Raw genomic sequence first — 56,264 nt, forward strand, 5'->3', positions numbered from 1 at the left:
GGTTAGTCACTCCAGAATCCCAGAATACCTGAGTTGCGTTATCTTGTCTTTGACTAACATTTGGATTCGCGTTAACTTCGCTTGAAGGATATAGAAGTGTTCTTGGGAACGGTCCTGGGTTAGGATCTATATTTCTAGCAAGTGTTCTAGGGTATCCTGTTCTTCTGATGAAGTTGAATGCGTCAGCACCACCGCCATACATTGCGATGAAGAATTGCTCACCTAGGATGTCTAATTTTGACTTTTCAACAGGCCATCCGAAAGCATCTAATGCCGTGTCATCATCCGCGTCAGCAAAATCATCTGTGATGTCTGCGATAAAGTCGTCGATTTCTTCCTCTGTTGGAGCTAAACTTATGTCTGCAGTAGGGTCTGTAAATGTAGTTACATAACTGATAGATTCAGTTACACCGGCTTCAAATGCAGCTTCAGCATTGCTGTCTTGACCTAACATGGTATATGCTTCAGCTCTCCAGAATTCAACAAATGAAGATAAAATAATAGGCTCGATACCAGCACCACCGGCTCCAAGGCCAAGTCCTACTGCTGCATCATAAAATGTGATGTCGCTTTGATCTGCTGAAAGAATTACCCAGTCTAAATTGTCGTCAAATCTACCTCCTGCAGGATATACACCAGACGCTGTTCTCAAGAATGAATCTGGTGGAATACCTTCGTTATTACCGTGAATTCTACCCCAGTATCCTAAGCGCATAGAACACCAGTAATCTTCTTCCTCGGTGAATTCTAGGTGGGCAGGAACATCTTGTGCGGAACACGCTAATGCAGCTGCATCAACATCTCCATTGTATAGGTAATAACTTTCGTCTGCTTCCCAAAACATTAGCGTGAAGCTACCTGGAGTTACAGCATTCTGGCGATAGAAATAATATCTTCTGCGAGGATCAGTATTGCTCGACAAGTCTCCATAAGTTCCTGCCATTAAATTCATCAACCAGTTAGATCTGTAAAGACCGGCACCGCTATCTGTATAATCACTGGCGTAATCAGGATGACGGGTGTCTGGTTGCTGTAGATTTGTACCATAAGCAAAAGCAAAATTATCATCTGCACTTTCGATAACATTGGTAGCATTAATTACACCATTGTAATCTCCTGTTGTAAGGGCGGCACGCATTTTAAGCGTATTAATGAATTTTATCCATTTGCTGGCATCACCTTCGTAATAAAGATCTGTTGAAGTACCTGCACTTGAACCCTGTAAAAGAGCAGAAGCTTCATCTAATAAGCTTATTGCAGCTTCATAGACAGCAGCATCATCATCTAATTGTGGGTTAGGAAATTCTAAAGGCATGTTTGCTTCAGTCCAAACGATATCACCAATATAGTCAACCAGTAACATCATTAAGTGTGCTTGCATCGCTTTTGAAGCACCTAAGATATAGTCGTAAGACCCATCTGTGTTAGATTCCTCGATTACGGCAATGTCAGGATTCATGGAGCTGAATAGATTCCCCCAAGGGCCGTTCATAGTACCACTGCCGTAAGCATTAAAGTAAATACGGTCGCTCATATAGTCTATTCTTCCAAGCTGCGCGCCGATGTTGTTGAAAGAGGCAACACCATTTCTATAACTCAATTGTACACTATTAAATAATAGTGACGGGTTGGCCTGATCGGGGCTCAACGAGTTGGGGTTTTCTAGCATTTCTAGCTCAACGGTCTCACAACTTTGAAAGACTGTAAAGGCTGAAAGAAAAGCTATAAATAATACATTATATATTTTTTTCATATTAAAAATTTTTAGTAGATGCTATTATAATTGTAGACTTCTACGATTAGCTTAGAATGTCGCTTTAACGCTTAATCCATATCTTCTTGAACTAGGACCGTTGAGGTAGTCAAACCCACGTCCGTTACCAACACCAATACCAGCAACGTTAGGGTCAAAATTAGCGCGGTCTGGTGTGTTGTAAGCATCATACCATAGGTTGTAACCTGCAGCAGTAATAGATAAATTGCCAAATGGAGTTTTATCCAACCATTTTTTAGGCATACTGTAGCTTAATGATAATTCTTTAAGTCGTATTACTGAAGCATCATAGATTCTTAATTCGCTAGGACCAAAAAGGACGTTATCAAAATAGAATGATGAGTTGTCTAATTGTTGTCTGTTAGGAGACCCATCGGCCAATACACCTGGTAGGATAAATGGCTCTCTACGATCAGGGTTGATTAAACCACGACCTAATAAAGTTCCTATTGTTTGTGAGTAGATGTCACCACCACTTACGTGACTAAGTTGAAAACCAAGTGTGAAGTTTTGGTAAGAGATCGTGTTGATCAAGTTCATTACATAGTCAGGGTTTGGATTACCGATTATAGGAGCGATAGAACGTGCTCCGTCAGTTCCTGCCTCTACCTCGTTACCTGCAGCATCAATGTAAACTTCTGTTTCAGACACATAGAAACCGTCGTTACCAACCACATAATCTCCGTTATCGTCGCGAAGAATACGGCTTCCTACGATCACCCCAAGTTGCTCACCTTGAATAGCAGCGTTACCTAGGTTTGAGAATCCTGCATAAACAATTTGGTCACTTCCTAGTTCAGTAACGATTTGCTCGTTTGTAGTGAAGTTAACTCGTGTATTCCAATTGAAACCTGTTGGTTCAGAACTCTTAAAGATGTCTACTCCAAGATCAACTTCCCAACCGGTACCTTCTACTTTACCAATGTTTCCTGTAGTACTTGTGTATCCAGAAGATGTGGATAATGGAATACCTACAATCTGATCTGTAGTGGTACGATCATAGTAAGATAAACTTACATCTAGTCGGTTTTTAAGCAATCTAGCATCAAAACCAACTTCCCATTCGCTAATTAATTCTGGTCTTAGGTTAGGGTTTGCAAGACCATCGCTTACTGCATTGGTTACAATTCCGCCTGGTCCTCCAACGGCACCACCTGAAACTTGGGTAGATTGACCGATGGTGTTTACCGTAGGGTAGCCGCCAGGGAATCCTGCAGATGATCCAAGACCTGCTCTTAATTTAAGATAGTTTAGGCCTAAACTGTTTCCGCCGCCAAAACCTTCAAAAGCTGATGTTGGGATGAAAGAAGCACTTACACTAGGGTAGAATTGACTGTTGTTTTCTGAAATAAGGTTAGAGATCCAGTCATTTCTTCCAGATAATGATAGATAAAGATAGTTGTCGTATTCAAACGATAAATCTCCAAATAAACCTATTGTATTTCTTTCGGAAGTGCTTTGAATTGGTAATTGGTTTTCAAAGTTGAAGTGTCTTTGTACGTTATATACAATTTGACTTGTACTAGCAACACCTTGTCTGTCGTAATATTCTCCTAAAGAGCTTCCACCTACAAGAAAGCTAACGTTTAGCTTTTGGTCTGCCGTTAAGTCATAGTTTCCTGAAAATGCTGCATAGTGATTAAAGTTAGTTCTATTGTTATCCCAAGTGTCATAATAACCAAAGCGGTCAGCATCACTGTTTACACCTCCTCGGTTTGAGTAGGAGTGGTTTCTTTCATTATAGATGTCGATACCTCCACGATATAGGAAACTAACATTGTCGTTAAACTCATAAGATAGCTGCGCGTTACCAAAAACACGATTAGTAAGCTGTCCGTTTTGAGCGTTTGCCACAATCCAACGTGGGTTTACAATGTCGTTACCATTACGATAGTAAATACTACCTCCCGTTTCAGGGATTTCATAAGGTAAGCCCATAAGGTCAACACTAATAGGTGTAAAGAATACTTGACCGAAAACAGATAAACCGTAATTCGCGTTACCATCACTCGCCGCTACTGGTGGCGTTACAAAATTTGTTCTTGAGTAGTTAAGAATTCCTGTCACAGTAAACTTATTAGTCAATTTAGCACGACCACCTACAGAGAGTGTGTTCCTGGTAAGACTGTTTCCAGGAGTAAACCCTTCATCGTCTGTGTGACCAAAGTTTACGTTGAAAGACATATTGCCGTCATCAGAGGCTCCTCTAATGTTTAAAGAAGTGCTGCTTACGCTACCTGTTCTGAAAAAGTTTTCAACACTGGCATAAGGTCTGTAGGCATAGTCAACACCTTGATAAGACTGATAAAGTTCATTATCTCCACCTAAGAAGTTTCTTAGGAATGCGTTTGTTGAGTAAGGATGCGGAACGTTTCCATTTGCATCAACAATCCCTGCAGGGTCATTTAAATAACCGTCAACACCATTAGGGTTGAAGTTTGGACCATAGTTACTAAAGAACCATCCAAAAGATTGGTTAAAACCTCCACCATACTCTTGTTGATAATCTGGAAGAGATGCGATTTCATTGAAAAAGAAAGACTGGTTCAATGTGATTTCAGTTTTCTTCTTAGCTCCTTGGCCACTATTTGCTTTAGTAGTGATTAATATAACCCCGTTTCTACCATCGGTACCGTATAGTGTAGCAGCTGCCAGACCTTTAAGTACAGTAACGCTCGCGATGTTGTTAGGGTCAATATCTAAGAAGCGGCTCGAACCTGTGTTACCGTTAACAAAACTTCCTGATGAGTTGGTGTCACTTGCAAAAGGCACACCGTCAACAACGAATAAAGCCTGGTTACTACCATTGATGGAGGTGTAACCACGTATTACCACGTTTGTTGCAGAACCGGAAGTACCGTTTTGTGCAGTGATCTCAACACCTGAAGCCTTACCTGATAGAACACGAGCAACGTCAGATTCTGGACGTTGTTCTAATTCGTCTGAAGCTACTTCACTTACAGCGTAACCTAGTGCTTTTTTCTCCCTTTTAATTCCTTGGGCGGTTACAACTACTTCTTCGAGTGCTTCACCTGCTGTTAATTGAACATCAATAGTAGAAGAAGTGCCTACTGTTACATCTTGCGGAGAAAATCCTACATAACTAAATGTAAGCACGTCTCCGGTTGATGCTTCAATAGAATACAATCCATCAAAATCTGTTTGAGTTCCGGTTGATGTTCCGGAGATAAGAACGTTAACCCCGGGAAGTGGGACACCACTATCGTCGGTTACCGTTCCAGAAATTGTTCTGGTTTGTGCAAAAGAAACTTGCACAACTAATGCTACAAAGAGCATTAGAAATCCTTGTAATCGTTTTTTCATGTTTAATATTTATTTGAATTAGCCGAGGATAAAAATGATTAAAAAAATAGACTCAAACAACAAATTTGGTGTTATTTTTAAATTTTTGTTAATTTAATTATGCTAATGTGTTAATTAAGGATATTTCTAATTTTTATCCTTTTTAACTGATAATACTTTAAAATTAACAGTATTTAACAATGTTTGATTTATCTTGGTGTTAAATAGTCAATTTTACTATTAGGTTTGTTTTGTTGTGGGTTGCCGCTCTTTTAGAAAACGGTTAAAAAAGTTAAATGAAGAATTGTGTTGGAAAAATCAAAACCTTCTTTTGGTTTTAAGCCGTTGGCGAGATTCAATTTTAATGTGCCTGATTGAGTTAAGAAAGAAGTTCCAAACCCGAATGAGTATAGTGTGTTTTTTTGGTTGGTGATGTCGTTTTTGATGTAGGCCAAGTCAAATATGCTGTTTATGTAGAGTTTTGAAGAGGGGGTGTATCTAAATTCAGACTGAATGCTGCTAAACGTGTTGGCGTTTAGGCTGTTTTCTTTGAAGCCTCTTAAGGTGTTCATTCCGCCAAAGCGCTCTAGTTCATTGGTGAGATAACTGCTCGATTGTAAATAGTGGGTTTTGTTCTTTAGGTGTATCTGTGTGTTGTTTGAAGTGTTAAATGATTTTATAGCTTCAATGCCTAATGCGAATTGTGTGACTGTGTTTTCTGTTTGGCGTTGTGCAAATCCTGTGTAAATTTTAATTGTTTCTGTATTGCTAAAAAATGAAAGCGTGGTTCTTCTGTTGTATTGAAAGCCTAGACCGATTCTGTTTTTAGTGAATTCTTCTGTAGATGCAAGTGGGGTTGGTGTTGTGGAGCTTTCAAAATTATAAGCTAAGCTGATCTCTGATTGTGGAGAGGGGTTGTAGGAGATCTCTAAGCCTTGTGTGGTGTTAGTAAACGTGCTGTCTTGTCTAAAGATATTGAGCTGAGCGTTAAGGCTTAGAGGTGTTTTTAAAATAAAAGGCAAGTGAGCGTGGAGATTGAATGTTTGTTGCTCATCGCCATTGCTTTTGTAGAGTAGATTTATTGATTCGCCATAATTAAAGTTGTTGGTTAGCGCTAAATCTAAGTTGCCGTCAACTCGTAGCTTGCTGATATCTTCTCTTGAGGCGAATCCTAAAAAGCCTTCAAGTCTGTTGATGTTTTTCTTCTTTATATATAGGTAGAGGTTTGTGCTGTCTTTTGAAAAGAATAGTTCTGGTTCCTGTGTTTGTTGAATGAAAGGGATGTTTTCTAAATTCTTTGTTATTGATATAATTTCGTCGCGCTTGAACAATGTGGTCTTGCTGATCTTTAGAAAGTGCTTGAGGAATGATTTTGGGAATTTATCATATCCTTTGATGGTGACGGTGTTAAGTAGGCGTTGTTGTTCTCTTGTTAAAATGAGTGTAGCTTGGGTGTGGTTATTAGATTGACGAATATTTACCAGGCTTACAGAGGAGAGTGGGAAACCTGAGTTGTTTTCGGCGGCTAGCAATTTCTGAAATGTAGGTTGTAATTCGTCTATTGCAATGCGGAATTTGTTTTCAGAAAATGGGATGCTGCTTTTTCTTATCGTTTCGATGAGTATAGGATTGGTTGTTTTTAGGGTGATCGAATCAGTTCTCTTTCCTAAATGAAGTTTTAGTGAGGTTGAATTCGAGCTGTCTGACTTTATGTCTGAAAAGTAATGTTGAAAATAGCCTCTTATATATAAGGAGTCGTTTAAGGATTGAATGGTTGCTTTTAATTCTTGTTTTGAATTGAAGTTGTTGGGTTTTGTGATGGAATTGATAATGCTATCCGCTGAAGCTGAATTGGTGAAAATGTTTAAATGGATTTTTTGTGCGGATATCGATTGACCTAAAAGGAAGAGTGTGCCGAGGATGAAGAATTTAAGCTTCAAAATTTAAATGGAGTTAGGTTAGGTAATCGTTAAGAATTTAATAATAGAAAAATCTCTTTGAAAATTAATGATTTAAGTGTTGAAATACTAGATTTATTTTGTAGCTTTGCACACCCTTAGAAAAGGGCTATTATAATAACTATAATTTAGGTAAAAGGAAATTATGCCAACAATTTCACAATTAGTACGAAAAGGAAGAGCCAAGATAACCAAGAAGAGTAAATCGGCTGCTTTGGATTCGTGCCCACAACGCCGCGGGGTTTGTACCCGTGTGTACACCACTACGCCTAAGAAACCTAACTCAGCGATGCGTAAAGTAGCGCGTGTTAGATTGACTAATGGTAAAGAGGTGAATGCATACATTGGTGGTGAAGGACACAATTTGCAAGAGCACTCGATAGTATTGGTTAGAGGTGGAAGGGTAAAAGATTTGCCAGGTGTTAGATATCACATTGTACGTGGAGCTTTGGATACCGCAGGTGTTCAGGGAAGACTACAGCGTCGTTCTAAGTATGGAGCAAAACGCCCTAAGAAGTAATTAAAACTTTTAAAGAGAAGAAATGAGAAAAAGACAGGCCAAAAAAAGACCACTTTTACCAGATCCTCGTTTTAACGATCAGCTGGTTACGCGTTTCGTTAACATGATGATGTGGGACGGTAAGAAGTCGGTAGCCTTTAAAATCTTTTACGATGCAATGGATATCGTAGAGGAGAAGAAAAACAACGACGAAAAAACAGCTTTAGAAGTTTGGAAAGACGCCCTTTCTAATGTTATGCCTCATGTTGAAGTGCGTAGCCGTAGAGTAGGTGGTGCTACTTTTCAAATTCCTATGCAAATTAGACCAGATCGTAAGATTTCAACTGCTATGAAGTGGTTGATTAGCTTTGCTAGAAAGCGTAATGAAAAATCGATGGCTTCTAAGTTAGCGGCAGAGGTTCTTGCTGCAGCTAAAGAAGAAGGTGCTGCTGTTAAAAAACGTACAGATACTCATAAGATGGCAGAAGCAAATAAAGCATTCTCTCACTTTAGATTCTAAAAAAAATGGCACAAAGAGATTTAAAATTTACAAGAAACATAGGTATTGCGGCTCATATTGATGCGGGTAAAACTACAACTACTGAGCGTATACTTTATTATACTGGTGTAAGCCATAAAATAGGTGAGGTGCACGATGGTGCGGCTACTATGGACTGGATGGAGCAAGAGCAAGAGCGTGGTATTACTATTACTTCTGCTGCAACAACTTGTACTTGGAAATTCCCAATGGAGAATGCACAGCCACTTCCAGATACAAAAGATTATAACTTCAATATTATCGATACTCCGGGACACGTTGACTTTACTGTAGAGGTAAACCGTTCTTTACGTGTACTTGATGGTCTTGTTTTCTTATTTAGTGCAGTTGATGGTGTTGAGCCGCAATCTGAAACTAACTGGAGACTTGCTGATAACTACAAAGTGCCACGTATGGGCTTTGTGAATAAAATGGACCGTCAAGGGTCAAATTTCCTTGAGGTTTGTAAGCAGGTTAAGGAAATGCTAGGTTCTAACGCAGTGCCTATCGTACTTCCAATCGGTGAAGAGGCAGACTTTAGAGGAATTATCGACCTTGTTAAGAACCGTGCGGTTGTATGGCATGATGAAACTCAAGGATCGACTTTTGATGTTATTGATATCCCTGAAGAGTTAAAAGAAGAGGCAAAAATGTATCGTGGTATGTTGATCGAAGAGGTTGCTGCTTACGATGAGAATTTGCTTGAGAAATTTATGGAGGATGAAGATTCTATTACGGAAGATGAGGTGCACGCTGCGCTTCGTGCTGCTGTGATGGATATGTCTATCATTCCTATGATTTGTGGTTCTGCCTTTAAAAATAAAGGGGTGCAGTTCTTGTTAGATGCTGTATGTCGTTATTTGCCATCTCCTGTAGATAAAGAAGGTATTACTGGGATCAATCCAGATACTGAAGAAGAAGAAATTCGTAAGCCAGATGTTACTGCTCCATTTGCAGCATTAGCATTTAAAATTGCTACTGATCCATTTGTTGGTCGTTTAGCATTCTTCCGTACCTATTCAGGTCGTTTAGAGGCTGGTTCTTATGTGTTGAACAACCGTTCAGGTAACAAAGAGCGTATTTCTCGTATCTATCAGATGCACTCTAATAAGCAAAATGCTATCGACTTTATCGAGGCAGGAGATATTGGAGCAGCTGTAGGATTTAAAGATATTAAGACTGGTGATACGTTATCAGATGAGAAACACCCAATCGTACTTGAGAGTATGGAGTTTCCTGATCCGGTAATTGGTATCGCAGTTGAGCCTAAAACTAAGGCAGATGTTGATAAATTAGGTATGGCTTTGGCTAAGTTGGCAGAAGAAGATCCAACATTCCAAGTGCGTACTGATGAAGCTTCTGGTCAGACTATTATTTCTGGTATGGGTGAGCTTCACTTAGATATTATTGTAGATCGTCTTAAGCGTGAGTTCAAAGTAGAGGTTAGTCAAGGTCAGCCGCAGGTTGAGTACAAAGAGGCTATTACTCGTGTTGCAGATCACAGAGAGGTTTATAAGAAGCAGTCAGGTGGACGTGGTAAATTCGCAGATATCGTATTTACATTAGAGCCTGCTGAAGAAGGTAAAGTTGGTTTAGAGTTTGTTAACGAAGTGAAAGGTGGTAACGTTCCTAAAGAATATATTCCTGCTGTAGAAAAAGGATTCAAAACAGCGATGATCAATGGTCCTTTGGCTGGGTTTGAGGTTGATGCTATGAAAGTTACGCTTAAGGATGGTTCTTTCCATCCTGTAGATTCTGATGCATTGTCTTTTGAGCTTGCTGCTAAATTAGGATTTAAAGCTGCTGCAAAAGCTGCTGGAGCTGTTGTTCTTGAGCCAATGATGAAAGTGGAGGTAATTACTCCAGAAGAAAACATGGGTGATATTGTGGGTGACCTTAACCGTCGTCGTGGTCAGATGAGTAGTATGGGTGACCGTGCTGGAGCAAAAGTTGTAAAAGCTATTGTGCCGCTTTCTGAGATGTTTGGTTATGTAACTACATTACGTACACTTTCTTCTGGTCGTGCAACTTCTACAATGGAATTTTCACACTATGCAGAAACTCCTTCTAACGTATCTGAAGAAGTTATTGCTGCAGCAAAAGGAACTGCTAACGCTTAATTTACTAGGAAATGAGTCAGAAAATCAGAATAAAACTTAAATCTTACGATCATAACTTAGTAGATAAGTCTGCTGAGAAAATCGTAAAAACGGTAAAAAGTACCGGTGCTGTAGTTACGGGACCAATCCCACTTCCTACGCACAAAAAAATCTTTACTGTATTGCGTTCTCCACACGTAAACAAGAAATCACGTGAGCAGTTTGAGCTTAGCTCTTACAAACGTTTACTTGATATATACAGTTCATCTTCAAAAACGATCGATGCGTTGATGAAGCTTGAATTGCCAAGTGGTGTAGAGGTAGAGATCAAGGTATAAGTAACCTTCCGCATCGCGGAATAACATGTCCTGAGCTGCGGGCGAGGGAAAAACGGATAAAAATACATTCAGGGTCGAAGGTATTTTGACCCTGTTTTATTTTCGACAAGAGTCGATAAAAAAGAATTAAATAAGTAATAATCAATAATAATTAATATGTCTGGGTTAATTGGAAAAAAAGTAGGTATGACCAGCATCTTTGATGAGAATGGGAAGAATATTCCTTGTACCGTTATCGAAGCAGGTCCCTGCGTTGTTACCCAAGTCAGAACCGAAGAGGTTGACGGGTATAGTGCTCTTCAATTAGGTTTCGATGACGCAAAGACTGCAAATAAAGCTGCTCAAGGCCATGCCAAGAAAGCAGGTACAGTTGCAAAGCGTAAAGTTGTCGAGTTCCAAGATTTTGAAGGTGAGTACAAATTAGGTGATGCAGTAACTGTTGAGGTCTTTAAAGAAGGTCAGTTTGTAGATGTAGCTGGTACTTCAAAAGGTAAAGGTTTTCAAGGTGTTGTTAAGCGTCATGGTTTTGGTGGTGTAGGACAGTCTACCCACGGTCAGCATAACCGATTAAGAGCTCCAGGTTCTATCGGTGCGGCATCTTATCCTTCTCGTGTGTTCAAAGGAATGCGCATGGCAGGACAAATGGGAAATGAGCGAGTAAAAGTTCAAAATTTAAGAGTGTTAAAAGTAGTTGCTGAAAAGAATCTACTTGTGGTTAAGGGTTGTGTTCCTGGTCACAAAAACTCTTATGTAATTATTGAAAGATAATGAAAGTAGCAGTAGTTGATATTAAAGGAAAAGAAACAGGTAGAGAGGCAAACCTTTCTGATTCTGTTTTCGCTATAGAGCCTAATGATCACGCTATTTACTTAGATGTGAAGCAGCACCTTGCTAATAAAAGACAAGGTACTCACAAATCTAAAGAGCGTGCAGAAATTGCCGGAAGTACACGTAAGATCAAAAAACAAAAAGGTACTGGTACAGCGCGCGCTGGTAGTATCAAGTCTGGTGTATTTAAAGGTGGAGGTAGAATGTTTGGACCAAGACCACGTAATTATTCATTTAAATTGAATAAAGGTCTTAAGCGTTTAGCAAGACGTTCTGCGCTTACTCTTAAAGCAAATGACAAAGCAATAACAGTAGTTGAGGATTTTAATTTCGAAACTCCAAAAACTAAGAATTTTGTTGATGTTGTAACTGCTTTAGGCTTAGATAATAAAAAGTCTTTGTTTGTGTTGGGCGCGTCAAATAATAATGTATATTTGTCGTCACGCAATTTAAAGACCTCTGAGGTTATAACGAGTTCAGAATTAAGCACTTACAAAATTATGAATGCAAATAATGTAGTGTTTTTAGAAGGATCTCTAGAAGAAATTGAGCAAACTTTAAGTAAGTAACAGCATGAGTATTTTAATAAAACCCGTGATTACCGAAAAAGCTACAATGGATAGTGAGCTTAATAGCCGCTATACATTTGAAGTAAATCCCGGTTCGAATAAGATCGAAATTAAAAACGCTGTAGAGGCGACTTATGGTGTTTCGGTAATTAAAGTTAGAACAATGAACGTTCGCCCAGATCGTAGTACCAAGTTTACAAAATCTGGTATGATCACTGGTAAAACAAAAGGCTTTAAGAAAGCTATTGTACAGGTGGCGGAAGGTGATGTGATTGATTTTTATAGTAACATTTAAGACTAAAAAATGTCAGTAAGAAAATTAAAACCGATCACTCCAGGACAGCGATTTAGAGTAGTTAATGGGTTTGACGCCATTACTACTGATAAGCCGGAAAAAAGCCTTTTGGCTCCGATTAAAAAGTCTGGAGGGAGAAACAGTCAAGGTAAGATGACCATGCGCTACAAAGGTGGTGGTCATAAGAAACGCTATCGCGTTATTGATTTTAAAAGAAATAAAGAGGGTGTTCCTGCAACTGTAGCGAGCATCGAGTATGATCCAAATCGTACTGCATTTATCGCTCTTTTGAATTATCAAGATGGTGAGAAGCGTTACATTATTGCACCTAATGGGTTGCAGGTAGGTCAGAACGTTGTGTCTGGCTCTGGTTCTGCTCCTGAAATTGGGAATGCATTGATGTTATCAGATATTCCGTTAGGAACTATTATTTCTTGTATTGAATTACGTCCTGGCCAAGGTGCTATTATGGCGCGTAGTGCAGGTGCGTTTGCGCAATTAATGGCTCGTGATGGGAAGTTTGCAACAGTGAAGTTGCCTTCAGGTGAAACAAGATTAATTCTTGCTAACTGTATGGCTACTATTGGTGCAGTATCTAACAGTGATCATCAGCTTATCGTTTCTGGTAAGGCTGGTAGAAAACGCTGGTTAGGTAGACGTCCACGTACAAGACCAGTAGTTATGAACCCTGTTGATCACCCAATGGGTGGTGGTGAAGGTCGTGCTTCTGGAGGTCACCCACGTAATAGAAACGGTGTTCCTGCTAAAGGTTATAGAACCCGTACTAAGACGAAAGCGAGTAATAAGTATATTGTAGAACGTAGAAAGAAATAATAAGATATGGCACGTTCATTAAAAAAAGGACCTTACGTTCACTATAAGTTAGAGCAAAAAGTTGCTGCTAATGTAGAGTCTAACAAAAAGACGGTAATCAAAACTTGGTCAAGAGCCTCTATGATTACTCCTGATTTTGTTGGTCAAACAATAGCTGTTCATAACGGTCGCCAATTTGTTCCGGTTTATGTAACTGAGAACATGGTAGGTCATAAATTAGGAGAATTTTCACCTACACGATCATTTAGAGGTCATGTTGGGTCAAAAAATAAAGGTAAAAAATAATTGAAGCTATGGGAGTTCGTAAAAAGGAAAGAGCAGAGCAGATAAAAGAGGCTAAGAAAAGTTTAGCCTTTGCAAAACTGAACAACTGCCCTACTTCGCCTCGTAAGATGCGCTTAGTTGCAGATCTTGTACGCGGTCAAAAAGTAGAGAAGGCGCTTCAAATATTGAAATTTAGTAATAAAGAAGCTTCTCGTCGTGTAGAAAAATTAGTTCTTTCTGCTATTTCAAACTGGCAAGAGAAAAACGAAGATGCGAGTATCGAGGATGCAGACTTGTTTATTAAAGAAATTCGTGTTGATGGAGGAAGTATGTTAAAAAGACTTCGCCCTGCACCACAAGGTCGCGCACATAGAATAAGAAAACGCAGCAATCACGTTACAGTTGTGCTTGGTGCTAAAGATAACACACAAAGCAAGTAATAAATGGGACAGAAGACAAATCCAATCGGGAATCGCCTAGGTATTATCAGAGGATGGGAATCTAACTGGTACGGTGGTAACGACTACGGTGATAAACTTGCCGAAGACGATAAGATTAGAAAGTACATTCACGCTCGTTTATCAAAAGCTAGTGTGTCTAGAGTAATTATTGAGCGTACGCTTAAGCTTGTAACCGTTACTATCACTACTGCTCGTCCTGGTATCATTATCGGGAAAGGTGGTCAAGAGGTAGACAAGTTGAAAGAGGAACTTAAACAAATTACTAACAAGGAAGTTCAGATCAATATTTTTGAGATCAAACGTCCAGAACTTGACGCATATTTAGTTGCTTCCTCAGTAGCTCGTCAAATTGAAAATCGTATCTCTTACCGTCGTGCCACAAAAATGGCAATCGCGGCTGCAATGCGTATGAACGCAGAGGGTATCAAGATACAGATTTCAGGTCGTTTGAACGGTGCTGAAATGGCACGTTCAGAATCTTATAAAGAAGGTCGTATTCCTTTATCAACATTCAGAGCTGATATTGATTATGCTTTGGTAGAAGCGCATACTACTTACGGTAGATTGGGTATCAAAGTATGGATCATGAAAGGTGAGGTTTACGGTAAAAGAGAATTATCTCCTTTAGTAGGTCTTGCTAAGAAGCAAGGAAAGGGCGGTCGTGGATCTGGTTCGCCAAAATCACGTCGTAGAAAGTAATTTTTTAAAGTAAAACAAGATGTTACAGCCTAAAAAGACAAAATTCCGTAAGCAACAGAAGGGTCGTATGAAGGGTAATGCCGGTAGAGGGCATCAACTATCAAACGGAACTTTTGGTATCAAATCTCTTGATGCAAATTTCCTTACGGCTAGACAAATAGAAGCTGCACGTATTGCTGCCACACGTTTTATGAAACGTGAGGGTTCATTATGGATTAGAATTTTTCCAGATAAGCCTATTACAAAGAAACCTCTTGAGGTACGTATGGGTAAAGGTAAAGGTGCTGTTGAATACTGGGCAGCTGTCGTTAAACCTGGCAGAATGCTCTTTGAAATTGGAGGTGTATCTGAACCAGTAGCGCGTGAAGCGTTACGTTTGGCGGCTCAGAAGCTTCCTGTGAGAACAAAATATGTAGTAGCTAGGGATTATCAAGCTGACTAAATTCTAGAAAAATGAAACAATCAGAAGTAAAAGAACTATCTGTAGCAGAATTACAGGAAGAGTTAGTAAAAGCAAAAAGAGCTTATTCTGACTTAAAAATGGCTCACGCTATTTCTCCTTTGGAAAATCCCATTCAGCTTAGAGGTCTAAGAAGATCTGTAGCGCGTATTGCTACTGAGCTTACAAAAAGAGAATTACAATAATGCTGCTTAAGATGGAAAAAAGAAATTTAAGAAAAGAACGTATAGGTGTCGTTACGAGTAATAAAATGCAGAAGTCTATTGTGGTTTCTGAGGTTAAGAAAGTAAAACACCCTATGTATGGTAAATTCGTTTTAAAAACGAAAAAATACGTAGCGCACGACGAGCAAAATGACTGCAATATTGGGGATACTGTAAAGATCATGGAAACACGACCTTTAAGTAAATCAAAAAGTTGGAGACTTGTAGAAATCATTGAAAGAGCTAAGTAATTATGTTACAACAAGAATCAAGATTAAGAGTAGCTGACAACACTGGAGCAAAAGAAGTTTTGACTATTCGTGTGTTGGGCGGTACAAAAAGAAGATATGCTTCTGTAGGTGATAAAATTGTTGTTTCTGTAAAAGATGCAACTCCTAACGGTCAAGTAAAAAAAGGAGCCGTTTCAACTGCAGTTGTAGTGCGTACACGTAAAGAAGTACGTCGTCCTGATGGATCTTATATCCGTTTTGATGATAATGCTTGTGTACTTTTAAATGCTCAAGGAGAAATGCGCGGTACACGTGTATTTGGCCCTGTAGCGAGAGAGCTTCGTGAAAAGCAATTCATGAAGATTGTATCATTAGCGCCAGAGGTGCTTTAATACAGTAAAAAGATGACAAAGCTTAAAATAAAAGTTGGAGATAACGTTAAGGTAATTGCCGGTGATCATAAAGGTCAAGAAGGTAAAGTGCAACGCGTTATTAAAGATAAGAACAAAGCAATCGTTGAGGGGATTAACCTAGTGTCTAAACACGAGAAGCCTAGTGCTTCAAATCCTCAAGGAGGTATTGCAAAGAAAGAGGCGCCTATTCACATTTCAAATCTTTCATTAGTAGATGCTAACGGAGATACTACTCGCGTTGGATACAGAGTGGAAGGAGATAAGAAAGTGCGTTTTTCTAAAAAATCAAATGAAGTAATTTAGTTATGGCTTACATTTCAAGACTAAAGACAGAATATAAAGAGCGTGTAATATCTGCTCTTACTGAAGAATTTGGGTATAAGAATGTTATGCAAGTACCTAAATTAAGAAAGATCGTTATCTCAAGAGGTATCGGTGCAGCTGTTGCAGATAAGAAACTAATTGATTATTCTGTAGAAGAATTGACAACAATTTCTGGTCAGCGAGCTGTAGCTACTGTTTCTAAAAAGGACGTTGCGGCGTTTAAACTTAGAAAAGGTATGCCTATTGGAGCAAAAGTTACTTTACGTGGAGAGCGTATGTATGAATTTTTAGATCGTTTGATCACTTCTGCATTACCTCGAGTAAGAGACTTTAACGGTATTAATGCTACTGGATTTGATGGTCGTGGTAACTACAACCTAGGGATTACCGAGCAAATCATTTTTCCTGAAATTGATATTGATAAAGTGCGTAAAATTGAAGGTATGAATATTACCTTTGAAACTTCTGCAGAAACAGATAAAGAAGCAAAAGCATTATTAACTCAATTGGGGCTACCCTTTAAAAAGAAGTAATTATGGCAAAAGAATCAATGAAAGCTCGTGAGAGAAAACGCGAGAAACTTGCAGCCAAATATGCTGAAAAAAGAAAAGCCTTAAAAGAGGCTGGAGATTATGAGGCATTACAAAAGCTGCCTAAAAATGCATCTCCTGTACGTCAACATAACCGTTGTAAATTAACGGGACGTCCTAAAGGATATATGAGAACCTTTGGTATTTCACGTGTAACTTTCCGTGAGATGGCAAACCAAGGTCTTATACCAGGTGTTAAAAAAGCTAGCTGGTAAATTAAGAATAAACTGGTTTTAGGTTCGTTATTAGATAGTCTAATAAGGAAAACCAAGACCGCAATTTAATACAAATGTATACAGATACTATTGCAGACTTTCTAACTAGGATTAGAAACGCAGCGGCAGCAAACCACAGAGTTGTGGAAATTCCTGCTTCAAACTTAAAAAAGGAGATAACCAAGATCTTATTTGATCAAGGTTATATTTTAAGTTACAAATTTGAGAACAAAACTGCTCAAGGTAGCATTAAGATTGCTTTGAAGTACGATAAAGACACTAAGGAGTCTATTATCAAAGACATCCAGAGAATAAGTAAACCAGGTTTACGTAAGTATGCATCTTCTAAAGATGTGCCACGTATTCTTAACGGTTTAGGTATCTCTATTGTTTCTACTTCAAAAGGAGTAATGACAGGGAAGCAGGCTCAAAGTGAGAATGTTGGAGGCGAAGTACTTTGCTACGTATATTAATCAGTTAAAAGGAACAGAGCAATGTCAAGAATAGGAAAAAATCCAATTACAATACCTTCTGGAGTTACTGTTGATCTAGCAGATGGTATTATTACGGTAAAAGGAAAGTTAGGAGAGCTAAAGCAAGAGTATTCTAACATAGATATTAAAGTTGAAGAAGAAGAAGGTGTTGTTACACTAGAGCGCCCTTCTGAAAAAGCAGAGTTTAAAGCTAAGCACGGTCTTTATCGTGCACTTATTGCCAATATGATCGGTGGTGTTTCTGAAGGATATACTAAATCTTTAGAATTAGTAGGTGTTGGTTATAGAGCAAGCAATCAAGGTCAGAAGTTAGATATGGCACTTGGTTTTTCACATAACATTGTTATGGATATAGCTCCTGAAGTTAAGGTTGAGACAGTTACTGAAAAAGGTAAAAACCCAATCGTAAAATTAACTTCACATGACAAACAATTAGTTGGTCAAGTTGCTGCTAAAATTAGAAGTTTCCGTAAGCCTGAGCCGTACAAAGGAAAAGGTATCAAGTTTGTGGGTGAACAAATTAGAAGAAAAGCAGGTAAATCTGCATAATATATAGAGTTATGGCATTTTCAAAGTATACCAGAAGAAATAAAATACGTCGTAGAATTCGCAAGTCACTTGAGGGTACTACAGAGCGTCCAAGACTATCTGTATATAGAAGTAATAAAGAGATTTACGCGCAGATAATAGATGATACTACCGGTAAAACATTAGGAGCTGCATCTTCAAGAGATAAAGGTTTCTCTGCAGAAGGCAGCAAAGCTGAAGTAGCTAAGAAGGTAGGTTTAGCAATCGCTGAAAAGGCTAAAGAGGCCGGTATTGAAGCGGTAGCTTTTGATAGAGGTGGGTATTTATACCACGGAAGAGTAAAACAATTAGCAGAAGGAGCCCGAGAAGGCGGATTAAAATTCTAAGAAGTTATGTATCAAAATTATAAAAACGTCGAGTTAGTAAAACCAAGCGGACTTGATCTTAAAGATCGCTTAGTTGGTGTTCAACGTGTTACTAAGGTAACAAAGGGTGGTAGAGCTTTTGGTTTTTCTGCTATTGTTGTTGTAGGAGATGAGAATGGTGTTGTAGGTCAAGGTCTTGGTAAGTCAAAAGATGTTGCTAGTGCAATTGCAAAAGCAGTAGAAGACGCCAAGAAAAACTTAGTACGCATTCCGTTAACTAAGAGTACAATTCCTCACGAGCAAAAAGGTAAATATGGTGGTGCACGTGTGCTGCTTATGCCGGCTGCTCCTGGTACCGGTGTTATTGCCGGTGGTGCAATACGTTCAGTATTAGAGTCTGTAGGTATTCACGATGTACTTTCAAAAAATCAAGGATCTTCTAACCCTCATAACGTTGTAAAAGCTACCTTTGACGCGCTTTTACAATTAAGAAGTGCAGAAACCGTGGCAAAACAGCGCGGAATTTCTCTTGAGAAACTTTTTAAAGGATAATTTTTAAGACAATGGCAAAGATTAAAGTAACTAAGGTAAAGAGCGCGATCAATCGTACTCAAAACCAGAAGAGAACATTAGAGGCGTTAGGTCTTAAGAAAATGGGCCAAGTTGTAGAGCATGAAAATACTCCTAACATCTTGGGGATGATTAATAAAGTAAGTCATTTAGTTTCTGTAGAAGAAGCTTAAACATAATTAACAATGGGTTTAAACAATCTAAAACCGGCAGCTGGCTCGGTAAAAAAGAACGATAGCAGGCGAGGTCGTGGGGAAGCCACAGGAAATGGTGGAACTGCAGGCCGTGGGCACAAAGGTGCGAAGTCAAGATCAGGATACTCTAAAAAAGTAGGATTTGAAGGTGGACAAATGCCACTTCAAAGACGTGTTCCTAAATTCGGTTTTACAAATATTAACCGTAAGGAATTCACTGGAGTTAATCTTGATACCCTACAAGAATATGTTGACGCTGGTAGAATCAAAGATGAAGTTACCATCGATGTTTTAGTAGAAAACAGATTGGCCGGTAAAAATGATCTAGTGAAGATTTTAGGTCGCGGTGAATTAAAAGCTAAATTGAAGATTACAGTTCATAAATTTACAGCCTCAGCACAGAAAGCTATTGAAGCAGCAGGCGGAGAAGCAGTAACTTTATAACACAAATCAGCATGAAGGCTATAGAAACGATAAAAAATATCTGGAAGATCGAAGAGTTAAAGAATCGCATTCTTTTAACCCTAGGTCTGCTTTTAGTATACCGATTTGGTGCTCAAATCGTACTTCCGGGTATTGATGCATCTCAATTAGCTAACCTTGCTGCACAGACAGATGGTGGGCTACTTGGTTTGTTGAACGCATTTACAGGAGGGGCATTTTCTAATGCCTCTGTATTTGCTCTTGGTATCATGCCCTATATTTCTGCATCTATTGTAGTGCAGCTTATGGGTATTGCGGTGCCTTATTTACAAAAACTGCAAAAGGAAGGTGAAAGTGGACGTCGTAAAATTAACCAGATCACAAGATGGTTAACTATTGCGATTACCTTAATTCAAGGACCTGGTTATATTACAAACCTTTTCAACTTGCTTCCGCCGGAAGCTTTTGTAATGGGAAGTAATGTAACGTTTATCATTTCTTCTGTTATTATCTTAACTACAGGTTGTATTTTTGCAATGTGGTTGGGTGAGAAGATTACCGATAAAGGTATAGGTAATGGTATTTCACTTTTAATTATGGTGGGTATCATCGCGAGATTACCACAATCCTTTTTACAGGAATGGGTTTCAAGAGTATCTGAATCAAATGGTGGACTAATTATGATTCTTATTGAATTAGTAATTTGGTTTGTTATCATTTTATTATCAGTACTTCTTGTGATGGCAGTACGTCAAATACCTGTGCAATATGCAAGAAGAACTGCTAGCGGTAGTTATGAGCGTAACGTAATGGGTAGTAGACAGTATATACCGCTTAAGCTTAATGCTTCTGGGGTAATGCCTATCATTTTTGCTCAGGCAATTATGTTTATTCCTGGAGCAGTAATTGGTTTGTCTGATTCGCCTTTAGCAGAGTCTATCGCGTCTCAGTTTACAAATATTTTTGGTTTTTGGTATAATTTGGTATTTGGTCTGTTGATTATAATTTTTACATATTTCTATACAGCCATAACCGTTCCTACCAATAAGATGGCCGATGATCTTAAGAGAAGCGGAGGCTTTATTGCCGGTATTAGACCAGGCAGTGAGACTTCAGAATATTTAGATCGTATCATGTCGCAAATCACGCTTCCGGGTTCTATATTTTTAGCGCTTATAGCAATATTTCCTGCTGTCGCAGTAAGTGTACTTGGAATGCAACAAGGATGGGCTTTGTTCTATGGTGGAACATCATTGCTTATTCTAGTGGGTGTAGCTATCGATACTATGCAACAGGTTAATTCATACTTGTTGAATAGACATTATGATGGCTTGATGAAAACAGGTAAGAATAGAAAAGCAGTAGCATAATGGCAAAACAACAAGCAATAGAGCAAGACGGTTCAATTATTGAAGCATTGTCTAACGCAATGTTTCGCGTTGAGCTAGAAAACGGTCACATCGTAACAGCGCATATCTCAGGTAAGATGCGCATGCATTATATAAAATTACTACCTGGGGACAAAGTAAAACTTGAAATGAGCCCTTACGATTTAACAAAGGCTCGTATAACTTATAGATACTAGTAAGATGAAAGTAAGAGCATCAGTAAAGAAAAGAAGTGCAGACTGCAAGATTGTACGTCGCAAAGGAAGATTATACGTAATTAACAAAAAGAACCCTAAGTTCAAACAAAGACAAGGTTAAGGATTATGGCTAGAATTGCAGGGGTAGATATCCCAAAACAAAAGAGAGGTGTAATCGCTTTGACTTACATCTTTGGAATCGGAAAGAGCAGAGCTCAGAAAATATTAGCTCAAGCTGACGTAGATGAGAATTTAAAAGTAAACGAATGGGATGATGATCAAATTGGTCGTATTCGTGAGGCTGTAGGTTCTTACAAGATAGAAGGTGAACTTAGAAGTGAAGTTTCTATGAGTATCAAGCGTCTTATGGATATTGGTTGCTACAGAGGAATCAGACACCGTTCTGGTTTGCCACTTAGAGGTCAACGTACAAAGAACAACTCTAGAACTAGAAAAGGTAAGCGTAAAACGGTTGCTAACAAGAAAAAAGCAACTAAATAATAATTAACAATGGCAAAGCAAAACACTAAAGGTGGAGGAAAAAGCGGTAAGGCTGCAAAAACCACTAAAAAGCGTAAAGTAATTGTTGAGTCTGTAGGAGAAGCGCATATTGCAGCGTCTTTCAACAACATTTTAATTTCTTTGACAAATAAGAAAGGTGATGTTGTTTCTTGGTCTTCTGCCGGTAAAATGGGCTTTAGAGGTTCTAAGAAAAATACTCCTTACGCTGCTCAATTAGCTGCAGAAGATGCAAGCAAAGTTGCACACGAAGCAGGATTGCGTAAAGTAAAGGTGTATGTGAAGGGACCAGGTAATGGTCGTGAATCTGCAATCAGATCTATCCACAATAGCGGTATCGAAGTAACTGAAATTATCGATGTTACTCCATTACCTCACAATGGATGTCGTCCTCCTAAAAGAAGAAGAGTTTAATCAATTTTTTATATCAATCGGGGAGTAACGATTTTGCGAAGGACTAGACCTTAATTCCTTAATCACCCCACTAATTATTTTTTAAAATGGCAAGATATACCGGTCCTAAGACTAAAATCGCTCGTAAGTTTGGAGAAGCGATTTTTGGAGATGACAAATCTTTCGAAAAGAGAAATTATCCTCCAGGTCAGCATGGTAACAACAGACGTCGTGGTAAGAAGTCTGAGTATGCGATCCAGCTTCAAGAGAAGCAAAAAGCAAAATATACTTACGGGATATTAGAAAATCAATTCCGTAATATGTTTGAAAAAGCAACAAGCGCAACGGGAATTACCGGGGTTGTGTTATTACAACTTTGTGAGTCACGTTTGGATAATGTTGTATTCAGAATGGGTATTGCTCCTTCAAGAAGAGCTGCTCGTCAATTAGTTTCACACAGACATATCACTGTTAATGGTGAGCTTGTAAACATTCCTTCTTATCAATTAAAGGCTGGAGATGTTGTTGCTGTACGTGAAAAATCAAAATCATTAAGTGCAATTCAGGATTCTTTAGCAAATGCTAGCCACGTATATGAGTGGATTTCTTGGAATAATGATTCAAAACAAGGTACTTTCGTTTCTGTTCCTGAACGTATTCAGATTCCAGAAAACATCAACGAACAGTTCATTGTCGAATTGTACTCTAAATAATAAATAACAACTCTTAGAAAACATAATATGGCATTACTAAATTTCCAGAAGCCCGATAAGGTCATAATGATTGACTCTACTGACTTTGAAGGTAAGTTTGAATTCAGACCTTTAGAGCCAGGTTACGGTTTAACTGTGGGTAACGCGTTACGTAGAGTATTGCTTTCGTCTTTAGAAGGTTTTGCTATTACTTCTGTACGTGTTGAAGGAGTAGATCATGAGTTTTCAACTATAGCAGGAGTTGTAGAAGACTTTACAGAAATCATTCTTAATCTTAAACAAGTACGTTTTAAAAGACAGATTGATGAGATTGATAATGAAACTGTAACTATTTCGGTTTCTGATAAAGAGCAGTTAACTGCCGGAGATTTCCAGAAATTTATTTCTGGTTTTCAAATTCTTAATCCAGATTTGGTAATCGCCAATATGGAGAAAAGTGTTAATATCAATATGGAAATCACGGTAGAAAAAGGTCGTGGTTATGTTCCTGCTGAAGAGAATAAGAAACAAAACGCACCTGTAGGTACGATCTTTACAGATTCAATCTATACTCCAATCAAAAATGTGAAGTATAGCATTGAGAACTATCGTGTAGAGCAGAAGACTGACTATGAAAAGTTGGTTTTTGAGATCATTACAGATGGTTCTATTCATCCTAAAGATGCTTTAACTGAAGCTGCAAAAACTTTGATTCATCACTTTATGTTGTTTTCTGATGAGCGTATCACCCTTGAGGCTGATGAGATTGCTCAGACTGAAACTTACGATGAAGAGTCATTGCATATGCGTCAATTGCTTAAGACAAAATTGGTAGATATGGATCTTTCTGTACGTGCCTTGAACTGTCTTAAAGCTGCTGAAGTTGAAACTTTAGGAGACTTAGTTTCTTATAACAAGAACGATTTGATGAAATTCCGTAATTTTGGTAAAAAATCACTTACAGAGCTTGAAGAGCTTGTAAATGTAAAAGGACTGAATTTTGGAATGGATCTTTCAAAATACAAATTAGATAAAGATTAGTAACGCTCCATATTTTGCTCCTCAAAAAGGGTAGAGCAAGATGGTAGCTTAAATTAAATGTCATGAGACACGGAAAAAAGAATAATCATTTAGGACGTCAGACCGCTCATAGAAAGTCTATGTTAGCAAACATGGCTTGTTCATTAATTGAGCACAAACGTATCAATACAACTGTTGCAAAAGCAAAAGCTTTAAAGCAGTTTGTTGAGCCGCTAGTAACAAAGTCTAAAGAAGATACTACTCACAATCGTCGTATTGTGATGAGTAAATTGCGCCAAAAAGATGCGGTTGCAGAACTTTTTAGAGATGTGGCTGTAAAAGTTGGTGATCGTCCAGGTGGTTATACAAGAATCATCAAATTAGGAAATCGTCTTGGAGATAATGCAGATATGGCGATGATCGAATTAGTTGATTACAACGAACTATATAACCTTGGTAAAACCAAGAAAAAATCTACTCGTAGAGCAGGTAAGAAAGCATCCACTGCAAAAACTGAAGCTCCTGTTAAAGAAACAAAAGCTAATGACGAGGAAGAGTAAAAACATACCAATGTTTTAATTTTTTAAAAAAGGATAAGCCTTATGGCTTATCCTTTTTTTTGTATTTATAAACCTTTAATACTTTTTACTATGCTTAAACCATTCATCAGTCTAGCAGTTTGTATACTTACAATTGCTACAACTTATTCTCAAGATCAAGAACGCCTGGTTAATAATCCAGATCAACTATTATCAGTTTCTAATGGAGTGCGTAATTCTTATGGTTCTATACAAAGTATTCCGCCGGTAGCTCGTGTTGAAGGTACTCCGTATCTATTTGATGACTGGATTCATAGTGCACGTGTGTATGCAACTAATGGGCAACTGTATATGTTAGATAATATCAATCTAAACTTAAATACACAGGCTTTTGTAACCAAAATCGGTCAAGATTCCTTATTTACTTTTCAATTTAATCAGATCGATTATTTTGAAGTTTTAGGTAGAAAATATGAAAGTAAGTTCACTAAGACTGGGAGACAGATTTATGAAGTTATTGCAGATTATGGCGATGACAGACTACTTAGAGCTTATACCGTAAAATTGGTTCCTAGTTCACCGGATCCTATGAAAAACAGACCTGTAGATAAATACATCAGAAGAGAGAATTTTTACTATGAGCATGATGATAAAATTACCTTAATGCCATTGCGTAAAGGGCGTGTGCTTAAATCTTTTGATTTAGAAAAGCCTAAGGAGAAAGAGTTGGTAAAATATGTAAAGCAAAACGACCTTTCTTATGGTGACGAGAAAGACATTATAAAAATGATGGACTATGTAAATAGTCTTTAAAAATTAAATGCAGAAGTTCTGTTTAGTATTATAAACCTTTAAATTAATTTTGAAAAAAAACTAAATGAAATATCAAACCAATAGAAAAGCACTTTTGTTGCTTGCAGACGGTACAATTTTTTATGGCAAATCTGTAGGGAATAAAGAAGGGACTGCTTTTGGAGAAGTTTGTTTTAATACCGGTATGACAGGGTATCAAGAAATTTTTACAGATCCTTCATATTACGGTCAATTAATGGTTACTACTAATGCACACATTGGTAATTATGGTGGTAATAATGAAGAAACAGAGTCTGATACCGTAAAGATTTCAGGGCTTATTTGTAAGAATTTTAGTTATAACTATTCACGTATTCGTGTAGATGAATCACTTGAGTCATTTTTAGATCGCAATAATCTTTTTGTGATTTCTGATGTTGATACGAGAGCTTTGGTTTCCTATATTCGAGACAATGGCGCTATGAACGCTGTAATCTCTACAGAGGTGGATGATGTGGAAGGCCTTAAGAAAAAACTGGCTGATGTTCCTAATATGCACGGCTTAGAGTTAGCTTCTAAAGTAAGTACCAAAGAGCCTTACTATTTTGGAGACGAAAATGCATCTTATAAAGTTGCAGCGGTAGATTTAGGTATCAAGAAAAATATATTGCGCAATATGGCTAAGCGTAATATGTATATCAAGGTTTTTCCATATAATACACCTTACGAGGAGATGAAGGCTTGGAATCCTGATGGTTTTTTCCTCTCCAATGGTCCAGGGGATCCAGAGCCTTTAAAAGAGGTTATTGAAACTGCAAAAAACATACTTGCAGATGATATGCCACTATTTGGAATTTGCTTAGGACACCAGATTATTGCTTTGGCAAACGGTATTAGCACATTTAAAATGCACCACGGTCATCGCGGTATTAATCATCCGGTATTGAATCACGGTACGGGTAAAGGAGAGATCACTTCTCAAAATCATGGTTTTGCTGTGAATTACGATGAGGCTTCAAGCAATCCAGATGTAGAGGTGACGCATAAGCACCTTAATGATCAAACGGTGATGGGACTACGTATGAAGAACAAAAATTGTTTTTCGGTTCAATACCATCCTGAAGCTGGTCCTGGTCCTAACGATGCAACTTATCTCTTTGATGAGTTTTTAGAACGAATGAATAAAGTTTCAGTATAAATTAAATCCCGGCATTGCCGGGATTTTTTGTTTAAAAGAAGGAGCTTTTAGACTATTGATTAACATATTTCTACAGAATGAAATCAATGCGTACAAAGTTTTAAATAATCTTTAAAATTCGTCAAAAGCTCGCTGTTTCTCCGCTCAATAATGCAGTATTGCGTATATTGCGCTAACTATATTAACTAATCAATATTTAAAGAACAATGAGTATAATAATCAATATCCACGCACGTCAAATTCTTGATTCTCGTGGGAATCCCACAGTAGAGGTAGATGTTTTAACCGAAAACGGTGTGCTTGGTAGAGCTGCAGTTCCTTCAGGAGCTTCAACTGGTGAGCACGAGGCGGTTGAACTGCGTGATGGTGGTTCAGATTATATGGGCAAAGGAGTTTTGAAAGCTGTTGAGAATGTTAATGCAGTAATTGCTCAGGAGCTTTTAGGTGTTTCTGTTTTTGAACAAAACCTGATCGATCAAACGATGATTGATTTAGACGGAACCCCTAATAAATCAAAGCTTGGTGCAAACGCAATTTTAGGTGTTTCTCTTGCAGTTGCAAAAGCAGCAGCAAACGAACTTAACATGCCGTTGTATCGTTACGTAGGTGGAGTAAGCGCAAATACACTTCCTGTACCTATGATGAATATTATTAATGGAGGATCGCATAGTGATGCGCCTATTGCTTTTCAAGAGTTTATGATCATGCCTGTAAAGGCTGAAGATTTTACTCATGCTATGAAAATGGGAACTGAAATCTTCCATAATCTTAAAAAAGTATTGCACGATCGTGGATTGAGCACTGCGGTAGGTGATGAAGGAGGTTTTGCACCAACGCTGGAGGGAACTGAAGATGCAATCGAAAGTATTCAGAAAGCTGTTGAGAATGCAGGGTATAAATTTGGTGACGAAGTAATGATCGCCTTAGACTGTGCTTCTGCTGAATTCTATGTAGACGGTAAATATGATTACACCAAGTTTGAAGGTGATAAAGGAGTAGTAAGAACAAGCGAAGAGCAAGCACAATATCTTGCAGAACTTGCTTCTAAATATCCTATTATTTCTATCGAAGATGGAATGGATGAAAACGACTGGGACGGTTGGAAGTCTTTAACTGAAAAAATTGGAGACAAGGTTCAGCTAGTAGGAGACGATTTATTTGTGACCAATGTAGAGCGTCTTTCAAGAGGTATTGAAAACGGTATTGCAAATTCAATTTTGATTAAAGTAAATCAAATAGGAACATTAACCGAAACAATTGCAGCAGTTAATATGGCGCATAATGCAGGTTATACTTCGGTAATGTCTCACAGATCTGGAGAAACTGAAGATAATACAATTGCAGACCTTGCAGTTGCGTTAAATACAGGACAGATCAAAACAGGTTCTGCTTCACGAAGTGATCGTATGGCAAAATACAACCAGTTATTACGCATTGAAGAAGAGTTAGGGACTGTAGCGTATTTCCCAAAAGAAAAAGCGTTTAAAGTAAGCTAATCTTTAAATGCTTAACTTATTAAAAGAGGCGCTTTGATAAAGCGCCTCTTTTTTTATACTCAGGGTCTATTTTGATCGCATTATTTTTTCAGTAAAAAATGCTAACTGATTCAAAATGATCATTGTATGAAAATGTAGCAATCCGAATATCTCGCTTTATACAAGTACTTGATGACTTAAATGGTTTGTTTTAACGATTAAGTACTTATTTTTTCGATACAATTCAATTTTAGTAAGAAAAAAACTATTAATTTTCCACCGCAAATAAATTGGACTTAATGTTCAAAATTTAGATTATTTCACCTAACATATCTAGGTAACTAGATCAGAAAATTTGAAGTTGGGTGAAAGAGCGATTCTGAAATAAGTATGTTTCGCTCTTTTTTACCAAACTTAAGATATCTAAGTTTTGAAGTTGGGTGAGGGGTAGTATACTTTTAAAGTATTTACCCCTTTTTTATTTTCATTTTTTTAACCTTCCTATAAGTGCAAATACTTTAGAAATCCCTTTGCATTTCGTAATTTAGCAGCTCTTGAAAAAATTGATAATCAGCTAAAACATATTAAAAAAATGGCAGATAATGCTAAACTAGTAATAGGTGATAAGTCCTATGAGTTTCCTATAGTAACTGGTAGTGAAAATGAAAGTGCAATCGATATCGCCAGCTTGCGCGCAGTAACAGGTGGTTTAACAACTATAGATCCCGGTTTTAAAAATACAGGAAGTTGCGAGAGTGCAATAACCTTTTTAAATGGTGAGGAAGGAATCTTAAGATATCGCGGTTACGCCATTGAAGATTTAGCTGAAAAAGCTTCTTTCTTAGAAGTGATTTATTTACTGATTTTTGGTGAATTACCTACTGAAGAGCAGTTGACCAAATTTCACAATGACATCAAAGAAGAAAACCACGTAGATGAAGACGTAAAGAAAATTCTTAACGGTTTTCCTAAGTCAGCGCATCCTATGGGTGTTTTGGCATCGCTTACTTCAGCCTTGACCGCATTCAATCCAGATGCTGTTAATGTAGATTCTGAAGAAGATATGTATAACGCAATCGTTAAGCTTCTGGGTAAATTTCCAGTGTTAGTAGCTTGGACGATGCGTACCAAAAAGAGCAAGCCACTTGATTATGGTGACGACAGCTTAAATTATGTAGAGAACTTACACAAAATGATGTTCTCTAAACCTAACAGCGAGTACAAAGTAGATTCAACAATCATTGAAGCTTTAGATAAGCTGCTTATCCTTCACGCAGACCACGAGCAAAACTGTTCAACTTCAACTGTACGTATCGTAGGATCATCTCACGCAGGTTTATTTGCTTCAATTTCCGCAGGTATTTCTGCACTTTGGGGACCACTTCACGGTGGAGCCAATCAAGCAGTGATTGAAATGCTTGAAGGGATTAAGGCTGATGGCGGAGATACTAAGAAATATATGGCTAAGGCAAAGGATAAAGAAGATCCATTCCGTTTGATGGGCTTTGGTCACCGCGTTTATAAAAACTTTGATCCGCGTGCAAAAATCATCAAGAAAGCAGCAGATGACGTTTTAGAACAGTTGGGTATAGAAGACGAAGTACTTGCTATCGCTAAAGGTTTAGAAAAAGAAGCGCTAGAAGATGAATACTTTGTAAAACGTAAATTATATCCTAACGTAGATTTCTATTCAGGTATCATTTATCGTGCATTAGGAATTCCTGTTGAAATGTTTACTGTAATGTTTGCGATGGGTCGTGTGCCAGGATGGATCGCGCAATGGAGAGAAATGCGTCTTCGTAAAGAACCTATTGGACGACCACGTCAGGTTTATATAGGCGAGACTCACCGTCCATTTAAAGCGATGAGTGAACGCTAGAATTAAAAAATAAAGTAATTGAAGCGGGTTTTTGGAGTTGATCAAAAACCCGCTTTTGTTTTTATATTTGCGGGTATGATTAAATTAAATATCACAGACGAAACCTCTCGTCTTCGAGCGGTAATATTAGGGACGGCTTTGAGCAATGGCGGTGTGCCAAAACTTGAAGATGCTTATGACCCTAAGTCTATTTTACACATAAAACAGAAAACCTACCCTAAAGAGGAGGATATGGTGGCAGAGATGAATGCTGTAGAAGAGGTTTTTAATAAATATGGCGTACAGGTTTTTAGACCTAAACTTATCGCAGATTATAATCAAATTTTTGCCAGAGATATTGGTTTTGTGATTGAAGATACGTTCATCAAAGCAAATATTTTACCAGATCGTGAGCAGGAAATCGAAGCTATAGAACACGTGCTCACACAAATTGATCCTGAGAAAATTGTAAGATTTCCAGAAGAAGCACATATCGAAGGAGGTGATGTGATGCCTTACAAAGATTATATTCTTGTGGGAGTATATCGTGGTCCAGACTATTCTGATTATATTATCGCACGCACCAATATGCTAGCGATAGACTATTTGCAAAAGCTGTTTCCAGATAAAAAAGTGGTTTCGTTTAATCTAAGGAAATCAAATACCAATCCTTATGAGAATGCTTTGCATTTGGATTGCTGCTTTCAACCGGTTGGAGAAAAATATGCCATTTTGCATAAAAACGGTTTTTTGGAAGCGTCTGAGTATAATTGGCTTGTAAATCTATTCGGAAAAGAAAATATCTTTGAGATCACTGCGGAAGAAATGTATCATATGAATTCAAACATTTTTTCAATTGCTCCCGATGTCGTGATTTCAGAACAAAATTTTACGCGTTTAAACACATGGTTACGCGACAAAGGTATTACTGTTGAAGAAGTACCTTATGCCGAAATATCTAAGCAGGAAGGGCTTTTGCGTTGCAGCACATTACCTCTGGTTAGAGAATAAAATACCTCGGGCAAATCCAAGAGGCATACGTTAAAAACAAAATTTTGATTTCTTGGAATCCCGAAAACGATCTGGATATTAAATTCTTTGGCGGAGCCAATAAAATTGTCATTACCCCTATGAAACAGAATACCAATACCGTTTTGATGGTGCGCCCTGCATCTTTTAGAAAGAACGAGCAAACTGCTGTAAACAATTATTTTCAAGAAGATCTCGCTCTTGAAAATGAAGCTATTAATGCACAAGCGCAGGAAGAATTTGATGGCTTTGTAGCAAAGCTCAAAGCAGCCGGAATTAATGTTTTGGTACTACAGGATGAGAAGGAGCTAGACACCCCAGATTCTATATTTCCTAATAATTGGGTGAGTACGCACGCTAACGGTGATGTAGCTGTTTATCCTATGTATGCCGAAAACAGACGCAGAGAGCGTCGTGAGGAGTTTTTTACGTTACTTGAGGATTCTGGATTTGCTATAAAAAATGTCATTGATTATACCGAAGCTGAAGAGGAAGAACTTTTTTTAGAAGGAACCGGAAGCATTATTCTAGATCGGGAAAATGAGAAAGCCTACTGCGCACTTTCAGCACGCGCAGATGAGATGCTTTTTATAGAATTTTGTGAAGATTTTGGATACTTGCCTGTGATTTTTCACGCCAATCAAACCGTTGATGGTAAGCGCTTACCTATTTATCATACCAATGTAATGATGTGTGTCGCGCAAGATTTTGCCGTGATTTGTCTTCAGTCTATAGATGATAAAAAAGAGCGTAAGCAAGTGATCAATCAGCTTAAGGAGTCAGGTAAAAAAATTATAGCGATCACTGAAGCTCAAATGCATCAATTTGCAGGAAATATGCTTGAAGTTGTGAATGCTTCTGGCCAAAAGTATTTGGTGATGAGTGCGCAAGCGTATAATTCTCTAGACGAAACTCAAATAGCATCTATTGAAAAATACAGTGAGATTTTAAGCAGTGATCTAAAAACTATTGAAACCTGTGGGGGAGGAAGCGCCCGTTGTATGATGGCAGAAATTTTCCTGCCTAGGTCTTAGCGATTAGATTTTTGATCCACCTGATCAACATCCAAACCATAAAGAAGCTAAGCGGTAGAGATGTTACGATGAGCAACTTTTGCATGGTGTTGAGCACGTCTATCTCTTCTTTGTTGAAACTTAATACGGTAAAGGCGATCGCGGTAATGGTTAAAATCAATCCCCACAAAATTCTGTTGCGTTTTGATGGCTTCTTTCTACGAGCACTATGAAGACTTAAAACAAGAATTGCGGAATCTAAAGAAGTCACGAGAAAACTGAGTAATAGCAGGATGACTAGCATGTTGATGATGAATTGCGCAGGATAATTGCTTAAAAACAAAAATAACGAACTAAACACATTGTCAAACTCGTTGGTATAAGTTCCCCATTGCTGGATAAGATCAAAGGCTGCTTGGCCAAAAACGGTGAACCAGAAAAAACTTCCTAAAGAGGGAATAAGTAACACACCAATTATAATTTCCCTAAGCGTTCTTCCTCGGGAAATATTGGCGATAAAAATTCCTGTAAACGGAGCCCAGGCAATCCAAAAAGCCCAATAATAGTAGGTCCAATCTGTTAGAAATTGCTCGCCGGGATTAAAGCTACCATAGGCTAAACTAAGCGGAATGAAGTCGACGACATAATGATACAGTGCGATTACAAACTGTTCTAAGATCAAGAGAACATCACTTTGAACAAAAACAAAAAGCAGCAGCGCAAAACTCATAAATATATTAGCTCGAGATAGTTTTTTAATGCCGTTATGCATTCCACTCAAAGCTGAGATTAGAGATAAAACTCCAACAAGAATTATGATGATTAATGTGAAGGACTTACTTAGCGTAGCATTGTCAAGGTAATCGAGTCCGCCTTTTATTTGTCGCGCTCCCAATGCAATAGCGGCAATAAGTCCAAAAACGGTAGTCAGAATTACGAGGATGTCAATACTCTTAATCCCTATTTTATGGGTTAGCGTTTTAGAGTGAGAGAAAACGGTGCTGCTGGTATAAGCCGGTCGGCCGTATTTAAATGCAACTGTACCAATCGCTAGGGCAAAAACAGCATAAAAGGCCCAGGCTGTAAATCCCCATTGGTAAAAGGTAAATTCGAGGGCTTGAATTTCAGCAGATATTTGCGTGAGAATAGGCGGGTTTTGTTGCATAAATACAGGTTCCTGAACGGCTCTAAGCAAAATTCCAGCACCCATTCCTGCGCTGTATAGCATCGCGATCCAGGAAAGTCTGTTGAATGCTGGTTTTTCAGCCGGTGTACCCAACTTGTATTTTCCTAAAGGAGAACTAGCTACAACTACAAGAACCAAAACACAAGCTAAACCAAGAATGAGATAAAACCTTCCAAAATAAGATCTAATGTGTGTCGAAAGGGTTTCGATCAACGCATAGCTTTCTTCAGTGAATCCAAAAATCAAGAACGCGACAAGTAGTAAAATTCCAGTCGGAACTAGAAGAAGTAGGTTTTTCTTTATCGTTTTTAGAAGTTTGATATAGCAGCTTTTTTAGGTTTGTATCGGGCTATATTCCGTATCATTCCACCAAAAATAAAATAGTGAAAAGGCAACATACTAAACCAGTACAGCCGTCCCCACAAGCCTCTGGGTCTAAAGGTGGCAGTTTGATGTAAAACATTATCGTCATCGATCTCCCAGTCTAGCCAGGCTTCACCGGGAACGCGCATTTCTGCAAAGAGCAGTAATCTTTTTTCTTTTTTATCAGCTAATAAAACCCGCCAAAAATCTAAAGAATCCCCTTCGTAGAGTTCGTTGTCGTGTGTTCGCCCGCGGCGTAAACCTACGCCACCCCAGAGTTTATCAATAAAACCGCGTATTTTCCACAAGGTATTTGCATAATACCAACCGCGTTTTCCGCCTATAGACCATATGTTTTCTAGTGCCTGTTCAGGGTCTTTTAGTTTGATTTGCTGTCGGTCTTTCAGGCAGCCATATTCAGGAACTTTGATGTAGTGATTAAGATCTTTGCGAAAGCGCCCACTCACTAAACTATCCTTCCAGCTAGAAACTACCTGATTTTGTTCGATTTTCTCAAAGGCCATTTTAATGGCGTCATTATAATTTATGGGCTTTATGTCTAGCATTTCCTGTAGGCGGGTATCGCCTGTGATCACTTCAACGCGCATACTGTCAACAAGGTTGAGTGCTAGTTTATAACTGGTTGAGGTTACAAAATACAACCAGTAAGAAGAAAGTTTTGGTCTCATTACCGGTACATCAAGAATCGTAAGACTTAGGCCTCGTATTTTAGCATACAAAAGCATCATTTGCTTGTAGGTTAAAACATCTGGGCCGCCAATATCAAAAGACGCGTTATAACAGGATTCCTTTCCTAAAACTCCGGTTAAATATTGAATCACATTACGAATAGCAATGGGTTGACAGCGCGTTTTCACCCATTTTGGCGTGATCATTATCGGGAGCTTTTCACATAAGTCTCTAATGATTTCAAAAGACGAACTTCCTGAACCTACGATGATTGCAGCACGCAACACGGTAAGGTTGAATTTGCCTTTATAAAGTGTGTCTTCCACTTGTTTGCGCGAGTTGAGGTGCTTGCTTAAGTTTTCATCATTGATGATTCCGCTTAGATAAATAACCTGTTTGCAATTGGTCTTAGATAGATACACGTTAAAATTTTCTGCGGCGCGCTTTTCTTTCTCATCAAAATCTGAAGTTGATGAGGTCATAGAATGAATTAAATAGTATGCTGCATCTATATCTTGTGGGAGGACATTAGGATTAGGTTCTTCTAGAAAATCTATTTCTACAATAGTGATCTTAGAACGTATGCGTGGGTTTACGGCGAGCCGATTTTTATCACGAACCGCGCAAACCAGATCGTGCCCTTCTTCAAGTAGAAAGGGAATGAGTCGCATTCCTATGTAGCCGTTGGCTCCTGTAAGTAGTAATTTCATAGCCTTTTAAAGATACAATTTTAAAGGGGTAAGACCCTGTGAAAGTAGTTCTAAAACTTTAGTCTAAAGATCTTCAGGGCCTAGCGGAAGATTCTCAGCTTTATAATCCATGACTTTTTTTATGAATTTGTGAGTCGCCTTATCATTTGCCTTCGCGCGTATCTTAATAAAATAGTGATCCCTGTAAATACTGTATTCTTCGGCTTTACCTTTATAAAGACGCAATTTGTAGTAAGGAATGATCAACGCATAAGATTCTAAAAGGGACCGAAAACCCACAATAATGCCGCTAGGACGCATTTCGATATTACAGGTGTTTACATAGCTGTCGAGGATAAGTAAATTGTGAATCTCAATACTCGTGGAGGTGATAAATAGTTTTGACGAACCAATTCCTTTCATTTTAATTCGCTCGCGTAAAGTGAAAGGTTTTCCTACCTCGTTATTGATTTTTCGAGTTACTTCAGGATTGTTGTAGGAGACGTTAAGCAGCATTTTTTCTTTTAAAGATATCAATTTACCAGATAATCTGGCTTTTTGGGCATTTAGAAACAAGACAGGTGCTGTATTTTGCTTTGTCAACTGCTTGTTTTACGTATCTTTGCGCCTTCAGAAAAAGCACTCATGAATTTATCCGAAAAACTCACAAACGCCGTTAAAGATGCGGTTCAAGAACTGTTTAGCGCAAGCTTAGAAACTGTTGAAGTTCAACCTACTCGTAAAGATTTTGAAGGTGATTTGACAGTGGTTGTATTTCCTATTTTGCGCGTGGCAAAAGGAAATCCGGCGGTGATTGGTGAGCAAATAGGAACTTATGTGAAGGAGAATCTCGACGAAATTTCAGATTTTAATGTGGTTAAGGGGTTTCTGAATCTGGTAATTGCAGATGCGTATTATCTGAATTTCTTTGACGGAATTAGAGATCAAATGAACTTTGGTCACGAGCCTGAAGCTGGTAAGGCGGTGATGGTTGAATATTCTTCGCCTAACACGAACAAGCCATTGCACTTGGGGCATATTCGTAATAATTTATTAGGCTATTCGGTTGCCGAAATTTTAAAAGCTTCAGGAAAGAAAGTTTATAAAACCCAGATCATCAACGATCGCGGAATTCATATCTGTAAGAGTATGCTGGCGTGGCAGAAATTTGGCGAAGGAGAAACTCCAGAATCAACCGGACTCAAAGGGGATAAGTTGGTAGGGAATTATTACGTGAAGTTTGATAAAGCCTACAAAGAAGAGCAATCGTATTTAGTTGCTCAAGGAAAAACAAAGGAGGAAGCTGAAAAGGAAGCGCCGCTTATTCTTGAGGCTCAAGATATGTTGCGCAAGTGGGAAGCCGGCGATGAAGAAGTTGTTGCACTTTGGGAAAAAATGAACGGTTGGGTTTATGAAGGTTTTGAAGAAACCTATAAAAATCTAGGAGTTGATTTTGACAGCTATTATTACGAGAGCAATACCTATTTATTAGGAAAAGACAATATTGAAGAAGGCCTTAAAAAAGGTGTTTTTTATAAGAAAGGAGACGGTTCGGTTTGGTGTGATTTGACTGAAGATGGTCTTGATGAAAAACTCGTTTTACGTAGTGATGGTACCGCGGTTTATATGACGCAAGATATAGGTACTGCAATTCAGCGGGTGAAAGATCATCCTGACGTAGGCGGAATGATCTATACCGTAGGTAACGAGCAAGATTACCACTTTAAAGTACTTTTCTTGATTCTGAAGAAATTAGGTTATGACTGGGCTGAGCATTTATTCCATCTAAGTTATGGGATGGTTGATTTGCCTAGCGGAAAAATGAAAAGCCGCGAAGGAACCGTGGTTGATGCAGACGATCTTGTTGAAGAAATGGCGACAACTGCCGGAAACATTGCCCAAGAATTAGGAAAACTAGACGGTTATAGCGAGGCTGAAAAGCAAGAGTTATATAAGATTATTGGTCTTGGAGCTTTGAAGTACTATATTCTAAAAGTAGATCCTAAAAAGCGTATTCTTTTCAATCCTGAAGAATCTGTAGATTTTCAAGGAAATACGGGGCCGTTTATTCAGTATACTTATGCGCGTATTCAGTCGATCTTGAGAAAAGCGGCAGAGACCGGAGTTGCTGAAGATTATGCGTATGAAGCGCTTCAGCCTAAAGAAAAAGAGCTGATCAAGCAACTTGCTTTATATCCTGAAACGGTACAGTTGGCAGCAGAAAACCACAGTCCGGCATTGATTGCAAATTACACCTACGATTTGGTAAAAGAGTTTAATTCTTTCTATCAACAAGTTTCTATTTTAGGAGCAGATACCGATGCAGAAAAAAGCTTCCGCGTAGCGCTTTCTAAAAAAGTAGGCGAAGTGATCGAAGCAGCATTTGGATTGCTTGGAATTCAAGTACCGGAGCGTATGTAGCATTTGGTTTTTGATCTGTTTTTTGCTTCAAAAAAGTATGTTCAAATTCCTTAAATTTGCAACCTTAATTCATATGATGGATTAAATCTATCGGAGTTTTAGCCGATGAAAAATAAGAGTTCAACACATACCTGAGTTTTAGTACAAAGGGTTGTTTTTAGATAAAACCTATGTTTGATAATTTAAGTGATAAGTTAGATAAGGCGATGCACGTGCTTAAGGGGCACGGTCAGATTACAGAAGTAAACGTAGCCGAGACCCTTAAAGAAATTCGTCGTGCGCTTGTAGATGCCGATGTTAACTATAAAATAGCTAAAGATTTTACCAATACGGTTAAGGAGAAAGCTTTAGGTCAAGATGTATTGACCGCTTTAAAACCGGGTCAATTGATGACCAAATTGGTAAAAGACGAACTTACCGAACTTATGGGCGGTGAGGCAGAAGGAATCAATCTTTCAGGAAATCCTTCGGTTATTTTGATGTCTGGTTTGCAGGGTAGTGGTAAAACCACTTTTTCTGGTAAGCTGGCTAACTTCCTTAAAAATAAAAAGACTAAAAAACCACTTTTGGTTGCTTGTGACGTTTACCGTCCTGCGGCGATAGATCAGTTGCACGTGGTTGGTGATCAGATAGGTGTTGAGGTTTTTTCTAATAAAGAAGAAAAAGATCCGGTTAAGATTTCTGAAGCCGCTATTGCACACGCAAAAGCAAACGGATTTAACGCGGTGATTATTGATACCGCGGGTCGACTTGCAGTTGACCAAGCGATGATGAACGAGATTGCTGCAATTCACGAAGCGATCAAACCTCAAGAGACTTTATTTGTTGTTGACTCGATGACGGGTCAGGATGCGGTGAATACTGCAAAGGCATTTAACGATGTCTTGAATTTTGATGGGGTAATCTTAACCAAATTAGATGGTGATACTCGCGGTGGTGCGGCGCTTTCTATCAAAACGGTTGTAGATAAACCGATCAAATTCATCGGTACTGGTGAAAAGATGGAAGCAATTGATGTGTTCTATCCTTCACGTATGGCCGATCGTATTCTTGGGATGGGAGACGTGGTGTCTCTTGTTGAGCGTGCCCAAGAACAGTTTGATGAAGAAGAAGCGCGTAAACTTCAAAAGAAGATCGCTAAGAATCAATTTGGTTTTGACGACTTTCTAAAGCAGATTCAGCAGATCAAGAAAATGGGTAATATGAAAGATCTTATCGGGATGATTCCCGGTGCAGGTAAAGCGCTTAAAGGTCTTGACATAGATGATGATGCTTTTAAAGGTATCGAAGCCATCATTCACAGTATGACACCAGACGAGCGTACTCAGCCGTCGATCATAAATTCTAGTCGTAAAAAACGCATCAGTAAAGGTTCTGGAACTTCGGTTCAAGAGGTGAATCAGTTGTTGAAGCAATTCAACCAAATGAGTAAAATGATGAAGATGATGCAAGGTGGCGGCGGAGCCAAAATGATGCAGATGATGAATCAAATGCGCTAAGCAGCATTCAGTTTACAGCGAGCAGTCTCAGTTTACTGTAGGCAGTTTCAGTAAGCAGTTTGCAGCCGTATTTATCTTTCGGTAAAAAATAGAACTTATGGGTGTGGAAGATTTATTAGCATATCAGAAAGCTTTTGATTTAGCTATGGATGTCTTCGATATCTCTAAGGCCTTTCCGAGAGAAGAGCAATATTCACTTACTGATCAAATTAGAAGGTCATCAAGAGCTGTTTGTGCAAATATGTCTGAATCATACCGAAAGCAGAGGTATCAGAAACACTTTGTAAGTAAGTTAACTGATTGTGATGCCGAAAATGGAGAGACCCAAACGTGGTTAAAATTTGCAAAAGCTTGCAATTATATTTCTGTAGAAATGTATTTGGCTACTCTTGAGAAAAGTCAGGAAGTAGGTAGATTAATAAATTATATGATTAATAATCCGGGAAAATTTGGTTCAAACTGAATACTGCCAACTGTTCCTGCCAACTGATATAAAATGACAATCTTAGACGGAAAGAAAACCAGTAACGATTTAAAAAACGAGATCGCCGAAGAAGTAAAGGCGATGAAAGAACGAGGTGAAAAAGTACCTCATTTGGCGGCTGTTTTGGTAGGTAACGATGGCGCAAGTTTGACGTATGTGGGAAGTAAAGTACGTGCTTGCGAGCGTATTGGTTTTGAGTCTACATTAATTCAATTGCCTGAGGAAACTACAGAAGAAGAGCTTTTAGATCATATCAATAAGCTGAATAACAATCCTGAGATTGACGGCTATATTGTTCAGCTGCCTTTACCGAAGCATATTGACGAGCAAAAAGTCTTATTGGCTGTAGATCCTGACAAAGATGTAGATGGGTTTCACCCGACTAACTTTGGTAAAATGGCGCAAGATATGCCTGTTTTTATCCCAGCGACACCGTTTGGAATAATGGAATTGCTCAAGCGCTACAACGTAGAGACTTCAGGAAAGCATACGGTTGTAATTGGCCGTAGTCACATTGTAGGTCGTCCTATGAGTATTTTGATGTCTCAGAAAGGAACGCCTGGTGACAGTACAGTTACCTTGACGCACAGTCGAACTAAAAATCTTGAAGAACTTACTAAGCAAGCAGATATCATTATTACAGCCTTAGGAGTGCCTGAATTTTTAAAGGCCGACATGGTTAAGGATAATGTAACGGTTATCGATGTGGGCATTACTCGCGTACCAGACGAAACTAAAGAGCGCGGTTATCGAATCGCGGGTGATGTAGATTTTGCTGAGGTAAGTAAAAAAGCAGATTTTATTACGCCGGTTCCTGGTGGAGTAGGGCCTATGACCATTGCGATGTTGTTAAAAAACACCTTGCTTGCCAGAGCAAGACATAACGAACTTCAATCTTAAGTGTTGAAAGTTAAGTATAAAAAAAGAGGTCTCACAGACCTCTTTTTTATTGGTGACACCAAAGGATTCAATATTTTGAGGCTTGGCTTGAATTTGAAAATTCGTTTTAAGCCAGTGCCTCAACGATTGCCCTAAGGTAGATTTTTTCAGTGAAATTTGAATTAAAGTAAATGTCTTGCGCCTAAGGCTGCTCCAATGATTCCCGCGTGATTACGTGTGTGTGCCGCTACAATAGGAATGTCTGTCTTTAAATACTTGATGTATTCGTCCAGGTTTTTGCTAGCGCCACCACCAATGATGATCATTTCGGGTTGCGAAATCTGCGTAGTGAGCTGTATAAATTTATTGAAACGTTTTCCCCACTTTTTAAAACTCATTTTGTTATCCAGACGGACGCGACGAGAAGCATACTTTTCAATAATTTTTTTCTTCTTGTAGCGCATTTGCCCAAGTTCAAAATTAGGGATGAGTTCGCCGTTATAAAAAACACCACTTCCTATTCCTGTGCCTACGGTCACCACGATAACCAGACCTTCAACGCCTTTGCCAACGCCAAACTCCATTTCAGCCAAGCCGGCGGCATCTGCATCGTTCATTACATTTACAGGAAGACCTATTTTTTGCGAGATCATATCATCTACTTGGATGCCCACCCAAGACTTATCGAGATTACCATGTTCTATCGCTTTTCCTTTATGAATAACTGTTGGGAATCCTACGCCTACAGGACCTTTCCAGTCCCAATGTTTTACAACTTCTGCTATGGTTTTGACCATGGCTTTGGGTTCGCGGGGAACGGGAGTGTCGAGTCTAAAACGTTCACCTAAATATTCTTCTTTTTCGAGGTTTACAGGTACTCCTTTGATGCCTGATCCACCTACGTCTACTCCCAGTATTTGCATAAATAATTTTTTGGTCTCAAATAAAAAGTACTCAAAATTCAATATTAAATTTTAAGCAGCTGGTAATCTTAAGTGGCAATTTATTGAAAAATGATAAAAACAAGTAAAATAATTGTAAGAATGTAATAGAGCCAATAGGGTTTAAAGTGCGTCGGGTCTGAGCCCAAAAGCAGTTTGGTAATCTTAAACATGAATGGGCGATTTTTTGCAATAAAGTTATACCCCTTATCGCTTAAGTATTGAAAACTTCGGCTGTTGATGTACCATTTGTGCATATTGATTTTTAAAGAATCACTATATGTATAACAGCGATAGGCCGAGTCAGGACCGCTGTAGACGCTTCCGTCAGGCTCAATTAATCTGCTGGCTTTTTTAAATTCTTTTAATGGAATATCAGGAAATGCTTTGTGCGCCTCTTGATAGGTTTTATAAGCAATAGCATCTTTGGTTTTGAGTTTCCAACGTGTGACCCAATATTTGCAAAACCCGCAAGTGCCGTCCCATATGAGTACGGGTTTGTTTTCAGGAGGAAATTTAGTTTTCTTGATCTTCTGAAACATCAGGAATGATTTGGTTGATGATTTCAGGTTCAGGATCGCCGTACTCGTGTTTGTAGATCTTTACAACCAGCAAGAATAAACTTATAAGAAGTGGCCCAAAAATTAAGCCTATAAACCCAAACAATGGTACACCGACGATAACACCGATCAGAGTTACCAGCGGATGCACATTAGCTAAGCGTTCTAGCACGTAAAGGCGTATCAAATTATCGGTAGAACCTACAACTACGAGGCCGTAAATTGCAATACCCACAGCCTGTAAATTGTTCCCGCTGGCGATCATTAGGATTGTGACCGGCACAATACCTAATAAAGTTCCTATAAAGGGAATCATGCTTCCAATAGCAGTAATAACAAACCAGAAAAAGGGATCGGGAACACCAAAAATGAAAAAGCCTATTAATGCTACGATTCCCTGAGCAAGAGCAACAAGGGGTATTCCTAGCGCATTACTTTTTACCATTGCGACACTCTCGTGACCTATGCGCGCAATATTTTCTTTATTTAAGGGGATGAATGCGTAAAGTGATTGGTGCAGTTTATCGTTGTTGACGAGCATATAGTATAAAATAAAATACATGATACCTATAGCAATAAACACATTGAACGTTCCTCCTGCAAAATTTTGAAGATTGGTAGAAACCCAGCTTGTGATAGCGTTGGTGTCGATAGATTCACTCACTTTAAAACCAAGATCAGCTTCCCAAACACCTACTTGCTGCTTTACAACTTCAACAACCCGTTCAGAGTTCTTAACCGCTTTACCTATTTTATTGGTAAGCATCATCACCGTAAGTCCTATAGGAACGAGTATTACTAAAAAAGAAGCGAGCATTGCAACTCCTGCAGCAATGCCTTCTTTCCATTTACGTTTGTCAACTAAATAATTATAGAACCTGCGCAGGAGTACATACAAGGTTATTGCGCCTAAAACTCCAGATAAATAAGGTGTCATTTCTTCTATAATCAAGATGAATAGAAAGAGAATGAGTATGATTAAAAAAAGTTGACGTACGAGTTCTGGCTTGAGTTTATTCATTATTTAGCAAATAATTGAGAAAGGTCTTTGAAGCTTTTAAATTCTAGAGCGTTACCGCAAGGATCATAAAAAAACATTGTGGCTTGTTCTCCCGGAAGCCCTTCAAAGCGTATATAGGGTTCAATGACAAATTGAATATTCTTATGTTTCAATTTATCAGCAAAGGCTTCAAAATCGTTCCACTCGAGGACAACGCCAAAGTGTGGTACGGGCACCGCTTTGCCGTCTACTGCATTATGATGCGTACTTTCTTTTTCCTCTTTAGGTTTGTAGTGAATGACGAGTTGGTGCCCAAAAAAGTCAAAATCTACCCAATGCGTATCGCTGCGACCTTCTTGTAATTCTAAGACGTCTCGATAGAATTCACGGGCTTTGGCGACATCATCTACAGGGATTGCTAAGTGAAAAGGAGCTGGCATAAATTGAATAGCGTATTAGGTTGCTTAATTATTACGTAGGGCTTTGATCAATTCTTTCTTAGACATTTTAGATCTACCATCAATACCTACTTTCTGAGCTTGTTGATAGAGCTCTTCTTTGGTTCGCTCTTCGTACTTTTCGGCTTTACCACCTTTTTCACCAGAATCTGGAGTGTTTGCGATTCGGGCTGATTTCTCTTTACTGTAGCCTTTATCTCGTAAAGCTTCGTACTGCTCTTCGTTTTTAACTGAAGGAATTTGGGCTGCCATAAGTATTATTTTCTTGATCTTAACTTAAATGTAAGACGATTTCAACACTTATGCGGCGCTATTAACACAGGTTTAAAGATTTGTCTATTTTGTGTGTTACTCCTCGTGGATGGACTAAGGCTTTAATTGCGGCGCCTGCGTCGAGGTCCTGATGGTCTAATTTCTGGTTTGTTACCTGTTTGGCTTTCTGGTTCAAAAGTCTTTGAGCTTCCTTCTAGAAGGCTGTTGAGTTCTTTCAGTTCGGCTGTAGTAAAGGCTCTGTATTTGCCAACGGGAATATCCAGATTAATATTCATAATACGCACGCGTTTTAAGCGGGTTACATTGTAGTCTAGGTATTCGCACATACGGCGTATTTGTCTATTAAGACCTTGTGTCAAGATAATTTTAAAACGCTTTTTCCCAAGCTGTTCTACTTCACATTTTCGGGTTATGGTGTCTAAAATCGGAATTCCGTCAGACATCCGCTTTACAAAAGATGCATCGATGGGTTTGTCTACATCTACAATGTATTCTTTGTCGTGATTATTACGAGCTCTGAGTATTTTGTTTACAATATCACCATCGTTGGTCAAAAAAATCAATCCTTCACTGGCTTTGTCTAATCTTCCTATCGGGAAAATACGGGTAGGATAATTGATATAGTCAATAATGTTATCCTTTTCTACTCGTGTGTCTGTAGTACAAACAATGCCTACGGGCTTATGAAAAATAAGGTAAACCGGCGGATCTTTTTGTTCGCCTACAATCTTTCCGTCGACTCTAATTTCATCCTCGCTGCTAACTTTGGTACCCATTTCTGGGATGTTTCCGTTTACGGTAATTCTACCGGCATCAATAAGTTTATCAGCTTCGCGTCGGGAGCAGTAGCCTACTTCACTCAAGAATTTATTTATGCGCGTTAATTTATTTTCGGACATAGTAGTTTGTTGTAATTTAAGATAAGACTTATTGGTCTAAAAACTTAACGATTTTCTCATTTACCTGAATATCATAAAGCGAGTGGTTAAGGCCTTCGGTCTCTACAAATTCAGATTCTTCAAGCGCTTCGTGTATGGCTTGTGATCCTGAAAACGGAGTGATGGTGTCTTCTTTATCGTGAATGATCAGTGTAGGAACTTTTATTTTTCGGGCAAAAGCCGAAGAAGAAAATTCAACTGTTTTAAAGTTAAAGGTGTCTTGAAAATAGCGGTCTAATGCTGCGAGAGCTCTGTTGCTGAGCCCTAAGATCTTTTGATAATCACTAAGAATACTTTCTAGCGTGTCTGGCGCGCCGAGGATCACAAGTTTTTTTGTTCTGAAGCTTTCTTTTTGTGATTGATTGTAAAGTACGGTCATCCCTCCAACAGAATGTCCTACGAGATAATCGGGCTGATAAGTCTCTAAAATTTTATTTAAAGCTTGATGGTAAAGCGGTACATAAAAATATTTGCCACTACTATACCCGTGGGCCGGAGCATCAAAGGCTATGATGTTGTAATTCTCTTGCTGAAGTCTGATAATCATTTCTTTCCAGCGGTGACTGTGGCTTTCCCAGCCGTGTACCAGTAAAATGGTTTTACCGGTCCCTGGCCATTTATAAGGTTGAATGTGGTGTTCTTCAACGCTTATTTTAGGCTCTAAATTTGGGTTTAGAAATTCTTCGTGATGAGGTCCTATCTTCCCGCGACGGGGTTTACTAAAGACCTTGAAGGCCTGTTTTGCCGCGGTCTTCGGGGAGAAAATTGCTAGAACGTTTATAGAGCTTCCGATGGCTTTTGGAAGCGCTTTTTTCAAAAATGTATTCATAAAAAAACCCTCTTTTTGGGAGGGTTAAATATACGTGTTATCTAATTTCTAATGTTTGTTTTCGGCGTCGATCACGTCTGTATCTTTTCGGTATTTCAAGAGTGAGATTCCAGATAAAAAGAAAATACCTCCAAGAATGGCAAGCGCCCAAGGGCTAACGCCTGTGCTCATGCTTCCAAAAACACCCATAATACCCACAACAAGTGAGATTGCACCTCCAACGACCATTATTATAGCTAAAATCTTAATCATAATTTTTATACATATTGGTTAGACTTTAAAAGTACTAGAATCGTCTAAGTCAATAATATAGATTAACGAGGCTTTAGCTAAGAATTAATACTTATTTATAAGTTTTAGATTTCCTTTGATTTTGACTTTCAAGGTGTTGAGGAGGTGCTAGAGCGCTTCCCTATTCACTTTGTTGAAGTCAAAAGCAGGCTTGCAAACCGATATGTAAGTGCAGGGCTCATCAAAAGGATTGCTGTATTGTACTCGAGTACCCGCATTAATTCTGATAGATTCCCCTGCTTTTAGAATGATCTTTTCGTCTTCAATTATAAATTGTTTTTGACCGGAAAAGATAAATGTATATTCATCAAATTCTGGCGTTTGAAAAGGTTCGCTCCAGTTTGGAGGAGCAATCATATGAGCAATACTAAGTTCTGAATTGCCATCGCTGGCTTTGCCAAAATGTTCCCCGATGTATTTACCATCATCTGTAGGAACCACAAACGGATTTTTTTGAAGGGTATAGTTTTTTTTAGCCATAGCATTATTGAATTACCACCCAATCATAAAATACTTGATCTTCGCATCGTTTGGAATTTCCGCTTTAGTGACTTTGGTGTCCATATTAAAACGTAATTCTCCAGGCAGTTCGTCGCGATCAATAGTGAAATACGCGTTGATGTCATCAACAAAAATAACAATACTACTTATAAGCGTTTCTATGCGTGAAATTTCATACGCATCGGTCAGGTCTTTATACGTGCTGTTTAAATTGATGCCTTCTTCAGTGGTGTAACGCGCATCAAAGATTTGAACCGTTTTGATTGTTTTGGGATTTCCTTCTTTTACAGGCATCAGACTTAATAACTGCGTTCCGCCTTTTTCATAAATTTCAATGGCATTTACATTAAGCTCTTCACTCAAGCCAGAATTTTGATCAACCACACTATCGTTCTCAAAAAGGGTTTTGAGTTCATTTACTTGAGTGTCTTTGGTCAATGGGCCAACTTGAGTAGCGGTGATTGCAAATTTATCTTCAGAATTACAAGAGGTAAAAAGAACGCTGGCAATAAGTGCAGCAAATAGTATACGTTTCATATTTAGGATCTGGTTTATTCGATTATTTAATTTAATTGTATTGGTCTTACTCTATTTAATAAGCTTTCCTAAAATACCTAAAACTCCACGAATAACCGTAGCGCTGGTAAGTACTTTAATAATTGCTTTTTCTGTTGAATTGCTTCGGGAAGAAGTACGGGTGTTTCGCTTTACTGTTGCACGCTCTTGCTGTGCCTTTTCTTTTGCTTCTTCGCTTTCGGCTTTTTTAATTTTTTCATTGAGCAGTTCATAGGCGCTTTCACGATCTACCGCGTCATTGTATTTAGGTGCAAGAACAGATTTGCGATGTAGCTCTTCGAGTTCGTCTTTAGTCAGAATATCCATACGAGACATAGGTGCGCGCATTAGTGTAGCTGCAAGTGGAGTAGGACGCCCTTTTTCATCCAAAGCAGAAACAAGCGCTTCACCGGTTCCTAACTGCGTAAGCACTTCTGCGGTATTGTAAAATTCTGAAATGGGATAGTTCTCTGCGGTGAGTTTTATCGCTTTTCGATCTTTTGCAGTAAAAGCTCTAAGCGCATGCTGAATTTTTAAACCTAACTGACTCAAAACGCCATCAGGAACATCGGTAGGGTTTTGCGTTACAAAATACAAACCAACACCTTTTGAACGTATGAGCTTTACTATACTTTCAATCTGGCTGTGAAGCGCTTTTGAAGCTTCTTTAAAAATAAGGTGGGCCTCATCAATAAAAATCACCAGTTCAGGTTGGTCGCTATCGCCTTGCTCTGGGAAGGTACTGTAGATTTCAGCGAGTAAGCTCAGCATAAAAGTTGAAAAAAGCTTGGGTCGATCTTGGATATCGGTGAGGCGAATGATGTTTATTTTGCCTCTTCCGCTTTCATCCAGCCGAAGCAGATCATCTACGTCAAAAGATTTTTCGCCAAAAAAGATATCAGCTCCTTGTTGCTCCAGTTGAACGATTTTACGCAAGATCGCTCCTGCGGAAGAAGTGGAGATTCTTCCATATAAATCTTGTATTTCCTCTTTACCTTCGTCTGTTGCATATTGCAGGACTTTCTTGAAATCTTTAAGATCAAGAAGCGGTAAACTTTTGTCATCACAATACTTAAAAAGAATAGCAATGATACCTGCCTGGGCATCGGTAGCGTCAAGAATTCTTGAGAACAAAACAGGACCAAATTCACTCACCGTGGCGCGCAGTCGCACCCCATCTTGCTCAGACAAGGTGAGTAATTCTACCGGGAAATCTTTGGCCTCAAAAGGTAATCCTATTTTTGCGTGACGCTCATTGATTTTGGGATGCCCTTCGCTTGCCTTAGCAATCCCGCTCAGGTCCCCTTTCATATCCATTAATAAGACAGGTACGCCTTTTTCTGAAAGATTTTCGGCTAAAACCTGAAGTGTCTTTGTCTTACCTGTTCCTGTAGCTCCGGCGATTAATCCGTGGCGATTCAATGTTTTTAGCGGAAGGTTCACGTGTGCGCCGGTAATAGTCGTCCCATCGAGCATTGCAGCACCAACGGTGATATATGCTCCTTTACACGTGTTTCCTTGTATGATGTGTTCTTTAAAGGCTTCGGTATGACTCATGGGTAGAAATTTGGACTAAAAATAAGGATTAATGCCAAAATCAAACCGACTTGTAAAATTTAATTTTTAACACTTTTTGCAGGCTTTAGAAGCGCTTTTAAAATAAGGTTGTAAGCCTTTGGTAACGACTTTTATGCGGCGTATCTTTGCGCCCTATGACAAAAGAGGCGACAGCGACCCGGGTAGAGCTGGGAGAGTTACTTCCGTTAATGGAAGAGTTTTACACCATTCAAGGTGAAGGTTATCACACAGGAACCCCTGCATATTTTATTCGTGTGGGTGGTTGTGATGTGGGCTGCCATTGGTGCGATGTTAAAGAAAGTTGGGATGCAGCGATTCATCCGCCTACAGAGGCTGCAGCAATTGTTGCTAATGCTAAAAAATACAGTAAGACCATTGTGATCACAGGAGGTGAGCCGTTGATGTGGGATATGAATCATCTGACTTCAATGTTGAAAGCAGAAGGTTTGCAAGTACATATCGAGACTTCGGGAGCTTATGAATTAAGCGGTCACTGGGATTGGATCTGTCTTTCTCCTAAAAAGCGTATGCTGCCTAAGCCGCGTATTTATGAGGAAGCACACGAGTTGAAGGTGATCATATATAATAAAAGTGATTTCGCATTCGCGGAAGAACACGCAGCAAAAGTTAATGGTAACTGTCAACTGTTTTTGCAGCCCGAATGGAGTGTGAGAGAAAAAATGACGCCATTAATTGTAGACTACGTTATGGCAAATCCTAAATGGAAGGTGAGTCTTCAAACACATAAATACTTGAATATACCTTAAGCGTGTTATTTGAATAACAAGCGCTTGAATAAACAACAAAGGCTTCCAAATTGGAAGCCTTTGTTGTTTTGTGTGAAAACTACTGTTACATTTCAACTTCTTCGATAGGTATTTGAATGTAGGTGTCATCCCATCCTAAAAACATATCAGAACCGCTTTCTGTAGGTTGAAAAGAGATTGAGAAAGATTCGATAGGTGCTGCGGTTTTATGCGATGGAGTCGTAAAACGCACTAAGTCGCGTTCTTCTTTATAACCGTAAGCTCCCCAAGTATCTAAGTCTTTGTTTAAAATTACTGTCCATTCATCTTCATTAGGAATCGTGAAAAGTGTGTAAGTTCCTGCAGGAACCTTTGTGTCTCCTACCATCATGTCTTTATAAAACTTGATCTCGGTAGATTCGTTTGCGCCTGTTCTCCAAACATCACCGTACTTTTCTAAACCATCTTTCTTGGCAAAAACATCACGACCTTTTTTCTGAGGACGACTATAAATTACACGTACACGCGGTGCTTTGTCTTGCCCGCGATACATTGCTATATCTAACGGACTTTTATCTAATTCACTAAATTTTTGCGCATTTACGCTGCTTCCAAAAAATAAAGCTGCAATTAAAAAACTACTTGCTAAAAGGGACTTCATAAAATGTATTTTATTGTTGAGTATCAAAATTTTATACAAATGTACAATGTGGTAAAAACTGTAATTGTTAAGACTTTACTAAAATGGTTGAAGTTTACGCCTGTAAATCGATCTGCATAAAATAGGCATTGTATAGTTTGAATTTGTATTGAAATGAACTTTTAAAGTTTCAATATGTAATCATATAGGTGTTTTTTGTTTGTGAATTAGAATGTAATATACATCTTTGAACCATCAAATTAAAACAATACGATTATGTGTGGGATAGTATGTGCCTATGAATTGAAACAATCTGCTGAGGTTTTAAGACCACAGCTTTTAGAAATGTCTAAAAAAATACGTCATCGTGGTCCAGATTGGAATGGTGTTTATAGTGATGAAAAAGCCATTCTTGCGCACGAGCGTTTATCTATAGTTGATCCTGCTTCAGGAAAACAACCTTTATTAAGTCCTGACGGAAAATTAATTCTTGCTGCCAATGGCGAGATCTATAACCATCAAGAGCTGCGTAAGCAACTTAAAGGACAATACGATTTTAAAACACAGTCAGACTGTGAAGTGATCTTAGCTTTGTATCAGGAAGAAGGTCCTGGTTTTGTAGACAAGCTAAACGGAATTTTTGCCTTTTCTCTATACGATGCAGAAAAAGATGAGTATTTCGTTGCTCGTGATCATATGGGTGTTATTCCACTTTATATGGGATGGGATGAGCACGGAACCTTCTATGTAGCTTCAGAATTGAAAGCTCTTGAAGGAACTTGTACAAAAATTGAATTGTTTCCTCCGGGGCATTATTTACACAGTTCTGATGGTGAATTGAAAAGATGGTATTCTCGCGATTGGATGGAGTATGATGCGGTTAAAGAGAACGAGACCAGTATAGAAAAGTTAAGAGAAGCTTTAGAAGCGGCAGTTCATCGCCAGCTTATGTCTGATGTGCCTTATGGTGTTTTACTTTCAGGAGGATTAGATTCTTCTATTACTTCAGCGGTAGCAAAAAAATATGCTGAAAAACGAATTGAATCTGGAGATACAGACGGGGCTTGGTGGCCAAGGTTACACTCTTTTTCTGTAGGTCTTGAAGGTTCGCCGGATTTAGCGGCAGCACAGAAAGTTGCGGACCATATTGGTACGGTGCACCACGAGATCAAATTTACCATTCAGGAAGGTTTGGATGCTATAAAAGATGTTATTTACAACTTAGAAACCTACGACATCACCACGATTAGAGCTTCAACTCCTATGTATTTGATGGCTCGTGTTATTAAGTCAATGGGGGTAAAAATGGTACTTTCAGGAGAAGGAGCAGATGAGGTTTTTGGAGGATATCTTTATTTCCACAAAGCACCAAACGCTCAGGAGTTTCATGAAGAAACAGTGCGTAAATTAAGCAAGCTGCATATGTACGATTGCTTGCGAGCAAACAAATCATTAGCTGCTTGGGGGATCGAAGGTCGCGTTCCATTCTTAGATAAAGAGTTTATGGACGTTGCGATGAGCATCAATCCAGAAGACAAGATGATCAACGGAGAGCGTATGGAAAAATGGGTACTTCGTAAAGCCTTTGAATCGTATTTGCCAGAGAGTGTTGCCTGGAGACAAAAAGAGCAGTTTTCAGACGGTGTAGGATACAGCTGGATTGATACGCTGAAAGAATTGGTAAATGAAAAAATTAGCGATGAGCAATTGGCAAATGCTAAGTACAAATTCCCAATTCAAACGCCAACGAATAAGGAGGAATACTATTACAGAAGCATTTTTGCTGAGCATTTCCCAAGTGATGCTGCTGCATTGAGTGTACCACAGGAAGCTTCTGTAGCATGTAGTACCAAAATCGCTTTAGAATGGGATGAAGCATTTAAAAATATGAACGATCCATCAGGTAGAGCTGTGGCAAACGTACACAGTGATGCTTATAAAAAGACTGACTCGCTTAGCCAGCCATAACCACGTAAGTTAAAAGGTGCTTTTCATTTTGAGAAGCGCCTTTTTTTTATGGTTTATGAGGGAAAAACTCAACTTCATTTAGAATCATCGATTTTAACCTGAATTTTTTCACAATTTGTTGATAACTTCAACGCTTTGGCTTGCCATTTGCAAGGGTATCGGGGAGCCTTTTTTTATATTTGTTAACTATCTCTCAGCACGCTCAAGAAATGTGCTTAGAGCGGCTAAAAAGGCGACGCTTTTTTAGATAAAAGATTAACTTAATAAAGATTTATGAGCGAAGAAGCCAATAAGAAGCAGTATTCGGCAGACAGTATCCAGGCCCTTGAGGGGATGGAGCACGTGCGTATGCGTCCTTCGATGTATATTGGAGATGTAGGGGTGCGCGGTTTGCATCATTTAGTTTATGAGGTTGTAGATAACTCCATAGATGAAGCTATGGCGGGCCACTGCGACAGCATCAAAGTGATCATTAATGAGAATAACTCAATATCAGTAAAAGATAACGGGCGTGGTATTCCCGTAGACTTGCATAAAAAAGAAGGGGTTTCTGCACTTGAAGTTGTAATGACTAAGATTGGTGCGGGAGGTAAATTTGATAAAGACTCCTATAAAGTATCCGGTGGTTTGCACGGGGTTGGGGTGAGTTGTGTAAACGCACTTTCAACACATTTAAAAGCTACAGTTTATCGCGACGGCAAGATCTGGGAGCAAGAATATGAAAAAGGTAAAGCGATGTACCCGGTTAAGGGCATAGGCGATACCGATGATCGCGGTACTGCGGTGACGTTCTTACCAGATCCATCTATCTTTCAAACGACAACAGAGTACAATTACGATACGCTTGCAAGTCGTATGCGTGAATTGGCATACTTGAATAAGGGAATTAAAATTTCTTTGACAGATAAGCGTCAGAAAGATGAAAAGGGAGATTTTGTTTCTGAAACTTTTCATTCTGAAGAAGGTCTTAAAGAATTTGTTCGTTTTCTTGACGGAAACCGCCAGCCAATCATTGGAGAGGTGATCTCTATGGAAGGTGAAAAGAACGACATTCCTGTTGAGGTGGCGATGATCTATAATGATAGCTACGCAGAAAATTTGCATTCTTACGTAAACAACATCAACACGCACGAGGGAGGTACGCATTTAGCAGGTTTTAGAAGAGGACTTACAAGTTCGCTTAAGAAATATGCAGACGCGTCAGGAATGCTTGATAAGTTGAAGTTTGAAATTGCCGGTGACGACTTTAGAGAAGGACTTACGGCTATTATTTCGGTTAAGGTTGCAGAGCCTCAGTTTGAAGGACAAACCAAAACCAAATTGGGTAACCGCGAAGTGACTTCAGCGGTTTCTCAGGCAGTTTCAGAAATGGTAGAGATCTATCTGGAAGAACATCCTGATGATGCCAAAACCATTGTGCAAAAAGTAATTCTTGCTGCTCAGGCACGTCATGCGGCTAAGAAAGCACGTGAGATGGTTCAGCGTAAGACGGTGATGAGTATAGGTGGCTTGCCAGGGAAATTAGCCGACTGCTCAGAGACCGATCCTGAAGCTTGCGAAGTATTTTTGGTAGAGGGTGACTCTGCAGGTGGAACTGCAAAAATGGGTCGTGATCGTAACTTTCAGGCGATTCTTCCGCTACGCGGAAAAATCCTGAATGTAGAGAAAGCGATGCAGCACAAGGTTTTTGAAAACGAAGAGATCAAAAATATCTTTACGGCTCTAGGTGTGACCATTGGTACCGAAGAGGATAGTAAAGCACTGAATCTCTCAAAATTAAGATATAAGAAAATCGTGATTATGTGTGATGCCGATGTTGATGGTAGCCACATTGCAACACTTATTTTGACATTCTTTTTCCGTTATATGCGGGAGCTTGTTGAAGGTGGTCACGTTTATATCGCGACACCGCCACTTTACTTGCTTAAAAAAGGTAAAAAGATGCGTTATGCGTGGAGTGAGAAGGAGCGTGATGAATATAATGCACAAATGGGAGGAAGTGTTTCTGTACAGCGTTACAAAGGTCTTGGTGAGATGAATGCAGAGCAATTGTGGGATACTACCATGAATCCTGAATTCAGAACCCTGCGTCAAGTAACTATTGATAACGGCACTGAGGCAGATCGTATTTTCTCTATGTTGATGGGGGATGAGGTGCCGCCACGACGTGAGTTTATCGAGAAGAATGCCGTTTACGCAAACATCGACGTTTAAGAATAATCGGTTAAATAATGTTTTAAAAGCCTGTTCATAATGGAGCAGGCTTTTTTTTTGTTAAAATTTCAAAGAATATACGGCGGTGACTCTCAGGGGTTTTGTTATTTTTGAAGAAACCAAATCAATTATTAAATGAAAAAAACATTACTTTTTTGTATTTCAATTTTGGCCTCTGCAAATCTCTTTGCTCAAGAAGACGATGGCTTTGAAGCGATCGTAAAGGCAGGTACTGCAGATGCGACAACATTAATGGGGGCTTACATCGCTCCCGCGATGGAAGGTCTTGTTTATAGTATGTCCGGAGGCTGGTATCATACAGCAAAAACGCATAAATCCTTAGGTTTTGATATAACCATAGGTTTTAATGGGGCGATTGTTCCTTCAGAAAAGGAGTTGTTTGCTTTCAGTGAATTGACTTTTCAGAATGATTATACTGCCACATCAGACATTACACCAACAGTAGCCGGTAGCGGAACGCCTGCTGAAGTTACCTTTGATACAAGCGAAGGTGATGTGACCTTTACAATGCCAGAAGGGGTAAAAGACGATCTGCCAATTAACGCAGTTCCGGCTCCGGCAATTCAAGCCAGTATAGGGGTGATTAAAGGGACAGACGTTATGGTACGCTTTGTTCCTGAAGTAGGTAGTGATAATGTAAAAGGAAAGCTTTTTGGCGCAGGTCTTAAGCATGATCTTATGCAATATTTTGGTCCTTTAGAGAAGCTGCCTTTAAATATTGCAGTTATGGGTGCATTTACCAATATGAATGTAGATTACGATATTCAGGCAGAATCTGATATTGACGGTCGTAATCAAGCGGCTGAATTTAAGTTGAACTCCTATACCGTTCAAGGTGTGGCTTCTTTAGATTTTAAATTCTTGACGTTTTATGGAGGTTTGGGATATACCGGAGGTAAATCAGAAATAAATGTCCTAGGGACTTATGAGTTTGAGTATGATAATGGAACTCCGGGAGAGGTTACAGATCCTATAATGCTTTCTTATAATCCTTCTAGCGTGCGTGCATCTTTAGGAGCGCGTTTAAACTTGGCATTCTTTAAAATATTTGCAGATTACACTGTGCAAGAATACAGTAATTTGAGTGCAGGAATTGCATTCAGTTTTAGATAAGCTACTTTTCCATTTTTTCAAATGGTTGCCAAAGCCACTTAGAGGTCTATTGCTTTTAAGTGGCTTTATATTTTGAGTAGGTTTTAGAAAAGGAAGTATAAAGCTTAGGATGTAAATCATAACCTAATTTTAGGCTTTTAGAGTCTTAAATGAGTAAATGAAGTCGTAATTTTAGAGCCGCAATCGATAACGCACGCTTATCTGATTTTAAACTTAATTAATAACTTATTTAAATACATACCCATGAAAGTTACCGTAGTAGGAGCAGGAGCTGTAGGTGCAAGTTGTGCCGAATATATAGCCATGAAAAATTTTGCCTCAGATGTTATTCTTGTTGATATCAAAGAAGGCTTTGCTGAAGGAAAGGCGATGGATTTGATGCAGACTGCTTCTTTAAATGCATTTGATACCCGAATCACCGGAACCACCGGAGATTATTCTAAGACAGCAGGAAGTGATATTGCTGTAATTACTAGTGGTATTCCGCGTAAGCCGGGTATGACTCGTGAAGAACTTATCGGGATCAACGCCGGCATCGTAAAGGATGTTTCTTCAAACCTGATCAAGCATTCTCCAGATGTAACCATTATCGTGGTAAGTAACCCAATGGATACGATGACTTATCTTGTGCATAAAACTACCGGACTTCCTAAAAACAAAATTATAGGTATGGGTGGTGCGCTAGATAGTGCGCGTTTTAAATATCGTTTAGCAGAGGCTTTAGAATGCCCGATCTCTGATGTAGACGGTATGGTAATAGGTGGTCATAGTGATACGGGAATGATTCCTTTGACGCGTTTGGCTACTCGCAATAGTGTTTTGGCTTCAGAATTTTTAGCTGAAGATCGCTTAGAGCAAGTGATGGAAGACACTAAAGTAGGAGGAGCAACCCTTACTAAATTATTAGGAACTTCTGCTTGGTACGCTCCGGGAGCTGCTGTTTCTGGATTAGTACAAGCAATTGCTTGTGATCAGAAAAAAATGTTCCCTTGTTCAGCATTGTTAGAAGGAGAATATGATCTTGATGATATTTGTATCGGTGTTCCTGTAATTTTAGGAAAAGACGGTATTGAAAAAATTGTACCTGTAGATCTTTCTGATGCTGAAAAAGCAAAACTTCAAGAAAGTGCTGCAGCTGTTAAGAAAACAAACGGATTGCTAGAGCTTTAATCTCCGGTTCGTTCAGTAAATAAAAAAAAGGCGCTCAATGAGCGCCTTTTTTGTTGGGGAATTCTTAAGCTATTAACCGCATTTTGAAGAGCCACAGCTTTGGCATGTAAGACAACCTTCCTGATATATTAATTCTGATGAATTACAGTTGTCGCATTTTTGCTTTCGGGCGATAGTGCCATCGGCAACATAGCGTTTAAGTGCGCGCGCAACTCCGTTTTTCCACGTATTGATCGAGGCGCTGTCTAATTGTAAACTGTTGGTGAGTTCAACGGCTTTTTCAATAGGCATCCCATAGCGTAACGTAGTTGAAATGAGTTTAGCATAATTCCAATATTCAGGATCAAATTTATGCGACAGACCTTCGATAGTGGTTTTATAACCTCTTTTGTTTTTATACTGAAAGTCATAACGCGAGCTTCCGTCTTCGTTTCGGTTTTTGATTATAAGCCCTTTTTCTACCCAACGCGGAAGTAAAATTCCGTCTTCATCATCTGCGATTCCTGTGAAGATCTCGTAAGGTTTTCCTTCGATCAAGCCTATGAAAGCAATCCATTTTTCTTTATTGTTTTGGAAGCGCACAATATCTGCTTCAAGCACTTGTGGTCTTTTTGTTGGGAATGCGGTTAAGGTTTCGCTGTCTTCCTCTTCATTTTTCTTTTCATCATTAGAGATC

66 protein-coding genes (1 of these 66 only partly in view) are annotated in these 56,264 nt (G+C 38.8%); 47 read left to right on the forward strand and 19 right to left on the reverse strand.

The window, feature by feature from the left end:
- The 3 genes from MED217_RS03890 to MED217_RS03900 all read right to left on the reverse strand — a co-directional run.
- A partial coding sequence (locus MED217_RS03890; protein ID WP_009779174.1) for a SusD/RagB family nutrient-binding outer membrane lipoprotein occupies positions 1-1,753 on the reverse strand: 1,753 nt, incomplete at its 3' end.
- A gap of 51 nt (positions 1,754-1,804) precedes the next feature.
- On the reverse strand, positions 1,805-5,098 hold the full coding sequence (locus tag MED217_RS03895; protein WP_040532566.1) for a SusC/RagA family TonB-linked outer membrane protein: 3,294 nt from the start codon (positions 5,096-5,098) through the stop codon (positions 1,805-1,807).
- A gap of 251 nt (positions 5,099-5,349) precedes the next feature.
- Positions 5,350-7,017, reverse strand: coding sequence for a BamA/TamA family outer membrane protein (locus tag MED217_RS03900; RefSeq protein ID WP_009779176.1), 1,668 nt, complete (start codon positions 7,015-7,017; stop codon positions 5,350-5,352).
- A gap of 163 nt (positions 7,018-7,180) precedes the next feature.
- On the opposite strand from MED217_RS03900, the gene rpsL reads away from it, so the two are divergent.
- The 38 genes from rpsL to ctlX all read left to right on the forward strand — a co-directional run bounded on the left by rpsL (position 7,181) and on the right by ctlX (position 31,602).
- Positions 7,181-7,555: a 30S ribosomal protein S12 gene (gene rpsL, locus MED217_RS03905; protein WP_009779177.1), complete on the forward strand. Its 375-nt coding sequence runs from the start codon at positions 7,181-7,183 to the stop codon at positions 7,553-7,555.
- 22 nt (positions 7,556-7,577) lie between these two features.
- The gene (gene rpsG / locus MED217_RS03910; RefSeq protein WP_009779178.1) at positions 7,578-8,054 is read left to right on the forward strand and encodes a 30S ribosomal protein S7; all 477 of its coding nucleotides are present in this window, start codon (positions 7,578-7,580) and stop codon (positions 8,052-8,054) included.
- A gap of 5 nt (positions 8,055-8,059) precedes the next feature.
- Positions 8,060-10,192 carry an elongation factor G gene (gene fusA, locus MED217_RS03915; protein WP_009779179.1) on the forward strand — a complete coding sequence of 711 codons (2,133 nt, stop codon included), beginning with the start codon at positions 8,060-8,062 and terminating at the stop codon, positions 10,190-10,192.
- An 11-nt stretch (positions 10,193-10,203) separates the two neighbouring features.
- Positions 10,204-10,509 carry a 30S ribosomal protein S10 gene (gene rpsJ, locus MED217_RS03920; protein ID WP_009779180.1) on the forward strand — a complete coding sequence of 102 codons (306 nt, stop codon included), beginning with the start codon at positions 10,204-10,206 and terminating at the stop codon, positions 10,507-10,509.
- Between the two features lie 156 nt (positions 10,510-10,665).
- A complete protein-coding gene (gene rplC / locus MED217_RS03925) occupies positions 10,666-11,277 on the forward strand; it encodes a 50S ribosomal protein L3 (RefSeq protein WP_009779181.1) in 612 nt (203 codons plus the stop codon).
- Positions 11,277-11,906, forward strand: coding sequence for a 50S ribosomal protein L4 (gene rplD / locus MED217_RS03930; RefSeq protein ID WP_009779182.1), 630 nt, complete (start codon positions 11,277-11,279; stop codon positions 11,904-11,906). The genes rplC and rplD overlap by 1 nt, the downstream gene beginning before the upstream one ends.
- Positions 11,907-11,910: 4 nt before the next feature.
- Positions 11,911-12,201, forward strand: coding sequence for a 50S ribosomal protein L23 (gene rplW / locus MED217_RS03935; RefSeq protein ID WP_009779183.1), 291 nt, complete (start codon positions 11,911-11,913; stop codon positions 12,199-12,201).
- Positions 12,202-12,210: 9 nt separating this feature from the next.
- A complete protein-coding gene (gene rplB, locus MED217_RS03940; protein ID WP_009779184.1) occupies positions 12,211-13,035 on the forward strand; it encodes a 50S ribosomal protein L2 in 825 nt (274 codons plus the stop codon).
- A gap of 6 nt (positions 13,036-13,041) precedes the next feature.
- Positions 13,042-13,320: a 30S ribosomal protein S19 gene (gene rpsS / locus MED217_RS03945; protein ID WP_009779185.1), complete on the forward strand. Its 279-nt coding sequence runs from the start codon at positions 13,042-13,044 to the stop codon at positions 13,318-13,320.
- Between the two features lie 8 nt (positions 13,321-13,328).
- Positions 13,329-13,739 carry a 50S ribosomal protein L22 gene (gene rplV, locus MED217_RS03950; protein WP_009779186.1) on the forward strand — a complete coding sequence of 137 codons (411 nt, stop codon included), beginning with the start codon at positions 13,329-13,331 and terminating at the stop codon, positions 13,737-13,739.
- 3 nt (positions 13,740-13,742) lie between these two features.
- Entirely contained in the window at positions 13,743-14,459 is a 717-nt protein-coding gene (gene rpsC, locus MED217_RS03955) for a 30S ribosomal protein S3 (protein WP_009779187.1), read from the forward strand.
- A gap of 19 nt (positions 14,460-14,478) precedes the next feature.
- Positions 14,479-14,901, forward strand: a complete 423-nt coding sequence (gene rplP / locus MED217_RS03960; protein ID WP_009779188.1) for a 50S ribosomal protein L16 — start codon at positions 14,479-14,481, stop codon at positions 14,899-14,901.
- An 11-nt stretch (positions 14,902-14,912) separates the two neighbouring features.
- Entirely contained in the window at positions 14,913-15,104 is a 192-nt protein-coding gene (gene rpmC, locus MED217_RS03965) for a 50S ribosomal protein L29 (protein ID WP_009779189.1), read from the forward strand.
- Positions 15,105-15,115: 11 nt separating this feature from the next.
- Positions 15,116-15,373 (forward strand): 30S ribosomal protein S17, encoded by a 258-nt coding sequence (rpsQ, locus tag MED217_RS03970; protein WP_040533212.1) that lies wholly within the window; start codon positions 15,116-15,118, stop codon positions 15,371-15,373.
- Positions 15,374-15,375: 2 nt separating this feature from the next.
- Positions 15,376-15,744, forward strand: a complete 369-nt coding sequence (gene rplN, locus MED217_RS03975) for a 50S ribosomal protein L14 (protein ID WP_009779191.1) — start codon at positions 15,376-15,378, stop codon at positions 15,742-15,744.
- Positions 15,745-15,756: 12 nt separating this feature from the next.
- A complete protein-coding gene (rplX, locus tag MED217_RS03980; protein ID WP_009779192.1) occupies positions 15,757-16,068 on the forward strand; it encodes a 50S ribosomal protein L24 in 312 nt (103 codons plus the stop codon).
- 2 nt (positions 16,069-16,070) lie between these two features.
- The gene (gene rplE / locus MED217_RS03985; RefSeq protein WP_009779193.1) at positions 16,071-16,622 is read left to right on the forward strand and encodes a 50S ribosomal protein L5; all 552 of its coding nucleotides are present in this window, start codon (positions 16,071-16,073) and stop codon (positions 16,620-16,622) included.
- Positions 16,623-16,624: 2 nt separating this feature from the next.
- Positions 16,625-16,894, forward strand: a complete 270-nt coding sequence (gene rpsN / locus MED217_RS03990; RefSeq protein WP_009779194.1) for a 30S ribosomal protein S14 — start codon at positions 16,625-16,627, stop codon at positions 16,892-16,894.
- A gap of 74 nt (positions 16,895-16,968) precedes the next feature.
- Entirely contained in the window at positions 16,969-17,367 is a 399-nt protein-coding gene (gene rpsH, locus MED217_RS03995) for a 30S ribosomal protein S8 (protein WP_009779195.1), read from the forward strand.
- A 21-nt stretch (positions 17,368-17,388) separates the two neighbouring features.
- Positions 17,389-17,937 carry a 50S ribosomal protein L6 gene (gene rplF / locus MED217_RS04000; protein WP_009779196.1) on the forward strand — a complete coding sequence of 183 codons (549 nt, stop codon included), beginning with the start codon at positions 17,389-17,391 and terminating at the stop codon, positions 17,935-17,937.
- Positions 17,938-17,948: 11 nt separating this feature from the next.
- Positions 17,949-18,302, forward strand: a complete 354-nt coding sequence (gene rplR / locus MED217_RS04005) for a 50S ribosomal protein L18 (protein ID WP_009779197.1) — start codon at positions 17,949-17,951, stop codon at positions 18,300-18,302.
- Positions 18,303-18,308: 6 nt separating this feature from the next.
- On the forward strand, positions 18,309-18,833 hold the full coding sequence (gene rpsE / locus MED217_RS04010) for a 30S ribosomal protein S5 (RefSeq protein WP_009779198.1): 525 nt from the start codon (positions 18,309-18,311) through the stop codon (positions 18,831-18,833).
- Between the two features lie 11 nt (positions 18,834-18,844).
- On the forward strand, positions 18,845-19,024 hold the full coding sequence (gene rpmD, locus MED217_RS04015) for a 50S ribosomal protein L30 (protein WP_009779199.1): 180 nt from the start codon (positions 18,845-18,847) through the stop codon (positions 19,022-19,024).
- A 12-nt stretch (positions 19,025-19,036) separates the two neighbouring features.
- Complete coding sequence (rplO, locus tag MED217_RS04020) at positions 19,037-19,489, forward strand: 50S ribosomal protein L15 (protein ID WP_009779200.1); 453 nt, start codon at positions 19,037-19,039, stop codon at positions 19,487-19,489.
- 11 nt (positions 19,490-19,500) lie between these two features.
- Complete coding sequence (secY, locus tag MED217_RS04025) at positions 19,501-20,838, forward strand: preprotein translocase subunit SecY (RefSeq protein WP_009779201.1); 1,338 nt, start codon at positions 19,501-19,503, stop codon at positions 20,836-20,838.
- Positions 20,838-21,053: a translation initiation factor IF-1 gene (gene infA / locus MED217_RS04030; RefSeq protein WP_009779202.1), complete on the forward strand. Its 216-nt coding sequence runs from the start codon at positions 20,838-20,840 to the stop codon at positions 21,051-21,053. The genes secY and infA overlap by 1 nt, the downstream gene beginning before the upstream one ends.
- 4 nt (positions 21,054-21,057) lie before the next feature.
- Positions 21,058-21,174 (forward strand): type B 50S ribosomal protein L36, encoded by a 117-nt coding sequence (gene ykgO / locus MED217_RS18705; RefSeq protein WP_009779203.1) that lies wholly within the window; start codon positions 21,058-21,060, stop codon positions 21,172-21,174.
- Between the two features lie 5 nt (positions 21,175-21,179).
- Complete coding sequence (gene rpsM, locus MED217_RS04035) at positions 21,180-21,554, forward strand: 30S ribosomal protein S13 (RefSeq protein WP_009779204.1); 375 nt, start codon at positions 21,180-21,182, stop codon at positions 21,552-21,554.
- Positions 21,555-21,563: 9 nt separating this feature from the next.
- Positions 21,564-21,986: a 30S ribosomal protein S11 gene (gene rpsK, locus MED217_RS04040; RefSeq protein WP_009779205.1), complete on the forward strand. Its 423-nt coding sequence runs from the start codon at positions 21,564-21,566 to the stop codon at positions 21,984-21,986.
- Positions 21,987-22,072: 86 nt separating this feature from the next.
- The gene (gene rpsD / locus MED217_RS04045) at positions 22,073-22,678 is read left to right on the forward strand and encodes a 30S ribosomal protein S4 (RefSeq protein ID WP_009779206.1); all 606 of its coding nucleotides are present in this window, start codon (positions 22,073-22,075) and stop codon (positions 22,676-22,678) included.
- A gap of 27 nt (positions 22,679-22,705) precedes the next feature.
- Entirely contained in the window at positions 22,706-23,698 is a 993-nt protein-coding gene (locus tag MED217_RS04050; protein WP_040532569.1) for a DNA-directed RNA polymerase subunit alpha, read from the forward strand.
- A gap of 62 nt (positions 23,699-23,760) precedes the next feature.
- A complete protein-coding gene (gene rplQ / locus MED217_RS04055; RefSeq protein ID WP_040532571.1) occupies positions 23,761-24,237 on the forward strand; it encodes a 50S ribosomal protein L17 in 477 nt (158 codons plus the stop codon).
- A gap of 90 nt (positions 24,238-24,327) precedes the next feature.
- Complete coding sequence (locus tag MED217_RS04060; protein ID WP_154648901.1) at positions 24,328-25,029, forward strand: hypothetical protein; 702 nt, start codon at positions 24,328-24,330, stop codon at positions 25,027-25,029.
- A gap of 64 nt (positions 25,030-25,093) precedes the next feature.
- Entirely contained in the window at positions 25,094-26,206 is a 1,113-nt protein-coding gene (gene carA / locus MED217_RS04065; RefSeq protein ID WP_009779210.1) for a glutamine-hydrolyzing carbamoyl-phosphate synthase small subunit, read from the forward strand.
- Positions 26,207-26,412: 206 nt separating this feature from the next.
- The gene (gene eno, locus MED217_RS04070) at positions 26,413-27,702 is read left to right on the forward strand and encodes a phosphopyruvate hydratase (protein WP_009779211.1); all 1,290 of its coding nucleotides are present in this window, start codon (positions 26,413-26,415) and stop codon (positions 27,700-27,702) included.
- 571 nt (positions 27,703-28,273) lie between these two features.
- Positions 28,274-29,560, forward strand: coding sequence for a citrate synthase (locus tag MED217_RS04075; RefSeq protein WP_009779212.1), 1,287 nt, complete (start codon positions 28,274-28,276; stop codon positions 29,558-29,560).
- A 75-nt stretch (positions 29,561-29,635) separates the two neighbouring features.
- Entirely contained in the window at positions 29,636-30,550 is a 915-nt protein-coding gene (locus tag MED217_RS04080; protein WP_040533215.1) for a dimethylarginine dimethylaminohydrolase family protein, read from the forward strand.
- 119 nt (positions 30,551-30,669) lie between these two features.
- Positions 30,670-31,602, forward strand: coding sequence for a citrulline utilization hydrolase CtlX (ctlX, locus tag MED217_RS04085; RefSeq protein WP_040533217.1), 933 nt, complete (start codon positions 30,670-30,672; stop codon positions 31,600-31,602).
- Here the strand turns inward: ctlX and MED217_RS04090 are convergent.
- The 3 genes from MED217_RS04090 to MED217_RS04100 form a co-directional block, all read right to left on the reverse strand.
- Positions 31,592-33,088, reverse strand: a complete 1,497-nt coding sequence (locus MED217_RS04090) for a BCCT family transporter (RefSeq protein WP_154648902.1) — start codon at positions 33,086-33,088, stop codon at positions 31,592-31,594. The genes ctlX and MED217_RS04090 overlap by 11 nt on opposite strands.
- On the reverse strand, positions 33,076-34,530 hold the full coding sequence (locus MED217_RS04095; protein ID WP_009779216.1) for an SDR family oxidoreductase: 1,455 nt from the start codon (positions 34,528-34,530) through the stop codon (positions 33,076-33,078). The genes MED217_RS04090 and MED217_RS04095 overlap by 13 nt, the downstream gene beginning before the upstream one ends.
- Before the next feature lie 63 nt (positions 34,531-34,593).
- Entirely contained in the window at positions 34,594-35,025 is a 432-nt protein-coding gene (locus MED217_RS04100) for a hypothetical protein (RefSeq protein ID WP_040533219.1), read from the reverse strand.
- 129 nt (positions 35,026-35,154) lie between these two features.
- On the opposite strand from MED217_RS04100, the gene argS reads away from it, so the two are divergent.
- The 4 genes from argS (at position 35,155) to folD (ending at position 39,813) form a co-directional block, all read left to right on the forward strand.
- Positions 35,155-36,930 (forward strand): arginine--tRNA ligase, encoded by a 1,776-nt coding sequence (gene argS, locus MED217_RS04105; protein ID WP_040533220.1) that lies wholly within the window; start codon positions 35,155-35,157, stop codon positions 36,928-36,930.
- A 170-nt stretch (positions 36,931-37,100) separates the two neighbouring features.
- Positions 37,101-38,429: a signal recognition particle protein gene (ffh, locus tag MED217_RS04110; RefSeq protein ID WP_009779219.1), complete on the forward strand. Its 1,329-nt coding sequence runs from the start codon at positions 37,101-37,103 to the stop codon at positions 38,427-38,429.
- Positions 38,430-38,526: 97 nt separating this feature from the next.
- Positions 38,527-38,892 (forward strand): four helix bundle protein, encoded by a 366-nt coding sequence (locus tag MED217_RS04115; protein ID WP_009779220.1) that lies wholly within the window; start codon positions 38,527-38,529, stop codon positions 38,890-38,892.
- Between the two features lie 33 nt (positions 38,893-38,925).
- Positions 38,926-39,813, forward strand: a complete 888-nt coding sequence (gene folD / locus MED217_RS04120) for a bifunctional methylenetetrahydrofolate dehydrogenase/methenyltetrahydrofolate cyclohydrolase FolD (RefSeq protein WP_009779221.1) — start codon at positions 38,926-38,928, stop codon at positions 39,811-39,813.
- Positions 39,814-39,974: 161 nt separating this feature from the next.
- Here the strand turns inward: folD and ppgK are convergent, their stop codons facing one another.
- The 11 genes from ppgK to MED217_RS04175 all read right to left on the reverse strand — a co-directional run bounded on the left by ppgK (position 39,975) and on the right by MED217_RS04175 (position 47,695).
- Positions 39,975-40,715 carry a polyphosphate--glucose phosphotransferase gene (gene ppgK / locus MED217_RS04125; RefSeq protein WP_040533223.1) on the reverse strand — a complete coding sequence of 247 codons (741 nt, stop codon included), beginning with the start codon at positions 40,713-40,715 and terminating at the stop codon, positions 39,975-39,977.
- Between the two features lie 80 nt (positions 40,716-40,795).
- Positions 40,796-41,275 carry a thiol-disulfide oxidoreductase DCC family protein gene (locus MED217_RS04130; protein WP_009779223.1) on the reverse strand — a complete coding sequence of 160 codons (480 nt, stop codon included), beginning with the start codon at positions 41,273-41,275 and terminating at the stop codon, positions 40,796-40,798.
- Positions 41,250-42,314, reverse strand: coding sequence for an AI-2E family transporter (locus tag MED217_RS04135; RefSeq protein WP_009779224.1), 1,065 nt, complete (start codon positions 42,312-42,314; stop codon positions 41,250-41,252). The genes MED217_RS04130 and MED217_RS04135 overlap by 26 nt, the downstream gene beginning before the upstream one ends.
- The gene (locus tag MED217_RS04140) at positions 42,314-42,733 is read right to left on the reverse strand and encodes a VOC family protein (RefSeq protein WP_009779225.1); all 420 of its coding nucleotides are present in this window, start codon (positions 42,731-42,733) and stop codon (positions 42,314-42,316) included. Before MED217_RS04140 ends, MED217_RS04135 begins: the two co-directional genes overlap by 1 nt.
- Positions 42,734-42,757: 24 nt before the next feature.
- Positions 42,758-43,003, reverse strand: coding sequence for a DUF7218 family protein (locus tag MED217_RS04145; protein ID WP_009779226.1), 246 nt, complete (start codon positions 43,001-43,003; stop codon positions 42,758-42,760).
- 122 nt (positions 43,004-43,125) lie between these two features.
- On the reverse strand, positions 43,126-43,923 hold the full coding sequence (locus MED217_RS04150) for a pseudouridine synthase (protein WP_009779227.1): 798 nt from the start codon (positions 43,921-43,923) through the stop codon (positions 43,126-43,128).
- A gap of 28 nt (positions 43,924-43,951) precedes the next feature.
- Entirely contained in the window at positions 43,952-44,791 is an 840-nt protein-coding gene (locus tag MED217_RS04155; protein ID WP_009779228.1) for an alpha/beta hydrolase, read from the reverse strand.
- A 48-nt stretch (positions 44,792-44,839) separates the two neighbouring features.
- Entirely contained in the window at positions 44,840-45,043 is a 204-nt protein-coding gene (locus tag MED217_RS04160; protein WP_009779229.1) for a hypothetical protein, read from the reverse strand.
- 147 nt (positions 45,044-45,190) lie between these two features.
- Positions 45,191-45,562 (reverse strand): cupin domain-containing protein, encoded by a 372-nt coding sequence (locus tag MED217_RS04165; RefSeq protein ID WP_009779230.1) that lies wholly within the window; start codon positions 45,560-45,562, stop codon positions 45,191-45,193.
- A 12-nt stretch (positions 45,563-45,574) separates the two neighbouring features.
- Complete coding sequence (locus MED217_RS04170; RefSeq protein ID WP_009779231.1) at positions 45,575-46,120, reverse strand: hypothetical protein; 546 nt, start codon at positions 46,118-46,120, stop codon at positions 45,575-45,577.
- Between the two features lie 51 nt (positions 46,121-46,171).
- Positions 46,172-47,695, reverse strand: coding sequence for a helicase HerA-like domain-containing protein (locus MED217_RS04175; protein WP_009779232.1), 1,524 nt, complete (start codon positions 47,693-47,695; stop codon positions 46,172-46,174).
- Positions 47,696-47,850: 155 nt separating this feature from the next.
- Here MED217_RS04175 and MED217_RS04180 point away from each other — a divergent pair, with 155 nt between their 5' ends.
- On the forward strand, positions 47,851-48,483 hold the full coding sequence (locus MED217_RS04180) for a 7-carboxy-7-deazaguanine synthase QueE (RefSeq protein ID WP_040532573.1): 633 nt from the start codon (positions 47,851-47,853) through the stop codon (positions 48,481-48,483).
- Between the two features lie 85 nt (positions 48,484-48,568).
- Here the strand turns inward: MED217_RS04180 and MED217_RS04185 are convergent, their stop codons facing one another.
- Positions 48,569-49,123: a DUF2911 domain-containing protein gene (locus MED217_RS04185; protein ID WP_009779234.1), complete on the reverse strand. Its 555-nt coding sequence runs from the start codon at positions 49,121-49,123 to the stop codon at positions 48,569-48,571.
- A 255-nt stretch (positions 49,124-49,378) separates the two neighbouring features.
- Here MED217_RS04185 and asnB point away from each other — a divergent pair, with 255 nt between their 5' ends.
- The 4 genes from asnB (at position 49,379) to MED217_RS04205 (ending at position 55,588) form a co-directional block, all read left to right on the forward strand.
- Entirely contained in the window at positions 49,379-51,070 is a 1,692-nt protein-coding gene (gene asnB, locus MED217_RS04190; protein ID WP_009779235.1) for an asparagine synthase B, read from the forward strand.
- Between the two features lie 273 nt (positions 51,071-51,343).
- Positions 51,344-53,284 (forward strand): DNA topoisomerase (ATP-hydrolyzing) subunit B, encoded by a 1,941-nt coding sequence (gene gyrB / locus MED217_RS04195; protein ID WP_009779236.1) that lies wholly within the window; start codon positions 51,344-51,346, stop codon positions 53,282-53,284.
- 135 nt (positions 53,285-53,419) lie between these two features.
- Positions 53,420-54,418, forward strand: coding sequence for a DUF6588 family protein (locus MED217_RS04200; protein ID WP_009779237.1), 999 nt, complete (start codon positions 53,420-53,422; stop codon positions 54,416-54,418).
- A gap of 243 nt (positions 54,419-54,661) precedes the next feature.
- Positions 54,662-55,588, forward strand: coding sequence for a malate dehydrogenase (locus tag MED217_RS04205; RefSeq protein ID WP_009779238.1), 927 nt, complete (start codon positions 54,662-54,664; stop codon positions 55,586-55,588).
- 72 nt (positions 55,589-55,660) lie between these two features.
- Here MED217_RS04205 and MED217_RS04210 read toward each other — a convergent pair whose 3' ends face one another.
- Positions 55,661-56,264, reverse strand: partial view of an adenosylcobalamin-dependent ribonucleoside-diphosphate reductase gene (locus MED217_RS04210; protein WP_009779239.1) — the final stretch only. 1,955 nt of this gene lie beyond the right edge of the window; 604 of the gene's 2,559 nt are visible here — the last part of the coding sequence; its start codon lies off the right edge, out of view — the gene reads right to left on this strand; its stop codon occupies positions 55,661-55,663.

It is taken from the genome of Leeuwenhoekiella blandensis MED217 (assembly GCF_000152985.1).
Classification (GTDB): domain Bacteria; phylum Bacteroidota; class Bacteroidia; order Flavobacteriales; family Flavobacteriaceae; genus Leeuwenhoekiella; species Leeuwenhoekiella blandensis.

Bases quoted from the DNA above. Each gene is read 5' to 3' on its own strand.
- MED217_RS03895 (WP_040532566.1), bottom strand. From the start codon at position 5,098: ATGAAAAAACGATTACAAGGATTTCTAATGCTCTTTGTAGCATTAGTT.
- rpsL (WP_009779177.1), top strand. From the start codon at position 7,181: ATGCCAACAATTTCACAATTAGTACGAAAAGGAAGAGCCAAGATAACC.
- rpsG (WP_009779178.1), top strand. From the start codon at position 7,578: ATGAGAAAAAGACAGGCCAAAAAAAGACCACTTTTACCAGATCCTCGT.
- fusA (WP_009779179.1), top strand. From the start codon at position 8,060: ATGGCACAAAGAGATTTAAAATTTACAAGAAACATAGGTATTGCGGCT.
- rpsJ (WP_009779180.1), top strand. From the start codon at position 10,204: ATGAGTCAGAAAATCAGAATAAAACTTAAATCTTACGATCATAACTTA.
- rplC (WP_009779181.1), top strand. From the start codon at position 10,666: ATGTCTGGGTTAATTGGAAAAAAAGTAGGTATGACCAGCATCTTTGAT.
- rplD (WP_009779182.1), top strand. From the start codon at position 11,277: ATGAAAGTAGCAGTAGTTGATATTAAAGGAAAAGAAACAGGTAGAGAG.
- rplW (WP_009779183.1), top strand. From the start codon at position 11,911: ATGAGTATTTTAATAAAACCCGTGATTACCGAAAAAGCTACAATGGAT.
- rplB (WP_009779184.1), top strand. From the start codon at position 12,211: ATGTCAGTAAGAAAATTAAAACCGATCACTCCAGGACAGCGATTTAGA.
- rpsS (WP_009779185.1), top strand. From the start codon at position 13,042: ATGGCACGTTCATTAAAAAAAGGACCTTACGTTCACTATAAGTTAGAG.
- rplV (WP_009779186.1), top strand. From the start codon at position 13,329: ATGGGAGTTCGTAAAAAGGAAAGAGCAGAGCAGATAAAAGAGGCTAAG.
- rpsC (WP_009779187.1), top strand. From the start codon at position 13,743: ATGGGACAGAAGACAAATCCAATCGGGAATCGCCTAGGTATTATCAGA.
- rplP (WP_009779188.1), top strand. From the start codon at position 14,479: ATGTTACAGCCTAAAAAGACAAAATTCCGTAAGCAACAGAAGGGTCGT.
- rpmC (WP_009779189.1), top strand. From the start codon at position 14,913: ATGAAACAATCAGAAGTAAAAGAACTATCTGTAGCAGAATTACAGGAA.
- rpsQ (WP_040533212.1), top strand. From the start codon at position 15,116: ATGGAAAAAAGAAATTTAAGAAAAGAACGTATAGGTGTCGTTACGAGT.
- rplN (WP_009779191.1), top strand. From the start codon at position 15,376: ATGTTACAACAAGAATCAAGATTAAGAGTAGCTGACAACACTGGAGCA.
- rplX (WP_009779192.1), top strand. From the start codon at position 15,757: ATGACAAAGCTTAAAATAAAAGTTGGAGATAACGTTAAGGTAATTGCC.
- rplE (WP_009779193.1), top strand. From the start codon at position 16,071: ATGGCTTACATTTCAAGACTAAAGACAGAATATAAAGAGCGTGTAATA.
- rpsN (WP_009779194.1), top strand. From the start codon at position 16,625: ATGGCAAAAGAATCAATGAAAGCTCGTGAGAGAAAACGCGAGAAACTT.
- rpsH (WP_009779195.1), top strand. From the start codon at position 16,969: ATGTATACAGATACTATTGCAGACTTTCTAACTAGGATTAGAAACGCA.
- rplF (WP_009779196.1), top strand. From the start codon at position 17,389: ATGTCAAGAATAGGAAAAAATCCAATTACAATACCTTCTGGAGTTACT.
- rplR (WP_009779197.1), top strand. From the start codon at position 17,949: ATGGCATTTTCAAAGTATACCAGAAGAAATAAAATACGTCGTAGAATT.
- rpsE (WP_009779198.1), top strand. From the start codon at position 18,309: ATGTATCAAAATTATAAAAACGTCGAGTTAGTAAAACCAAGCGGACTT.
- rpmD (WP_009779199.1), top strand. From the start codon at position 18,845: ATGGCAAAGATTAAAGTAACTAAGGTAAAGAGCGCGATCAATCGTACT.
- rplO (WP_009779200.1), top strand. From the start codon at position 19,037: ATGGGTTTAAACAATCTAAAACCGGCAGCTGGCTCGGTAAAAAAGAAC.
- secY (WP_009779201.1), top strand. From the start codon at position 19,501: ATGAAGGCTATAGAAACGATAAAAAATATCTGGAAGATCGAAGAGTTA.
- infA (WP_009779202.1), top strand. From the start codon at position 20,838: ATGGCAAAACAACAAGCAATAGAGCAAGACGGTTCAATTATTGAAGCA.
- ykgO (WP_009779203.1), top strand. From the start codon at position 21,058: ATGAAAGTAAGAGCATCAGTAAAGAAAAGAAGTGCAGACTGCAAGATT.
- rpsM (WP_009779204.1), top strand. From the start codon at position 21,180: ATGGCTAGAATTGCAGGGGTAGATATCCCAAAACAAAAGAGAGGTGTA.
- rpsK (WP_009779205.1), top strand. From the start codon at position 21,564: ATGGCAAAGCAAAACACTAAAGGTGGAGGAAAAAGCGGTAAGGCTGCA.
- rpsD (WP_009779206.1), top strand. From the start codon at position 22,073: ATGGCAAGATATACCGGTCCTAAGACTAAAATCGCTCGTAAGTTTGGA.
- MED217_RS04050 (WP_040532569.1), top strand. From the start codon at position 22,706: ATGGCATTACTAAATTTCCAGAAGCCCGATAAGGTCATAATGATTGAC.
- rplQ (WP_040532571.1), top strand. From the start codon at position 23,761: ATGAGACACGGAAAAAAGAATAATCATTTAGGACGTCAGACCGCTCAT.
- MED217_RS04060 (WP_154648901.1), top strand. From the start codon at position 24,328: ATGCTTAAACCATTCATCAGTCTAGCAGTTTGTATACTTACAATTGCT.
- carA (WP_009779210.1), top strand. From the start codon at position 25,094: ATGAAATATCAAACCAATAGAAAAGCACTTTTGTTGCTTGCAGACGGT.
- eno (WP_009779211.1), top strand. From the start codon at position 26,413: ATGAGTATAATAATCAATATCCACGCACGTCAAATTCTTGATTCTCGT.
- MED217_RS04075 (WP_009779212.1), top strand. From the start codon at position 28,274: ATGGCAGATAATGCTAAACTAGTAATAGGTGATAAGTCCTATGAGTTT.
- MED217_RS04080 (WP_040533215.1), top strand. From the start codon at position 29,636: ATGATTAAATTAAATATCACAGACGAAACCTCTCGTCTTCGAGCGGTA.
- ctlX (WP_040533217.1), top strand. From the start codon at position 30,670: ATGAAACAGAATACCAATACCGTTTTGATGGTGCGCCCTGCATCTTTT.
- MED217_RS04095 (WP_009779216.1), bottom strand. From the start codon at position 34,530: ATGAAATTACTACTTACAGGAGCCAACGGCTACATAGGAATGCGACTC.
- MED217_RS04100 (WP_040533219.1), bottom strand. From the start codon at position 35,025: ATGCTGCTTAACGTCTCCTACAACAATCCTGAAGTAACTCGAAAAATC.
- argS (WP_040533220.1), top strand. From the start codon at position 35,155: ATGAATTTATCCGAAAAACTCACAAACGCCGTTAAAGATGCGGTTCAA.
- ffh (WP_009779219.1), top strand. From the start codon at position 37,101: ATGTTTGATAATTTAAGTGATAAGTTAGATAAGGCGATGCACGTGCTT.
- MED217_RS04115 (WP_009779220.1), top strand. From the start codon at position 38,527: ATGGGTGTGGAAGATTTATTAGCATATCAGAAAGCTTTTGATTTAGCT.
- folD (WP_009779221.1), top strand. From the start codon at position 38,926: ATGACAATCTTAGACGGAAAGAAAACCAGTAACGATTTAAAAAACGAG.
- ppgK (WP_040533223.1), bottom strand. From the start codon at position 40,715: ATGCAAATACTGGGAGTAGACGTAGGTGGATCAGGCATCAAAGGAGTA.
- MED217_RS04130 (WP_009779223.1), bottom strand. From the start codon at position 41,275: ATGTTTCAGAAGATCAAGAAAACTAAATTTCCTCCTGAAAACAAACCC.
- MED217_RS04135 (WP_009779224.1), bottom strand. From the start codon at position 42,314: ATGAATAAACTCAAGCCAGAACTCGTACGTCAACTTTTTTTAATCATA.
- MED217_RS04140 (WP_009779225.1), bottom strand. From the start codon at position 42,733: ATGCCAGCTCCTTTTCACTTAGCAATCCCTGTAGATGATGTCGCCAAA.
- MED217_RS04145 (WP_009779226.1), bottom strand. From the start codon at position 43,003: ATGGCAGCCCAAATTCCTTCAGTTAAAAACGAAGAGCAGTACGAAGCT.
- MED217_RS04150 (WP_009779227.1), bottom strand. From the start codon at position 43,923: ATGTCCGAAAATAAATTAACGCGCATAAATAAATTCTTGAGTGAAGTA.
- MED217_RS04155 (WP_009779228.1), bottom strand. From the start codon at position 44,791: ATGAATACATTTTTGAAAAAAGCGCTTCCAAAAGCCATCGGAAGCTCT.
- MED217_RS04160 (WP_009779229.1), bottom strand. From the start codon at position 45,043: ATGATTAAGATTTTAGCTATAATAATGGTCGTTGGAGGTGCAATCTCA.
- MED217_RS04165 (WP_009779230.1), bottom strand. From the start codon at position 45,562: ATGGCTAAAAAAAACTATACCCTTCAAAAAAATCCGTTTGTGGTTCCT.
- MED217_RS04170 (WP_009779231.1), bottom strand. From the start codon at position 46,120: ATGAAACGTATACTATTTGCTGCACTTATTGCCAGCGTTCTTTTTACC.
- MED217_RS04175 (WP_009779232.1), bottom strand. From the start codon at position 47,695: ATGAGTCATACCGAAGCCTTTAAAGAACACATCATACAAGGAAACACG.
- MED217_RS04180 (WP_040532573.1), top strand. From the start codon at position 47,851: ATGACAAAAGAGGCGACAGCGACCCGGGTAGAGCTGGGAGAGTTACTT.
- MED217_RS04185 (WP_009779234.1), bottom strand. From the start codon at position 49,123: ATGAAGTCCCTTTTAGCAAGTAGTTTTTTAATTGCAGCTTTATTTTTT.
- asnB (WP_009779235.1), top strand. From the start codon at position 49,379: ATGTGTGGGATAGTATGTGCCTATGAATTGAAACAATCTGCTGAGGTT.
- gyrB (WP_009779236.1), top strand. From the start codon at position 51,344: ATGAGCGAAGAAGCCAATAAGAAGCAGTATTCGGCAGACAGTATCCAG.
- MED217_RS04200 (WP_009779237.1), top strand. From the start codon at position 53,420: ATGAAAAAAACATTACTTTTTTGTATTTCAATTTTGGCCTCTGCAAAT.
- MED217_RS04205 (WP_009779238.1), top strand. From the start codon at position 54,662: ATGAAAGTTACCGTAGTAGGAGCAGGAGCTGTAGGTGCAAGTTGTGCC.